Genomic DNA, 44,858 nt, shown 5'->3' with positions numbered 1-44,858 from the left:
AAGAACCTGCCGCTGTACGACGAGCCGGCGCAGCGCTACTGCCCGGCCGGGGTGTACGAGGTGGTCAGCCTGGAAAGCGGCGAGAAGAAGTTCCAGATCAACGCGCAGAACTGCGTGCACTGCAAGACCTGCGACATCAAGGACCCGGCGCAGAACATCACCTGGGTCACCCCGGAAGGCACCGGCGGGCCGAACTACCCCAACATGTGACCAGGCAGGAGAGCTGCCCCGAGAAGGGGCAGCTCTTTACTCCCTTCCTACAGGTCGCACCGCCGGCGACTCAGATGATCTCGCCGCAAAAAAGGTCGAGACGGCCATCGGCGGGACTGCTGCGCACGACAATGCTGTAGTTTCCGCCCCGCAATTGCTCGAGGGCGACCGGAACTCGCTTCGACAGGTGTCCGAAGCTTTCCACCCGCACGACATTGTTCATGTCGTAGGCAGGTTGCGCGCCGAGGGCCTTGCAACTGCCAGGATAGATGTAGGTGTAGTAATGCAGGGGCACTGTCACATGGGACGGTGCGCCACTGAGTGCGAAGACGATCGCCGTCCTGCCCCTCTCGGCCACCAAGGTCGCCCGGCCGATCTCGGCGGTATTCTGAGGGCTGGCCTCCAGCTCGATTGAAACCAGCCCTCGTTCTTCGCTCATTCCGTAGCTCTGGCTCGCTACTGCTGCAACCATCAACGCCAGCCAAGCTTTTCTGTTCATCGCTCGTGTCCTCCACGAAAACATCGCTGTGACCGACAAAGGACGAGCATCGACCGTACGGGACGGTTGAGCGCATCCCGGCGGCCCTTTCAGACTAGTTCTGGCGCGAGGGTTTCTGGACAGGATTGGCGTCTTTTTGAAACTCTTTCGCAACAACGCCCTGTGACGTTATTGCAAGACCTGCGCAAGCGCAGAAACCGGGGAGTTCCCCCGGTTTCTGCCTGTGCTCCTGCAGTGACCGGGACCCCGAGGGGCGGCCAGTCAGTCACCGGTTTTCATTCATGCACTGGATGCAGCCCCGGCCTGCTCGGTCTCGCGGATCAGCCTCTTGTTGATCTTGCCGACGCTGGTCTTGGGAATGTCGGCGACGAAGCGGATCTGCCGTGGGATCGCCCACTTGTTGATGCGCCCGCTGTCGACGAATTGCAGCAGGTGCGTCTCGATGGCCTGCTGGTCGAGGCTCTCGCCCGGTTTGCAGACCACCAGGGCCAGCGGGCGCTCGCCCCACTGCGCGTCGGGAATGCCCACCACCGCGACCGAGTTGACCGCCGCGTGCGAACTGATCAGGTTCTCCAGCTCCAGCGAGCTGATCCACTCGCCGCCGGTCTTGATCACGTCCTTGATGCGGTCCTTGATCTCCACCACGCCGCGCGCGTCGATCGAGGCCATATCGCCGGTGTGCAGCCAGCCACCCTCCCAGAGTTCGGCGCCCTTTTCCGCCTCCTTCAGGTAGCCCTGGGTCAGCCAGGGCGCACGCACGACGATCTCGCCCAGCGACTGGCCGTCGTGCGGCACCTCGTTGCCCGCGCCGTCGACGATGCGCAGGTCGACCAGCGGGATCGGCACGCCGGTCTTGATGCGCTGCGGCAGCTGCTCCTCCATCGGCAGCGCCAGATCTTCGCCGCGCAGGTGGGTCAGGCACAGCAGCGGACAGGTCTCGGACATCCCGTAGCCGGCATGGATGAGCATGCCCTTCAGGCTCGCCTGACTGGCCAGACCGAGGGTCAGCGCGCTGCCGCCGAGGAGCATCTTCCAGCCGGCGAAATCGGTGTGCCTGCCTTCGTCGCACTCGAGGAGCATCTGCAGGATGGTCGGCACGCAGTGGGAGAAGGTCACCCCCTCGTCGCGGTACAGCCTGACCAGGGTGTTCGGCTCGTAGCGCCCCGGGTAGACCTGCTTGACGCCCAGCGCGGTGGCCACGTAGGGCACGCCCCAGGCATGCACGTGGAACATCGGCGTGATCGGCATGTACACGTCGTTGGAGCGCAGCAGCGGCTGGCCCTCGTAGGCGGCGAAGGTGCCCAGCTCGTTGAGGGTGTGCAGCACCAGCTGGCGGTGGGTGAAGTACACGCCCTTCGGATTGCCGGTGGTGCCGGTGGTGTAGAACATGGTCGCCACCGAGTTCTCGTCGAAGTCGGGGAACTCGAAGTGGCTGGCGGCGCCGGCCAGCAGCGCCTCGTACTCGCCTACCACCGGGAGTTGCGTGGCCTTGGCATTGCTCTCGGTGAGCTGCACGTAGCCCTTCACCGTGGCCAGCTCGCCGTGGATCTGCTCCAGCAGCGGCAGGAAGTCGTCATGCACCAGGACGATATCGTCCTCGGCATGGTTCATGGTGTAGACGATCTGCTCCGGCGACAGGCGCACGTTCACCGTGTGCAGCACCGCACCGAGCATCGGCACGGCGAAGAAGCATTCCAGCGAGCGGTGGCTGTCCCAGTCCAGCAGGGCAACGGTGTCGCCGGCCTTGATGCCGGCCGCGCTCAGCGCGTTGGCCAGGCGCTGGATGCGCTCGTTGAGGGTGCGGTAGCTATAGCGCAGCTTGTCGGAGTAGACGATTTCCTGATCCGGCTGGTAGCGCACCCCGGACAGCAGCAGGCGCTTGATCAGCAGCGAGTAGTCGTAGGCACCCGGTGCTGGCGGAATTATTTTTGTCTTCGCCATGATCTTTACTCCCAACTCTATTCTTTGACTCTTGTTCTTGTGAAACGGAGAGGCCGTTGCCGACCTCCCGTGACTGTCGATCAGAACTGCTCGGCGTCCAGCAGGTACAGGCTGTCGCTGCCGGCCTTGACCGAGGCGCTCAGCGAGTGGATGCGCGGCAGGATGCGCGCGAAGTAGAAGCGCGCGGTGCCGAGTTTGCTGGCGTAGAACTCGTCCTCGCCCTGCCTGGCCAGCGCGACGGCGGCCATGCGCGCCCACAGCCAGGCGTACACGGTGTAGCCGAAGGCGTGCAGGTACTCGACCGAGGCGGCGCCGATCTCGTTGGGGTTGGTCTGCGCCTTGTCCAGCACCCAGGCGGTCAGCTCATCAAGGTTGTCCACGGCGGCCTTCAGCGGCGCGCTGAACTCGGCCAGCGCGGTTTCGGCGCCGGCGATGAACGCATTGATCTCCGCGGACAGGTGCTGGTAGTAGCTGCCGCCACTGGCGACCACCTTGCGGCCCATCAGGTCCAGCGACTGGATGCCGTTGGTGCCTTCGTAGATCTGGGTGATGCGGCAGTCGCGGATCAGCTGCTCCTGGCCCCACTCGCGGATGTAGCCGTGGCCGCCGAACACCTGCTGGCCGTGGATGGTGGTTTCCAGGCCCATGTCGGTGAGGAAGGCCTTGGCCACCGGGGTCAACAGGGCGACCAGTTCCGCGGCGCGCTTGCGCGTGGCGGCATCCTCGCTGTACTTGGCGAGGTCGAGCTGCAGCGCAACGAAGCTGGAGAAGGCGCGGCCGCCCTCGTTGAGCGCCTTCATGGTCAGCAGCATGCGGCGCACATCCGGATGCACGATGATCGGGTCGGCCGCCTTGTCCCTGGCCAGCGCGCCGCTCGGCGCGCGGCTCTGCAGGCGCTCGCGGGCGTACTCGACGGCGTTCTGGTAGGAACGCTCGCCGAGGGCCAGGCCCTGGATGCCGACGCCCAGGCGCTCGTAGTTCATCATGGTGAACATGGCGTTGAGGCCCTTGTTCAGCTCGCCGACCAGGTAGCCGGTGGCGCCGTCGAAGTTCATCACGCAGGTGGCCGAGGCCTTGATGCCCATCTTGTGCTCGATGGAGCCGCAACTGACCGCGTTGCGCTCGCCCAGCGTGCCGTCGGCCTCGACCAGCACCTTGGGCACCAGGAACAGCGAGATGCCTTTCGCACCGGCCGGGGCGTCCGGCAGCTTGGCCAGCACCAGGTGGATGATGTTCTCGGACAGATCCTGCTCGCCGCCGGTGATGAAGATCTTGGTGCCGCTGACCTTGTAGCTGCCGTCGGCCTGCGGCTCGGCCTTGGTGCGGATCATGCCCAGGTCGGTACCGGCGTGCGGCTCGGTCAGGCACATGGAGCCGGCCCAGCGGCCTTCGTACATGGCCGGCAGGTACTGGGCCTTGAGCTCGTCGCTGCCGTGGTTGAGCAGCGCCAGGCAGGCGCCGGCGGTCAGCATCGGGTACAGGGCGAAGGACAGGTTGGCCGAGTTGACCATCTCCTCGACCTGGGCGCTGATCACCTTGGGCATGCCCATGCCGCCGAACTCCGGCGAACCGCCGACGCCGACCCAGCCGCCTTCGGCGTAGGTCTGGTAGGCCGCGGGGAAGCCGGCGGGGGTCTTCACCGCGCCTTCGCTCCAGGTGCAGCCCTCTTCGTCGCCGCTGCGGTTCAGCGGTGCGATGATCCCTGCGGTGACCTTGCCGGCCTCCTCGAGGATAGCCTTGGCGGTGTCGGCGTCGACCACGTCGGCCAGTGCCGGCAGGTCGGCCCATTGTTTGGAAACTTCGAAGACCTCGTTGAGCACGAAATCCATGTCGCGAAGGGGCGCTTTGTAGTCAGACATTGGAAACTCTCACCCTGATTTATTTGTGTTTTTGTCGTAGCCGTTGCTTGCGCGCTGACGGAGTCACGAACCGGCCATTCACCGCTGGTTTTGTAGCAAGCCACCCTCGGCGCAGACTTCGACCTTGAGGTGGATTTGCGGGTGGACTTCGGTGGAGCTCGAGGTGGAAGCGCGCTCCACCGGCTTGGCGGCGACGGCGCCGGTGCGCTTGTCCGGCAGCAGGAAGTACGACAGCGCCGGGATCAGGATCAGCGCGCCGAGCATGTTCCACAGGAACATGAAGGTCAGCAGGATGCCCATGTCGGCCTGGAACTTGATCGGCGACCAGACCCAGCCCACCACGCCGGCGGCCAGGGTGATGCCGACCAGGCCGACCACCCGGCCGGTGAAGGCCACCGCGTTCTCGTAGGCGTCGGACAGCGACATGCCCTGGCGCTGGTAGTGCAACTGCACGCTGAGCAGGTACAGCGCGTAGTCGACGCCGATGCCCACGCCGAGGGCGATCACCGGCAGGGTCGCCACCTTGACGCCGATGCCCATCGCCACCATCAGCGCCTCGCACAGCACCGAGGTCAGCACCAACGGCAGCAGCGCCACCAGCGTCGCCCGCCAGCTGCGGAAGGTGAACAGGCAGAAGATGGTCACCGCCAGGTAGACGAACAGCAGCATGGTGCGGTTGGCCTCGCGCACCACGATGTTGGTCGCCGCCTCGATGCCGGCGCTGCCGGCTGCGAGCAGGAACTGGCGCTCCGGGGTGCTGTTGTCGCGGGCGAAGCGGTCGGCGATGGCCACCACTTCGTCGAGGGTCTCGGCCTTGTGGTCCTTGAGGTAGGCGATCACCGGCATCACCGAGCAGTCGGTGTTGAACAGTTCCGGGGCGTTGACCGAGGCCTGCTGGGCGGCGTAGTTCAGCATGTCCTGGTTGCGCTGGATGCTGTTCAGCTTCGGGTTGCCCTCGAAGGTACCGGCGGTGATCTGGCGCACCGCGTTGACCAGCGACACGGTGGTCTGCACCCCCGGATGCTGCTGCAGCTCCCAGGCCAGGCGGTCGGCGAGGACCAGGGTCTGGTAGTTCAGGCAGCCTTCCGGCGCGGTCTTGATCATCACCGCGAAGGTATCGCTGGACAGCGCGTAGTGGCTGGTGATGTAGGCGTTGTCGCGGTTGTAGCGTGAGTCCTCGCGCAGCTCCGGAGCGCCGCTGTCGAGATCGCCGATCTTCAGCTGCAGGCTGACCACGAAGCCGCCGATGCCCATCAGCGTCGCCACCAGCACGGCGCCGGTCGCCCACTTGCGCGTGGTGAACAGGTCGAGCAGGTCCCACAGCTTGCCGAAGCCGCGGTGCTCGGCGGCCCGCGAGTCGATGATCATGGCCCGCTCGGCGGCCTTGCGGCCGACGCCGATGTAGGACAGCGCCACCGGCATCAGCAGCAGGGAGGTGAAGATCAGCACGGCCACGCCGATGCTGGCGGTGATCGCCAGGTCCTGGATCACCGGGATGTCGATCAGCATCAGCACGGCGAAACCGACCGCGTCGGCCAGCAGCGCGGTGACCCCGGCGACGAACAGGCGGCGGAAGGTGTAGCGCGCGGCGATCTGCTTGTGGGTGCCGCGGCCGATGTCCTGCATGATGCCGTTCATCTTCTGCGCCGCATGCGACACGCCGATGGCGAAGATCAGGAACGGCACCAGGATCGAATAGGGATCGATGGCGTAGCCCAGCCAGGCGACGATGCCCAGCTGCCAGACCACCGCGGTCAGCGAGCAGAACACCACCAGCAGGGTGCTGCGCACGCAGCGGGTGTAGAGGTAGATGATGACCAGCGAGGTGACCACCGCCAGGGCGAAGAACATCATCACCTGGAGCAGGCCATCGATCAGGTCGCCCATCAGTTTGGCGAAGCCGATCACGCGGATCTTGTACTTGCCGCTGCCCTCCTCGCCGCTCGCCAGCGCCTCGGTGTCGCCAGCGAACTCGTACTTGGCGCGCAGCTTGTCCTCGAGCATCCGCGAGAACTTGTGGTAGTCGATGCCGTGGCCGGTGGCCGAGTCCTGGTCGAGCAGCGGCACGATCAGCATGCTCGACTTGAGGTCCTTGGCTACCAGGCTGCCGATGATGCCGGCGCGGTTGATGTTCTGCCGCAACTGCTCGATGTCAGCCGGCGAACCTGCATAGTTGTCGGGCATCACCGTGCCGCCCTGGAAGCCTTCCTCGGTGACCTCGGTCCAGCGCACCGCCGGGCTCCACAGCGACTTCATCCAGGCGCGGTCGACGCCCTCGGCGAGGAACAGCTCGTCGTTGATCTCCTTGAGCACGTTCAGGTACTCGGGATCGAAGATGTCGCCCTCGGTGTTCTCCACCACCACGCGCACCGAGTTGCCGAGGCCGCGCAGCGACTGGCGATTCTCCAGGAAGTTCTGGATGTACGGCTGACTCTGCGGAATCATCTTGTCGAAGCTGGGACGCAACTCCAGGCGGGTGAGCGCCATGTAGCCCAGCACCAGGGTGACCAGCACCATGAACACCACGAACATCGGGCGGTAATTGAAGACCAGCCGCTCCAGCAGGTTGCCGGACCGTTGATCGAACTCGCTGAGGTCGCGAATCACCGGCATGGTGTCTTGCTTGATGTTGGCCATCGCTAGGTACTCTTTTTGTAATTCTTATGGGTCTTATTGAAGGGCCAGCGTGCGCACGCCACGCTCACCCACCAGCACTAATTCACCGGCACGATCGACGGCCACGCCGGCGACCGGCGCCAGGCTGTCCTGCGCCACCGGCGCGAAGCTCGCGCCGCCGTCCTTGCTGAGCAGCGGGTGACCGGCCTGACTGAACAGCCAGAAGCGCCCGGCATCGTCCAGGGTGGCCGCGGTGATGCTGACCGGCAGCCCGGTGTCCACCTGGCTCCAGCTCTGCCCACCGTCGGTGCTGCGAAACACATGGCCGCGCAGGCCGTAGGCAAGCACCTTGCCCGGCTTGCCGACCACGCCGAACCAGGTGCCCTGGTAGGGCGTCGGCAGGGCCGCGAAGCGCTGCTGCCCGGCATCCCACTTGAGCAGCAGACCCTGTTCGCCGGCGAGGTACAGCTCGCCGTCGACCGCCGAGATGCTGTTCAGATGAAAGCCCTGCGAATTGTCGGTGCTGTCCTGCATCGGCACCCACGTCTGGCCGCCGTCGCGGGTAGCAAGGATCAGGTTGAACACGCCGACCGCGTAGCCGCGCTGCTCGTCGGCGAACCAGACATCGAGGAACGGCTTGTCGGCGCCCTCGTCGACCAGCCGCTGGCCTTCGGCGACGAACTGGGCCCACCGCTCGTTGGCCGGTTCCGCACTGGCCAGAGCGCGGTAGTGGGCGAGCACCCGCTCGCCGATCTGCCGGCCGTCCAGCTGCTTCACCCAACTGGCGCCACCGTCGGCGCTGTGCAGCACCACGCCATCGTTACCCACCGCCCAGCCCTGCTTGGCCGTGGGGAAATGCACCGCGTTGAGGTCGGCGCTCACCGGCACACGGGCCTGCTGCCAGTCCTTGCCGCCATTGTCCGAGTAGAGAATGTGGCCGCGCTGGCCGACCGCCACCAGGCGCTCGCCCGCTTGCGCCACATCGCGCAGCGGGCTGCGCACCGCCAGAGCACTCGGCTTGGCCGGCAGGTCGAGTACATCCACGTATCCAGCCGCCTGGACCACGCCCTGCAGGGAGGCCAGCGTGATGCCCAGCGCCAGCAGCGCGCACTTCTTGAAGGAACCCATACCGCGTCCTCTTGGGGAACCGCACCAGGCAGCACGGGGTGCCGCCCGGCGTCGAATCGGGAGCTGTCGCAACGGTCCCCTCCGACCCGCTGTGCGCCGACCGGAGGGGGACTTGCACGCTGCGCTTAGCGGATACCGGCGCCGGCCAGGGACTCCGGCGACCACTGGGTCTTGGACAGCGGCTCGATGTAGCGGATACCGCCGTAAGGGCCGACCACGCCGTTGATGTTGTAGGTGCCGCCGATCAGGTCGTAGATCATGAACGGGGTGGCATCCGGGGTCTGCTTGTCATAGCTCTGGGTCAGGAAGGCGAAGGAGCCGCGATACAGCTGGCCACGGGCGTCATACTGGTCGGAAGCCAGGGCGACCCAGCTGTCCTCGTCCAGGAAGAAGCGGCGCTTGTGGTAGATGTGCCGCGCACCGGACTTCAGCTTGCCCTCGACGACCCACACGCGATGCTTCTCCCAGCGCACGAAGTCGGGCGACAGATGATTCGGCGTGGTCAGCTGCTTGGGATCCTTGGCGTAGGTCAGCTGGTAGGTGTTGTACGGGACGTACATCTCCTTCTTGCCGACCAGGGTCCAGTCGTAGCGGTCCAGCGCACCGTTGAAGACGAACACGTCGTCGTAGGTGCCGGAGCCGGAGGTGCCCGGGTTCGGGGTGTCGTAGGCCAGGTTGGGCGCCAGCTTCACGCGGCGCTGGCCCGGCAGGTATTGCCAGGCGCTGCGCGGCTGCACCAGCGGGTTGGCGGCGTCACGCAGCATGATCGCCTCGCCGGCGCGGCGGGCCGGCGCGGTGTAGGCCAGCTTCATCTGGTAGTAGGTGTCCTTGGCGCCGATCGGCTTGGACAGGTCCTCGTAGATCGGGTAGCTGATGTGCGCCTGGCCGGTGGTGGACAGGGTCGGCTTGCCCGCGGCGTCGACGTTCCAGGAGTCGTACTTGGAGGAGATGCTCACGCCCTGGTAGCGCAGCAGGAAGTTCCACATCGCTTCGGCACCGGTCTTCGGGATCGGGAACGGAATGCCCGGCAGCACGTTGTCCACCGCGCTGCCACCTTCCTTGGACTGGGCGTTGACGGCGTTCTTCAGGGTGTTGTCGAGCACCGCCTGCGGCAGCGCCACCGAGCGGTGGGTCGGATAGACATCGACGCGGAAGGTCGGGAAGCGCTTGGCCAGCTCGATGGTGGTGGCGGTCAGCTGGTCCTTGTACTGGTCGACGTTCTTGCCGTCGATGCTCAGCAGCGGCTTCTCGCCGGCGAAGGGATCGGGGCGCACGCTATCGCCGTTCTTGAAGCCGGCCGGCGGGGTGGTCAAACCGCCCTTGTAGGCCGGAATGGCGCCATCGGCGCTGGCGGCCGCATCGGCGCCGACCTTGGTCAGGCTGGTGCCGAGCTTGGCGGCTTCGCCAGCGGATACGGCAGCGTGGGCCTGGCCGGCGATGGCCAGGGCAAGGGAAGCAGCGATCAGGGTATGCACGAATTTCATAATTATTGTTTTCCTGCTCAAAGGCTGAGAAACACGCGAATCAGAAGGTGGTCTTGAGGGTCAGGTAGACCGCGCCGCGGTCTTCCGTGGTCGAGCCACCACCGGAGAAGGACGAGTAGCCGCCGCCGTAGCAGGTGTAGTCCTGCTCGCCATCGAAGGCGTTCGGGGTGGCACCGTCGGTCTGGCCGTCATGGCAGGCCTCCGCTTCACCGAAGGCATCCACGTACTTCAGGTCGACGAAGTACTGGTTGTAGATCGCGGCGCTCAGGCCGATCGAGTAGTTGCCGGTGTCTTCGGCGCCGCCGCCCTGCACCGGGGAAATGCCGTCCAGGCCGAGGTTGACGGAAACCGGCATGCTCAGGTCCACGCCGGGGAAGACCTGGTACCAGGTCGGGGTGAAGTTGACGCCGATGCCCCAGTTGTCGCGGGTCGGCTTGTCGATGCCGCGGTAGCTGCTCTTGCCCTTGTAGAGCGCCTCGTTCTCGCTATCGAGCTCGAGCAGGTTGCTGTAGTACAGCTCGCCCAGCAGGGTGGCGGCATCGAACAGCGGGGTGTCGCCCATGGTCATCAGACCGTTGAGGGTCCAGTGCAGGGTGTCGCCGGTGGCGCTCATGCCGTTGCCGTCGCTCGGCGCGGTATAGATGATCCCGGTGGCCGGCGAGCGGTCCGGCAGCACGCCGAAGCCCGAGCCCAGCCCAGCAGGGCTGGTGGAGCTGAGAATCGCCGGAATGCTGGACAGCGGCATGTTGTGGCGGATGTTCAGGTCGCTGCCGACGCTGATGCCGGCGACGTCCTTGGACAGGCTCAGGCCGTAGATGTCGATGTCGTCGGCGTAGGCGAACTGGTAGGTGGCGCTCTGCAGCGAGTTGTACAGGTTGCCGATGGCGGCCGACTGGCTGCCGGGCGGGGTGCCGAAGGGCCCCGTGGCGACGGTCAGCCCGCGGGCATCGAGCCAGGCCTGCGGCAGGATCTCCGAACTGTTGCGGTAGTAGACACCCAGGGTGCCGTCCAGCCACTCCGGCGACCACTTGGCCATCACGCCCCAGTCGCCGCGCTTGTCGGGGCTCGCATCGTCGCCGCGACGGATGGTGGTCAGCGCGCCACGCACGGGAATCAGTCCTGGGGTGCCGGTATGGCCGAGAAGGAAGCTCTGTGCGCCCTCGCCGACCAGGTCGGAACCGCCGTAGTAGGTTCCGGCCTCCGGCAGGCGCGCCTCGTCCCAATCGAGGAAGTACTGGGCGCCCAGGGTCAGCTCGGGATTGACCTGGAAGGAGGCGGAAATCTGGTTGCGCGGAACGAACAGCTCCTTGGCTTCGGTACCCGGCGAGGCCGCCAGCTTGGCCAGGTCCAGGCCCGACTGGCCGTAGCTCAGCGAGTGCACCGGGTTGAGCAGGGTCTCGCCCCAGAACAGGTTGTGCTGGCCGATCTTGGTGCTGAACACCGACTGCTCGCCCACCTCGGTCTTGTAGAACACGAAGGCGTCGAGGATTTCGCCGGACGGGCCGCTGTAGTAGCGCTGCGCGTAGTTGCTCAGGTGCGGGCTGCCCAGCGGGATGCCGGTGCCCGGCAGGCCCATCAGGCTCGGGTTGATGCCCGACTGGGCGCCGTTGCCGTTGACGAACGGATTGGAATTGGAACCGGTGTTGTCATAGGCCTTGTCGTACCAAGCGGCACCGCTGACGCGAAAGCCCATCGACTCCTTGTAGATCACGTCCACCTCGGACAGCAGGTAGACGCGATTGGTGATGTTAGTCCCGGACTTGCGGAAGTTGTAGTCGCCGTCGTTGTTGTTCGGCGTGGCCAGCAGGCGCTTGTCGGCGCTCTCGGTGCGCACGCCGTAGTTGTACTTGACGGTGTTGTCGAAGCGAACGGCCCAGTCCTCGCTGCCGGTATCAACCTCGATGGCCTGGGCGGCGGGCACGGATGCCAGCATGATGGCCGAGGCCAGCAGACTGAGGCGCAGTGGACTTACGCCGTGATTCTGGTGGTGATGCATTGCGTTATCTCCGCTTATTTTTATTGTTGTTAACGTTGGTGTTGGCAATTCAGCGGCCGATTGCGGCGGAAAGGGTTGCCGGGCAACTCCCCTCCTGGCGATCCAGCACTTCGATGAATTCTTCTGCCTGCGGCCAGGGGCCGTAGCCGGCAGCCGGATTGAGGTGGCCGACCGCGCCGACATTGACCAGCTGGCTGCCCCAGCCGTCGGCCATGCGGGCGACCGCCTCGAGACTGGCCAGATGGTCGTTGCTGCTGGCCGCGACCAGGCTGGGGAACGGCAGCGGGCCGCTCGGCAGCGGGTCCCAGCCGTTGGCGCGCAGGGTGTCCGGTGTCGGGTAGCCTTCGGGCCAGGCGGCCTCGAGATCCGGCGGCGCGGCCAACAGGGCGCCCTTGATGTCGTGGCGATGGCGGGCGGCCCAGTGGGCTACCATCAACACGCCGGCGCTGTGCGCCACTAGGATCACCGGACCGTCGATCTGCGCCAGTTCGCGCTGGATCGCCTCGACCCGCGCGACGCAGCTGAGCTTGTCGGTCTGCAGCGGCGGCACCGAGCGGACCTTGGCCAGGCGGGCCTCCAGCAGCGTCTGCCAATGCTCGGCAACGTGGTCGCGCAGGCCGGGAACGATCAGGACGGTAGCGGCGGTTTGCAGTTTTTCCACTTCGGCACCCTTGCTCTGAATCTCGAGGTCGGCTGGATAGCCAGCCTTCGAGACCCACAGTAAAGAGCCCTCCCCCCGGTCGCTTTACATTGCGCGTCAGGCACTTTTCATTTGATGACAGCGCTGCCCCACTGGCGGGGGCCTGCCAGGGAGCTGGACAGCGGATGGCTTTTCATTTCGTGACGCCAAGGCTATAAGTGAGGCCCCGCCAGCGTAGCGGGACGCCATTTGACAAAGCATGGGAAACAACAAGATGACCGCCCTCGCCCGCGCCGCCGTGCTCACCAACTACCTGGAAGTCGCCCGCCACCTGGGCCTGAACGGCCAGAGTCTGCTCTCGCAGGCGGGTCTCAGCGTCTCGCAGCTGGACGATCCCAATAAGCGCATCCCGGTTGCCGCGGCGGTCAGCCTGCTCGAGGAGTCGGCGCGCGTCAGCGGCTGCGAAACCTTCGGCCTGCGCATGGCCGAACTGCGCCAGCTGTCGGACTTCGGCGAGATCAGCCTGCTGCTCAGCCACCAGCGCACCCTGCGCGACGCCCTGCAGGTGATCGTCCAGTACCGCCACCTGCTCAACGAGTCGCTGGCGATCCACATCGAGGAGGCCGGCAAGACGGTGATCATCCGCGAGGAAGTGGTCACCGACCGGCCGGCGCACAGCCGCCAGGCCATCGAGCTGGCGGTCGCCGTGATGCATCGCTTCTGCGCCGCCCTGCTTGGCGCGCACTGGCATCCGCTCAGCGTGAACTTCACCCACGAAGCGCCAGCCGACCTGACCGTGCACCGGCGCATCTTCGGCTGCAAACTGGAGTTCGGCAGCGAGTTCAACGGCATCGTCTGCCCTGCCGCCGATCTGGACACCGCCAACCCGCTGGCCAACGCCGCCATGGCGCGCCACGCGCAGCGCTACCTGGACTCGCTGCAGACCGCAGGCGAGCATTCGGTGGTGTTCGACGTGCGCAAGACCATCTACCTGCTGCTGCCGATGGGCCGCGCGACCATCGAGCAGATCGCCGAGAGCCTGGGGATGAACGTACGCACCCTGCAGCGCCGCCTGGAGGAAGGCGGCGCCACCTTCAGCGAGTTGATCAACGGCGTGCGCCGCGACCTGGTGATCCGCTATCTGGAGAACCCGGGCTACTCGCTGGGGCGCATCGCCGACATGCTCGGCTACTCGATGCCCAGCTCCTTCACCCGCTGGTTCATCTCCCAGTTCGGCATGCCGCCGGCGGCCTGGCGCGCCGAGCACAACATCGTGCCGCGCAAGGAACGCTGAGCGGCAAGGCCGGATGGTCCTCGCCGCGGCGAGGCTCCACGCGCCACAGGCCCACCAGCCGCGCTGGCTGGCGGGGAGTCGGCGGGATCAGCGGCTGTTCTGCACGACCGTCAGCGCCAGCTCGTCGAGATCGGTCACCGCGCGACTGAGGTAGAACTCGGCGCCACCGTGGCCACGCTTGCCGTCCTGCTGCAGCTGGCCGCGCACGAACTGGTAGTTGCCGTGGATCTTGCTCAGCGCAACCGCATGCTCGGCGTGCTGCGCCAGCAGCGCGGCGAAACGGGCCTCGATGGTCTGGTCGAGCGCCTGCAGGCGCGCTGACGTCATGACCAGCTGCTCCTTGCCCGGCAACGGGTAGTGGCGCAGCTGGTAATCCAGCAGGAAGCTGGCCAGGGCGCGGCTCTGCTCGCTGAGCAGCGGCGACGCCGCCTCGCCGGTCAGGTTGCGCTGCTCACCGGCGTAGGCTGCTGCGGCGGCCTGCTGCAGTTGCAACTGGTGGGCCAGCAACTGCTGGATCAGCGCCGGATAGCGCTGCTTGTCTGCCGGTGGCAGGCCGTCCAGCTCGGCGAACACCTTCTTCATCTCGCCCAGCGGTTGCGCCAGTACGGCCGGCTGGCCGAGCTGCTGGACGGCGGTCTCCAGCGTCTGCAGGTGATGGAATACCGAGGTCAGCAGGCGCGGGTCGGGCGTTCGCTCCTTGGGGTTGAAGTAGAGCATGGCGCTGGCACACAGCAGTTGGCTGCGGCTGTCCAGCTCGCTCAACTGCAGGGCGCTGCGCTCGTCGGCCCCGACCGGCGAACACAGTAGAAACAGTACACACAGCAATGATTTCGCTCGCATCGTCCCTACCCTCTGGTCTTGTTGTTATCTCAGGTCATGCGGCCGATCCGTTGATCGGCAGTGCCTGGCATTGCGCCAGGGCAGCCGCCCGCCGGCCACGCGGCGCGGCCGGGCGAGCGGTTGGTTTCCCGGCAGCGCCCGAGGCGGGCGCCACCGTGGAAAGCAGGTGAAACGGGACTGGTTGGCTGACTGATCAGCGCAGGATGGTGCAGCCGGTCGCGGCCTGCAGTTCGTCGAAGCTCACGCCCGGCGCCATCTCCACCAGCTTGAGGCCGGCCGCGGTGACATCCAGCACGGCCAGGTCGCTGATGATGCGGTCGACCACGCCGACGCCGGTCAGCGGCAGGTCGCAGCGCTCGAGGATCTTGTGCGCGCCGCCCTTGGCGGTGTGTTCCATCAGCACCACCACGCGCCTGACCCCGGCCACCAGGTCCATCGCCCCGCCCATGCCCTTGACCAGCTTGCCGGGGATCATCCAGTTGGCCAGGTCGCCCTGCTCCGACACCTGCATGGCGCCGAGCAGGGCCAGGTTGATGTGGCCGCCGCGGATCATCGCGAAACTTTCCGCGCTGTCGAAGAAGCTGCTGCCCGGAAGGGTGGTGACGGTCTGCTTGCCGGCGTTGATCAGGTCGGGATCGACCTCGGCCTCGGTCGGGAACGGGCCGATGCCGAGCAGACCGTTCTCGCTCTGCAGCCAGACGTCCATGCCCTCGGGGATGTAGTTGGCCACCAGGGTCGGCAGGCCGATGCCGAGGTTGACGTAGAAGCCGTCCTGCAGCTCCTGGGCGGCGCGCTGCGCCATTTCTTCGCGGGTCCAGGCCATGTTCAGTTCCCCTCTGCCGGTTTGGAAAGCGTGCGGACTTCGATGCGTTTTTCCGGGTTGGCATTGAGCACCAGGCGCTGCACGTAGATACCCGGCAGGTGGATCTGGTCCGGGTCCAGTTCGCCGATCTCGACGATCTCCTCCACCTCGGCGATGCACACCTGGCCGGCCTTGGCGCACAGCGGGTTGAAGTTGCGCGCGGTCTTGTCGAACACCAGGTTGCCGGCCTTGTCGGCCTTGGCGCCCTTGATCAGCGCCACATCGGCGGTCAGCGCGCGCTCCATGACGTACCACTCGCCGTCGAACTCGCGGGTTTCCTTGCCCTCGGCGACCAGGGTGCCGTAGCCGGTCTTGGTGAAGAACGCCGGGATGCCGGCGCCGCCGGCGCGCAGCTTCTCGGCCAGGGTGCCCTGCGGGGTGAATTCCAGCTCCAGCTCGCCGGCCAGGTACTGGCGCTCGAACTCCTTGTTGCCGCCCACGTAGGAGGAAATCATCTTGGCGATCTGCCGGCTGTACAGCAGCGGACCGAGGCCGAAGTCGTCCACCCCGCAGTTGTTGCTGATGACGGTGAAGCCGCGCTTGCCGGTCTCGCGCAGCGCCTCGATCAGCGCTTCGGGAATGCCGCACAGGCCGAAGCCGCCGACCGCCAGGGTGATGCCGTCCTCGACCAGCCCGTCGAGGGCGGCGTAGGAGTTGGGATAAAGCTTGTTCATCGCATCGTCTCTTTCTTGTTGATTACCCGCAGCCTGGGAACTCTCTGTAGGGGCGAATTCATTCGCCAACATGCCCCGTCAAGGCGAATGAATTCGCCTCTACGACGTCCCTGCGATCACAGGACCCAGTGCATCAGCGCCAATACCAGCGCGACCAGGAAGGCGGTCTCGCCGACCATCAGCAGGATCGGCTTGATGCCCACCGAGGCCAGCTCCTTGAGCTGGGTCTTCATGCCCAGCGCGCTGATCGAGACGACCAGGCACCAGCGCGACAGCTCGTTGACTCCGCCCTGCACCGCCGCCGGCACCCAGCCGGTGCTGTTGACGCAGGCGAGGATCAGGAAGCCGACGGCGAACCAGGGCAGCAGCGGCGGGCGCTTGCCGGTGGGGTCGGCGCCCTGCATGCGGGTGATCATCGCGGCGGTGACGATCACCGGCAGCAGCATGGCCACGCGCATCAGCTTGACCACGGTGGCGGTGTCGCCGGTCTCCGGGGACATGCTGTAACCGGCGCCGACCACCTGGGCGACGTCGTGGATGGTGGCGCCGAGGAACACCCCGGCGGCCTGCGGCGACAGGGCGAACCAGTTGGCGATCATCGGGTAGAGGATCATCGCCAGGGTGGACAGCGCCGACACGCCGATCACGGTGAACAGGGTGGCGCGCTCCTTCTGCGGGTGGTTGGGCAGCGCGGCGGCCAGCGCCAGCGCGGCCGACGCGCCGCAGATGGCGGTGGCGCCGCCGGTGAGCATGCCGAACAGGCGCTGGAAGCCGAGCGCCTTGGCCGCCAGCACCGACACGCTGATGGTCACCGCCACCAGGATCACCACCAACGCCACCGGCTTCCAGCCGAGACCGGCGATCTGCTCCAGGGTGATGCGCATGCCTAGCAGGGCCACGCCGATGCGCAGCACGGTGCGCGCGGTGAACTCGATGCCCGCCTTGCACTTGCCGTCCACGGAGAGGAAGTTCAGCGCCATGCCGAGCAGCAGGGCGAACAGCATCACCGGCGCGCCGTAGTGCTCGGAGAGGAAGCTCGCCGCGGCGGCGGCGATCAGGCTGACGATGAAGCCCGGCGCCAGTTCGCGCACGCGGCTGTTTACATGGACGAGAGCGATGGCGCTCATGGCGCGGACTCCTCGGAAGCGATGACGATGAACACCCGGTCGTCCTGCACCTCGACCGGATAGCTGGCGACCTTGAGCGCGGTCGAATTGAGTAGGTAGCCGCTGACCAGGTCGAAGCGCAGACCATGGGCGCAGCACTGGATCACCCGCCCATCCAGGCGGCCGCCACACAGCGAGGCGCCCTGGTGCGGGCAGCCGTCGTCGATGGCGTAGAGCTGGCCGGCGACGTTGAACAGCGCCAGGCTCTTGTCCGCGAATTCGACCAGCGCGCGCGCACCGGGGACCGGCACCTTGCCGGCGGGGACTTCGTAGCGAGCGGTCATGCCAGCTGTCCCTCGGCGTCGCGGCGCGCCAGGGCGGCGCGCATGGCGCCGAGCAGCACCTCGGCCGACTGCGAGCCGGATACCGCCAAGTGGCGGTCGAAGACGAAATAGGGCACGCCATTGCCGGCCATGCCGGCGGCGTCGCCGAAGAAGGGCCAGCCATCGCCGCGCAGGTTGTCGACCAGCTCAGCAGGCGCGAAGCCGCAGTCTTCGGCGATGAGCAACAGGGTGGCGGGATCGCCGAGATCCTCGCCGTTATGGAAATAGGCCGCGAACAACCGCTCCAGCAGGGCCTCGACCTGCGCCGGGCTACCGATGGCGGCGGCGCGCTCGAGCAGGCGATGGGCGTCTCCGGTGTTGGGCATCCGCTCGATGCGGGCGAAGTCGATGCTCAACCCGGCGGCGGCGGCGGCCGCCTCGCGCACCTGGGCCTGGCGCAGGCGCACGGCCTGCTCGCTGCCGAGGCGGCGCAGGTAGAACTCGGCGAACGGCACGCCCGCGGCCGGCAGGTCCGGCAGCAGCTGCACGCCGTGCCACTCCAGTTCGACCTCGACATCCGGCCGGGTGGCGCGCAGACGGGCCAGCGCGCGCTCCAGCTGGCGCTTGCCGATCAGGCACCAGGGGCAGATGAAGTCGAAGAACACCTCGATATGCAGCGGCTGGCTCACGACTGGGCCTCCAGTGCCGCTTCGGTGGCGGTTTCCTCGACGCCCTCGCCCTGCAGGCGGGCCATGTCGTTGTGGTAGTGGCGCTTGGCGTAGAAGAACACTGCCGCCGCCGCGATGCTGACCAGCGGCACCAGCTGGAAGGCGTTGTCCAGGCCGATCAGGTCGGACACCTTGCCGGTGATCAGCGGCCCGGTGGCCAGGCCCAGCAGGTTGTTGGCCAGGGTCAGGGTGGCGAACGCGGTGCCATGCACGGTGTAGTGGGTCAGGTTGGCGACCATGGCGCCGGCCGGGCCGGAGGTGCCGGCGGCGATCAGCATGCCCAGGCAGATCATCACCAGCTGGGCGGAGCCGACCGGCAGGGCGAAGGCCAGCGACAGCAGCAGGCAGCTGCCCAGGCAGTAGGCGATGGCCAGGGCGATCTTGCGGTCAGGACGGTTGCGGCACAGGCGGTCACTGAGCATGCCGCAGAGGACCATGCCAATACCGCTGCACAGCACGATGATCGCTGACACGGCGCCGGCCTTGTCGGTGCCCATCCCGTAGTAGCGGTTCAGGTAGCTGGGCATCCAGACGATCACGGTGCCGCCGACGAACAGCTGCAGGCCGCTGCCGATGTAGGCGGACAGCACCGAGCGGCTGGAGTACAGGGTGCGCAGCGGGCGCTGGGCCTTGAGGGCCGCCTGGCTGGCGGCGTCGGCCAACCGCCGGGGGGCGATCTTCGCCTCGCGCACGATGACCGGATAGAGCAGCGCCAGGGCCAGGCCGAACAGCGCCATGCCGGCGAACGCCCAGCGCCAGCCGAAGTGCTGGGCCATCACCCCGCCGAGGGCCATGCCCAGCACCGAGCCGAACATGCCGCCGGAGATGAACGCGCCGGACAGGGTGGCGCGCATCTCGCGGGGGAACACCGAGACCACCACGGCGATGCCGACGCTGCCGTAGGCGGCCTCGCCGACGCCGACCAGGAAGCGGGCGACGAACATCTGCTGGTAGTCCTGCGCCAGCGCGCAGCCGAGGGTCGCCAGGCTCCACAGCACCGCCATGAATGCCAGGCTCTTGACCCGGCCGAAGCGGTCGGCGAGCAGCGACAGCGGGAAGGTCAGCAGGCCGACCATCAGCGCGACTATGCCGCTGAGCAGGCCGAGCTGGCTGTCGGAGAGTGCCCACTCGCCCTTCAGCAGGGGGAACACGGCGTTGAGCACCTGCCGTGACATGTAGTCGGAGATCAGCAGGCCGAAGGTCAGGGCGAAGACGATCCAGGCATAGCGGCGCGGGATGCCGATCGAGGTGTCTTCGCCGTCATCGGCGGTCGGGTGGTAGGCGGCCATGCTGCCTCCTTTATCTGTCTGGCGAAGGTAATTATTGTTATGGGTCATGCCTGACCGGGTTCTGCAAAGGCTTCGCTGCAGGGTGAAGCCTTTGCGCAACCTCTATGGAGCGTAGAGGGGTCGGGAAGCCTCTGGCCCCCCGCCCCTCCCAGGATCAGCCGCGCTGCGGCACGCCCTTCTGCCCCGCCTTGCGGTTCGGCGCCATGCCGTTGGCCAGCAGGGTTTCCTCGATGCTGTCGTACTGCACGCCGATGCGGTAGATCTCGCGCGCTTGCTTGCCGTTGGCCACTTCGCGGCCCAGTTCGTGGGCGACGCGCACGCACTGCTGGATCTGCTCGACCGAGGTCATGCGCTGGCCGTGCTGGCCGACGATGGTGTCCTCGATGCCGCAACGCGGGTGCAGGCCCATGGCCATGGCCATCATGTTGAACGGCAGCACGTTCTTCAGCAGCGACTCGGCGGTCAGGGTGCAACCGTCCGGCGCGCGGTGGATGAAGTTGAAGAAGTTGAACGGGTTGGGGCCGTCGAAGCCGCCGCCGATGCCGATCCAGGTCAGGTTCAGCGGGCCCATGTAGACGCCCTTGCGCACCAGGCGCTCGAGGGTTTCCAGAGCGTGCATGCCGGTCAGCTGGAAGTGCGGCTGGATGCCGTTGGCACACAGGCGCTTGAGGTGCTCGGCGACCCAGGCCGGACCGGCCGGCACGGTCATCTCGCTGTAGGCGGCCTGGTAGGCCGGATTGGCCAGGGAGGTGCCTTCCAGGTATTCCGGATAGAGCAGCTCCATGATGTTCATCTGGGTGGTGTTGATCGCCACGGTGACCTGATCCGGCTTCGGGGTCAGCTCGGCCAGCATGTGGCGGGTGTCGTCGCTCAGCCACTTGGCGGCCTCGCCCTCGCCTTCCGGGGCGAAGGAAATCGAGCCGCCGACCTGGATGATCATGTCCGGCACGGCCTCACGCACGCCGGCGATCAGCTCGTTGAACTTGGACAGGCGCTTGGATCCGGTGCCGTCCAGCTCGCGCACGTGCAGGTGCAGCACTGTGGCGCCGGCCTCGTAGCAGTCGACGGCCTTCTGCACCTGCTCGTCCATGGTCAGCGGGATGTCCTCCGGGAAGTCCTCGGGCATCCACTCCGGGCCGTAAGGAGCGACGGTGATGACCACCTTCTCCATGTTTTCGGGGTGCAGGGAATCGTCGAAGAATTGCATGTTGTGGTCCTCGGTCTTTTTGTTGTTGCCACCCGCCGGGGCGAGCCGGCGGGCGCAAGGTGCGTGCACGTAGGGGGGGAATCAGAAAGTCTTGTCGCCGATGATCCCGGCGCGCTCCATCTTGCGATGGCAGGCCGGGTAGTCCATGACGGCGTAGTGCTGGGTGCTGCGGTTGTCCCAGATCGCCACGCTGTTCGGCTGCCAGCGCCAGCGCACCTGGTACTCGGGGATGTACGCCTGGCTGACTAGGTAGCGCAGCAGCTCGCTGGCGCCGGGGTTGGCGTCCTGGCCGAAGCGCACGCGCTCGGGGGTGTGGTAGTTGCTGAAGTGGGTGGTGAAGGCGTTGACGAACAGTACCTTCTCGCCGGTTTCCGGATGGGTGCGCACCACCGGGTGCTCGGCGTCCGGGTACTGGGCCTTGAGCGCCAGGCGCTTGTCGATCGGCATGGCCGCACCGAAGCTGGCCTCGATGCTGTGGCGGGCGCGCAGGCCCTCGATCTTCGCCTTCACGTCGGCCGGCAGCTTGTCGTAGGCCAGCACCATGTTGGCCCACATGGTGTCGCCGCCCACCGGCGGGCACTCCACGCAGCGCAGCACGCAGCCCAGCGGCGGCGCCTCGCGCCAGGTGGCGTCGGTGTGCCAGGCGTTCTCGTAGCGGTCCATCGGCTGGTCGGGACGCTTGTAGATCTGCACCAGGCCCGGATGCTCCGGGTCGCTGCCGGCCACCGGATGATCCTCCAGCTCGCCGAAGCGGCGGGCGAAGGCCACGTGCTCGGCGCGGCTGATGTCCTGGTCGCGCAGGAACAGCACGCGGTGCCTGAGCAGCTGGGCACGGATCTCGGCGAACAGGCCGTCGTCGTGGATGGCGTCGGCCAGCTTGACGCCGACCAGCTCGGCGCCGATGGCGCAGGTCAGTTGTTCGACTTGCATGGCATTGGCCTCCTCAGATGACGAAGATCGACGATCCGGTGGTCTTGCGCGACTCCAGGTCGCGGTGGGCCTGCACGGCGTCCTGCAGGGCGTAGTGCTGGTTGATCTCGATCTTGATGCGGCCGCTGCCGACGTGGTCGAACAGCTCGCCAGCCAGGTCGGCCTTCTCGGCCGGGTCGGCGATGTAGTCGGCCAGCGCCGGACGGGTCAGGTACAGCGAGCCCTTCATCGCCAGCAGCACCGGGTCGAAGGCCGGGATCGGGCCGGAGGCGGTGCCGACGCAGACCAGCAGGCCGCGGCGCTTGAGCGAGTCCAGCGAGGCCATGAAGGTGCTCTTGCCGACGCTGTCGAACACCACGTTGACGCCCACGCCATCAGTCAGCTCGCGCACGCGCTTGGCGACATCCTCGTGGCTGTAGTTGATGGTGTGGTCGCAGCCGTGGGCGCGGGCCACTTCGGCCTTGGCGTCGCTGGACACGGTGCCGATCACGTTGAGGCCGAGCAGCTTGGCCCACTGCGCGACGATCAGGCCGACGCCGCCGGCGGCGGCGTGCAGCAGGATGGTGTCGCCGGCCTTGAAGTCGTGGATGCGACGCATCAGGTAGGCCGAGGTCAGGCCGCGCATGGTCATCGCCGCGGCGGTCTCGAAGGCGATGGTTTCCGGCAGCTTGATCAGCGGCGCGGCCGGGATCAGGCGCTCGGTCGAGTAGGCGCCGAGGGTGTTGAGGAAGCCGGTGTAGGTGACGCGATCGCCCACCGCCACGTTGGTCACACCCTCGCCCACCGCCTGGACCACGCCGGACGCTTCCACGCCCATGCCGTTGGGCAGAGGGATCGGGTAGGTGCCGTTGCGAAAGTAGGTGTCGGCGTAGTTCAGGCCGACCGCCACATGGCGCAGGCGGACCTGACCGGGGCCGGGCTCGCCGACCTCGACCTCCTCGTAGCGCAGGACTTCGGGACCCCCGGTTTCATAGAAGCGTACGGCTTTGGCCATGTTTGTCTCCCCCAATGCATTCTTGTTGAGCAATACCGCTCGTGTTGTAGGGAATTTAGGGAGTTGCCCCGGCCTGCGCTTCTCATCAGGCGACAGTGACTTTTCATTTCATGACAGTCGCCGTCGATTCACCCGTTGCGCCGCGCCGGACGAAAAAAAGCCGGTGCCTGCGGCAGGTCCGGCGAGTCTCTCGCAGGTCCTGGCGCACGCACCGGCCAAGGTCCGGCCAGTCTCAGCGCTGGCCGTTCAGGGAATCAGCCGTGCTGGGTGAAGCCCACCTGCCCCGGCTTGCGGTTCGGCGCGAAGCCGTTCTTGGCCAGGGTCTCGTCAGCGTCCTTGTAGAAAGTGCCGATCCTGTAGATCTCGCGAGCCTCCTGGCCGTTGGCGATTTCGCGGCCGAACTCGCGGGAAATGCGCACCAGCTGCTCAATCTGCTCGACGGTGGTCATCTTGCGCTCGCGGCGCTGGGTCCAGATGTTGTCCTCGATGCCGCAACGCACGTGCAGGCCCAGGGCCATGGCCATCATGTTCAGCGGCAGGGTGTTGAGCATGGAGGTTTCCAGGGTCAGCACCGAGCCATCCGGGCAGGCACGCACGAAGTTGGCCAGGTTGTAGAGGTTCGGCGCCTCGAAGCCGCCGCCGATGGCCACCCAGGTGAGGATCAGCGGCACGTTGCACACGCCGCGGCGCATCATGCGCTCGACGGTTTCCAGCTGGGCGATGTTGGCCAGCTGGAAGTGGGTCTGGATCTTGTTGGCGGACAAACGCTTGATGTGCTCCTCGACCCACTCCGGACCGGCCGGGATGGTCATCTCGCGGTAGGCGGCGTAGCCGGCGGTACCGACATCCAGCGAGGTGCCCTTGACGTCCGCGGCGCACATCTGCTCGACCACGTTCATCTGGTTGGTGTTGATAGCGATGGTCACCTGGTCCGGGGTCGGCTTGATCTCGGCGAGCATGTGGCGGGTGTCGTCGGACAGCCACTTGGCGACGTCGCCGTCGTTTTCCGGGGCGAAGGAGATCGAGCCGCCGATCTGCAGGATCATGTCCGGGCAGGCTTCGCGGATACCGGCGACCAGTTGGTTGGTGAAGGACAGGCGCTTGGAGCCCTTGCCGTCGGCTTCGCGACCATGCACGTGGAGCACGGTGGCGCCGGCGTTGTAGCAGTCAACGGCCTTCTGGATCTGGGCGTCGAGCGATACCGGAATGTCTTCCGGGAAGTCGGACGGCTGCCATTCCGGGCCGTAGGGCGCGGCGGTGATGACCAGTTTCTGCATGTTTTCGACGAACAGGGACCCATCGAGGAAATTCATGGCGTGCTCCTAAAATTGGTGGGGTTGTGCGTGGTGTTCAGGATGATCAGAAGGGCTTGTCGCCGACGATGGCCGCGCGCTCCATCTTGCGATGGCAGGCCGGGTAGTCCATGACCGCATAGTGCTGGGTGCTGCGGTTGTCCCAGATGGCGATGCTGTTCGGCTTCCAGCGCCAGCGCACCTGGTACTCGGGGATGTACGCCTGGCTGATCAGGTAGCGCAGCAGGTCGCTGCCGCCCATGCTGTAGTCCTGGCCGAAGCGCACGCGCTCCCTGGTGTGGTAGTTGGTGAAGTGGGTGGTGAAGGCGTTGACGAAGAGGATCTTCTCGCCGGTTTCCGGGTGGGTGCGCACCACCGGGTGCTCGGCGTCCGGATACTGCGCCTTCATTGCCAGACGCTGCTCGAGCGGCATGGCGGCGGCGAAGGACGCCTCGAAGCTGTGGTTGGCACGCAGGCCCTCGATCTGCTCCTTGATCTCCACCGGCAGGCGCTCGTAGGCCAGCGCCATGTTCGCCCACATGGTGTCGCCACCGACCGGCGGGCACTCCACGCAACGCAGCACGCAGCCCAGCGCCGGGGTCTCGCGCCAGGTGCCATCGGTGTGCCAGGCGTTCTCGTAGCGGTCGATCGGCTGGTCGGGGCGCTTGTAGATCTGCACCAGGCCCGGCGCCTCCGGATGGGTCGGCGCCATCGGATGGTCCTCCAGCGCGCCGAAGCGGCGGGCGAAGGCCACATGGTCCGGGCGGGAAATGTCCTGATCGCGCAGGAACAGCACCTTGTTCTGCAGCAGCAGGCCCTTGATCTCGTTGAACAGGCCGTCATCGTGGACGGCATCGGCGAGGTTCACGCCGATCAGCTCGGCACCGATACTGCAGGTGAGTGGTTCTACGCGCATCTTGTTGTTCTCCTCAGGCGAAGGTCGTTCGGCCGGACGGGCCGTGAGGAAGAATTTATGAGCGCGCAACGCCGTCGACCTTTCATTCGGCGACAGCGTTTTTTCATTTCATGACTAATCCCCGAGATTTCCCGCGGGATTGCGGCGGGTGTTGACCCAAGTCAGTTTTTGCTCGGGTCATTCGCACGACAACCTGCTGCCTGCGAGGCCAGCCGCCCCCTCACAACGGCAGACTCACCTCGTCCTTCACCTCGCGGAGCACCACGCTGGTGTGCACGCTGGCCACCCCGGGCAGGCGGAAGATGCGCTGCTGCAGCACCTCGTCGTAGGCCTTGATGTCGCTGGTGACCACCTTGATCAGGTAGTCGGCCTTGCCGGTGGTGGCGTAGCAGGCAACGATCTCCGGGGTGGCGGCCACCGCCGCCTCGAACTCGGCGGTCACGTCGCCGGCGTGGCGGCTCAGCGCCACCTCGGCGAACACGCAGTTCTGCAGGCCGACCTTCTCGCGATCCACCAACACCGTGTAGCGGCGGATCACCCCCTCTTCTTCCAGCTCCTTGAGGCGCCGCCAGCAGGGCGTGGTCGACAGGCCGACCTTTTCTGCGAGCTGCTGCATGGTCTGCCGGGCGTCGCGCTGTAGTTCGCGGAGCAGCTGGCGGGCAAACTTATCGAGCATTTCATTCCCCTTAACGACTTATATCGAGTGTATTTTTCTCAAATCTACTGCCATGCAGGAGAAAAGAGAAACAAAAAACTGCGCCCGCTGCGGAACACTATTCCCCACAGAACAACACCGCGCAGGACAACAACAATGACCCATGCGACCGATCGCGCCAGCACCGTGCAGCTGCGCAGCGACTACCAGCTGAGTGACAACCTCAAGGCCACCCGCGGCCAGATCTTCCTCACTGGCACCCAGGCGCTGGTCCGCCTGCCGCTGATGCAGCGCGCCATCGACCGCGAGCGTGGCCTGAACAGCGCCGGCTTCATCAGCGGCTATCGCGGCTCGCCGCTGGGCATGGTCGACCAGGCGCTGTGGAAGGCCAAGCGCATGCTGGCCGACAACCAGATCGAATTCCTCCCCGCGATCAACGAAGAACTCGGCGGCACCGCGGTGCTCGGCACCCAGCAGGTCGAGTCCGACCCGCAGCGCACCGTCGACGGCGTGTTCGCCTACTGGTACGGCAAGGGCCCGGGCGTCGACCGCGCCGGCGATGCCCTGAAGCACGGCCACGCCTACGGCTCCTCGCCCAACGGCGGCGTGCTGATCGTCGCCGGCGACGACCACGGCTGCGTGTCCTCCTCCATGCCGCACCAGAGCGACCTGGCCTTCCAGGCCTGGAGCGTGCCAACCGTTTCCCCGGCGACCATCGCCGAGTACCTCGAGTTCGGCCTGTACGGCTGGGCGCTGTCGCGCTTCTCCGGCGCCTGGGTCGGCTTCACCGCGCTCTCCGAGGTGGTGGAAAGCGGCTCGACCGTCGACCTCGACCGCATCCAGACCCGCTTCGACGCCCCGGTGGACTACACCCCGCCGGCCGGCGGCTTGCACTACCGCTGGCCGGACCTGCCGTCGCTGCAGCTGGAAGCCCGCCAGGCCGACAAGCTCGACGCGGTGCGCGCCTTCGCCAAGAGCAACAGCATCGACAAGACCATCGTCGCCTGCGAGCAGGCGCGCTTCGGCATCGTCACCTGCGGCAAGGCGCACCTCGACTTCCTCGAGTGCCTGCGCCGCCTGGACATCAGCCTTGACGACCTGGCCCGCGCCGGCATCCGCGTCTACAAGATCGGCCTGTCCTTCCCCATCGAACCGAACCGCGCGCTGGACTTCGTGCGCGGCCTAGACGAGGTGCTGGTGATCGAGGAGAAGGCGCCGGTGATCGAGCGCCAGCTGCGCGAACTGCTCTACAACCAGCCGAGCGAGCTGCGCCCGCGCCTGCTCGGCAAGCAGGACGCCGACGGCAAGCCGCTGCTCTCCTCGCTTGGCGAGCTGCGCCCGTCGCGCATCATGCCGGTGCTGGCCGACTGGCTGGCCCGCCTGACCGGCGGCCTGGACCGCCGCCCGCTGGTCCGTGACTTCACTGCGCCGTCGCAGCTGAGCAACCTCGCCGACGCCGTGCGCCGCTCGCCCTACTTCTGCTCCGGCTGCCCGCACAACAGCTCGACCAAGGTGCCAGAAGGCTCGCGCGCCCTGGCCGGCATCGGCTGCCACTTCATGGCCAACTGGATGGACCGCGACACCAGCGGCCTGATCCAGATGGGCGGCGAAGGCGTCGACTGGGCCGCGCACTCGCGCTTCACCCAGGTGCCGCACGTGTTCCAGAACCTCGGCGACGGCACCTACTACCACTCCGGCTACCTGGCGATCCGCCAGTCGATCGCCGCCAAGGCCAACATCACCTACAAGATCCTGTTCAACGACGCGGTGGCGATGACCGGCGGCCAGCCGGTGGACGGCACCATCACCGTCGACGCCATCGCCCAGCAGGTCACCGCCGAGGGCGCGCGCAAGGTAGTGGTACTCAGCGACGACATCGCCAAGTACGACAGCCAACGCAGCCGCTTCCCGGCCAGCACCGCCTTCCACCCGCGCGAGGATCTGGACAAGGTGCAGCGCGAGCTGCGCGAAACCTCCGGCGTCACCGTGCTGATCTACGAACAGACCTGCGCGGCCGAGAAGCGTCGTCGCCGCAAGAAGGGCGAGTTCCCCGACCCGGATCGCCGCCTGTTCATCAACCAGGCGGTGTGCGAGGGCTGCGGCGACTGCGGCGTGGCCTCCAACTGCCTGTCCCTGGTGCCGCTGGAAACCGAACTGGGCCGCAAGCGCCAGCTCGACCAGTCCTCGTGCAACAAGGACTACTCCTGCGTCAACGGCTTCTGCCCGAGCTTCGTCTCGGTCAAGGGCGGCCGCGTGCGCAAGGGCGTCGGCGCCCTGCAGGGCGAGGCCGGCCAGCGCGCCCTCGCCGAGCTGCTGAACAACCTGCCGCGTCCGGCGGCCCACGTGTGGAACGCGCCCTACGACCTGCTGGTCACCGGCGTCGGCGGCACCGGCGTGGTCACCGTCGGCGCACTGATCAGCATGGCCGCCCACCTCGAATTCAAGTCGGCCAGCGTGCTCGACTTCATGGGCTTCGCCCAGAAAGGCGGCGCGGTGCTGTCCTTCGTGCGCCTGGCCGACGTGCCGGAGCGCCTCAACCAGGTGCGCATCGACACCCAGCAGGCCGACGCCCTGCTCGCCTGCGACCTGGTGGTGGCCGCCTCCGCCGACGCCCTGCAGAGCGTCAAGCACGGCCGCACCAGGGTGGTCGCCAACCGCCACGTGCTGCCGACCGCCGAGTTCGTGCAGAACCCGGACGCCAACCTGCAGACCGAAGGCCTGCTGGAGAAGATCCGCCACGCCGTCGGCGAAGCCGGCCTCGACCTGTGCGACGCCCAGAGCCTGGCCCAGCGCGCCCTCGGCGACAGCATCGGCGCCAACATCCTGCTGATGGGCTACGCCTGGCAGGCCGGGCTGATCCCGCTGAGCCTGGAGTCGCTTGAGCGCGCCATCGAGCTGAACGGCGTCGCCGTGCCGATGAACCTGGCCGCCTTCGGCCTCGGCCGCCTGGCCAGCGCCAACCCGCAGGGCCTGCGCCAGCTGCTCAGCCGCAGCGCCGAGGTGGAGGAATTCCGCCTGATCGAGGACTTCGACGAGCTGGTCGCCCACCGCGAGCTGCTGCTCACCGACTACCAGAACGCCGCCTACGCCCGCCGCTTCCGCGCGCTGGTCGACGAGGTGGCGAACGCCGAACGCGCCCTGCTCGGCAAGGACGCCAAGCTGCGCCTGAGCCCGGTGGTGGCACGCGGCTACGCCAAGCTGATGGCCTACAAGGACGAGTACGAGGTGGCGCGCCTGTACAGCGACCCGACTTTCCGCGCCCAGCTGGAAGCGCAGTTCGAAGGCGACTTCAGCCTCGAATTCCACATGGCCCCGCCGCTGCTGTCGCGCCCGGGTCCGGACGGCCGCGCCCGCAAGATCACTCTCGGCCCGTGGCTGCAGAAGGTCTTCCCGCTGCTGGCCAAGGCCAAGGCGCTGCGCGGCAGCGCGCTGGACCTGTTCGGCAAGACCGAGGAGCGCCGCATGGAGCGCCGGCTGATCGAGGAGTACGCCGCACGCATCCGCGAACTGCTGCCGCAGCTGAGCAAAGACAACCTCGACGGCGCCGTGCGCATCGCCGCGCTGGCCGAGGAGATCCGCGGCTACGGCCACGTCAAGCTGGCCAGCGTCGAGCGCGTCAAGGCCCGCGAGGCGCGCCTGCTGCACGACTTCGCCCCGCAGCGCTATGCCAAGCCGCAGAGCCACGTGGAGGCGGTGCCGGTGCAGGTGGTACATATCCAGCCGGCGAAAGCAGAAAAGACCGCCGCCTGAAGCAACGAGCATGTGGACCGGACACTTGATGGCGTGTGTCCGTTTGCCGCCCGCACCGAGAGGTGCGGGCGGTTTTTTTTGTGCTTCGCGAAAGCCCGGGGCCATCGCCAATCAGCGAAAAAGGCGCCAGCCCGGGTGACGAACGCAAGTTGCGGCGGTCCAACCGCTGATTCGACAATGGGCGCGGCGATGCGCCCGTAGCGCCTGCCGATCGTCCTCACCTCGCGGAGCCCTCCTTGCCAACTGTTTTCCTGCGCCATCTTTTCCGCTCAGCGCTGCTGCTGTTCGTCGTCGACAGCGCTGCCGTCGCGTCCGCCTGCCCGGCCGGGCAGCACGAGGTGTGCATGCTCACCTGCTTCTGCGCCCCCGGCACCCGGGAGGAGATGGGCGAGCTCTACGACAGCGTTGGTCAGATGGCCGCCTCCGGGCTGGAGAGCTGGCTGGTGCAGTCGCGCAACACCGCGGCCGCCGGCGATGTGCGGCCGATTCCGCTGAACATCCGCGTCCAGCTCGAAGCCTACTTCGACCTGCAGGTGCTGGAGACCGCCCGCTACAAGGTCGGCGACGCCACGGAGTTCAACGCCGCCAACACCATGCTGCAGAACCCCGACGTGCAGGCCGTCACCCTGGTGGACATCATCGTGTTCCGCAGCGAGGAGGCCGCCCTCAACGACGTCGCGCTCTGGGCCCATGAACTGGTGCACGTGCAGCAGTACCAGCAATGGGGCGTAGCCGAGTTCGCCCGACGCTATACCCGCGACTACGACAGCGTCGAAGCGCCCGGCTACGCGATGCAGAGACGGGTGACTGCCGCGCTGAAGGCCGGCGCGGCGTCTGCCACGCCGGTCGGCAAACCTTGAGAACCCAGGGGCAGCCTGGCCGCTAGACCAGCACCTGGCGGGTGCTGGCAATCAGCTCATGCACCTGCTGCTCCACATTGGCCTCGGTCGGCACCTCGGGGCCGCGCCCGCGGGGGCATGGCAGGCTCGGCGTGGTGCCGAACAGGCGGCAGATCAGCGGGCGCTGTTCGTACACTTCGCAGCCCTGCGGGCCGAGATGCACGCAGTTCCACTCGGCCAGCGCCGCGTCATGCTCGGCGTCGCTTTTCACCGGCAACCGCGACATCTCCTCGGAGGACGCGGTGACCGGCCCGCAGCAATCGTGGCAACCGGGCTCGCAGGCGAACCCCGGGATCTGCCGGCGCAGGTGGTCGATCTTGCGGCTGGTGCAACTCATCGGGCGGTCTCTGCTGAAGTCGCCGCCAGTTTACCTGCCTTACCTGCCCGTGCGGTCAATCGCGCTGGGTGCCGGATCGAAGGGTACTAACCAGCGCTGCCGTAAGGCCGGGTGATGACCTCGAGAAAATGGCCGTCGGGGTCCTCGAAATACACCCCGCGCCCTCCATCGTTGTGGTTGATCTCGCCAGGACGGTGCCTGCCGGGGTCGGCCCAGTACGGCAGGCCCAGGCCACGGATGCGGGCGAAGACCTGGTCGAAGTCGTCTTCGCCGATCAGGAAGGCATAGTGCTGGGAGGAAATCTCGCCGGCGTGCTCGTAGAAATCGAGCGAGACACCGTTGGCGAGCTGGACGACCAGCATCGGCCCGAAGCGGCTGGGGCTGGGCAGGCCGAGGAGTTCCGTGAGGAAGGTCGCCGACCGCTGCTTGTCGCGGCACCAGACGATGGTGTGGTTCAGCTGCACGCTCATGTTGGGCACCTCCCCGTCGCGTCACCGGTGCCTTCGATTCTGGTGCAGTCGGCCCTGCCTGTGAAGGTGCGGCCCTGCCTCGGCAGCCCCGGCGATACGCCGCCGCGTTCTTCACCCGGCAGTTCGGCCGCCTGGCGCGATGCCAGGCGCGGATCGGCGCCGGCCGTCATCACCTTCGCGGCGGCCCGCCCAGCTATCCTTCTCACTCCAGCGTGCAGGAGTTCCGCACATGCTGATCGTCGAGAATGTGCGCAAGTCGTTCGCCACCGCCCAGGGCAGCCTGCCGGTGTTGCGCGGGGTCGATCTGCAACTGCCGACCGGCACCAGCCTGGCGCTGATGGGCGAGTCCGGCAGCGGCAAGAGCACCCTGCTGCACCTGATCGCCGGGCTGGAGCGCGTCGACAGCGGGCGCATCCTGGTCGACGGCGTGCCCCTGCAGGGGCGCCGCGAAGCGGAGCTGGCGCGCTGGCGGCGCGAAGGCATCGGCCTGGTGTTCCAGCAGTACAACCTGATCGGCAGCCTCGACGTGGCGGCCAACCTGGCCTTCCAGGCGCGCCTGGCCGGGCGCCACGACCCGGCCTGGGTCGCCTATCTGGCCGAGCGTCTGGGGCTGGCGGCCTTGCTGGCGCGCTATCCCGAGCAGCTCTCCGGCGGCCAGCAGCAGCGCGTGGCCATCGGCCGGGCGCTGGCGACGCGGCCGCCGCTGCTGCTCGCCGACGAGCCGACCGGCAACCTGGATGAAGCCAGCAGCGAAGCGGTGCTCGAGCTGCTGCTGGCGCTGGTCGGCGAGGCGGGCAGCAGCCTGCTGATGGTCACCCACAGCGCGCGCCTGGCCGCGCGTCTGGGTCGCACCCTGTACCTGCGCCAGGGCCGCGTCCAGCCCTTGGGGGCATGATGGCCATGCTGCGCATCAGCCTGCTGGCACTGCTCAGTCACTGGCGACGGCATCCGTTGCAGTTCTTCAGCATCCTCACCGGCCTGTGGCTGGCCACCGCCTTGTGGACCGGCGTGCAGGCGCTCAACAGCCAGGCCCGCGCCGATTACGCGCGCGCCAGTGCGCTGCTGGCCGGGCCGGCGCAGGCCCAGCTGGTGGCGCGCCGGGGCGAGCGCTTCGACCAGGCGGCGTACGTGCAGCTGCGCCGCAGCGGCTGGCCGGTTTCGCCGGTGCTGGAAGGACGCCTGCGTTTTGCCGGTGCGGAGCCGCTCAGCGTCAGACTGCTCGGTATCGAGCCACTGAGCCTGCCGCCGGGCACCCAGCTGGCCGGACAGCCCGCTCGCATGCCGGATCTGCGCGCGTTCATCGGCACGCCGGGCCAGGCCTGGATCGCCGCGGACACCCTGCAGCGCCTCGGCCTGCAGCCCGGCGAGCGGGCAGTCAGCGGCGACGGCCAACGCCTGCCGCCCTTGCAGGTGCACGAGCAACTGGCGCCCGGAGTGATCGTCGTCGACATCGGCCATGCGCAGACGCTGCTGCAGGCACCGGGACAGCTCTCGCGCCTGCTGCTGCCGGCGGATTTCGCGGCGCGGCCGCCAGCGCTGCCGGCCGAGCTGGCCGCGCTGCTGCAGCTGCAACCGGCGAGCGCCGGCGACGACCTGCAGCGCCTGACCGACAGCTTCCACCTCAACCTCAGCGCCCTCGGCCTGCTGGCCTTTCTCGTCGGCCTGTTCATCGTGCATGCCGCCATCGGCCTGGCCCTGGAGCAGCGCCGCGGCCTGCTGCGCACCCTGCGCGCCTGCGGGGTGAGCCTGCGCGGGCTGATCGGCGCGCTGGCCGTGGAGCTGGGCCTGTTCGCCCTGCTCGGCGGCCTGGCCGGGGTGGCCTGCGGCTACCTGCTGGCCAGCCTGCTGCTCGACGATGTCGCGGCCAGCCTGCGCGGCCTGTATGGCGCGGAAGTCGCCGGGCAATTGAGCCTGGCGCCGCAGTGGTGGCTGGCCGGGATCGCCATGAGCCTGCTCGGCGCGCTGCTGGCCGGGGCCAACAGCCTGTTGCGCGCCGCCCGCTTGCCGCTTCTCGCGCTGGCGCAGCCGCAGGCCTGGCGCGCGGCACAGAGTCGCTGGCTGCGCCGCCAGGCGCTGCTGGCCGGCGTGCTCGGGCTGCTGGCGGCCGCCAGCTGGCGGTTCGGCGACAGCCTGCTCGGCGCCTTCGCACTGCTCGCCGCCCTGCTGCTGGCGGCGGCCTTGTTGCTGCCGGCCCTGCTCGACGCCGCGCTGGCCCTGCTGGCCCGGCATTGCCGCGGACCGCTGGCCGAGTGGTTCGTGGCCGACAGCCGCCAGCAACTGCCGGCGCTGGCGCTGGCGTTGATGGCCCTGCTGCTGGCGCTGGCCGCCAGCGTCGGGGTCGGTAGCATGACCGAGGGCTTTCGCCAGACCTTCGTCGGCTGGCTCGACCAGCGCCTGTCCGCCGACCTGTACCTGACCCCGCGCGATACCGCGCAGGCGCTGGACATCGGTACCTGGCTCGCCGACCGGCCGGGCGTCGACGCGGTCCTGCCGAGCTGGCGAGTCGACCTGCGCCTGCAGGGCTGGCCGGTGCAGCTGCAGGGCATCGTCGACCACCCCAGCTACCGCCAGCACTGGCCACTGCTCGAGCAACGCGCCGACGCCTGGACGCAACTGGCCGCCGGCCAGGGCGTCATGCTCAGCGAGCAACTGGCGCGGCGTCTCAAGCTGCGGCTGGGCGACCGCCTGGCGCTGCCGGGCGCCGAGGGCGAGCAACCGCTGAGCGTGGTGGGGCTGTACGCCGACTACGGCAATCCCAGGGGGCATCTGCTGGTGAACGCCGAGTGGCTGCGCCGCCACTGGCGCGAGGCGCGGCTGGTCAATCTCAGCCTGCGCCTGCAGCCGGGGCAGGTCGCAACGCTCAAGGAACAGCTCGAACAGCGCTATGGCCTGGACGCCACGCGGCTGAGCGAGCAGGCCACGCTGAAGCGCTGGTCGGCCGCGGTGTTCGAGCGCACCTTCGCCGCCACCGCCGCGCTCAACAGCCTGACCCTGCTGGTCGCCGGCGTGGCCCTGTTCATCAGCCTGCTGACCCTTGGCCACAGCCGCCTGAGCCAGCTGGCGCCCCTCTGGGCGCTGGGCGTCAGCCGCACGCGGCTGGCCTGGCTGAGCCTGGGACAGACGCTGCTGCTGGCCAGCCTGACCGTGCTGCTGGCGATGCCGCTGGGCGTGCTGCTGGCCTGGTGCCTGGTGGCGGTGGTCAACGTGCAGGCCTTCGGCTGGCGCCTGCCGCTGCATGTGTTTCCCGCTCAGCTGCTGCAGCTGGGCCTGCTCGGCCTGCTCACCAGCCTGCTCGCCGCCGCCGGGCCGCTCTGGCAACTGGCGCGGCGCCAGCCCGCCGAGCTGCTGAGGCAATTCGCCGATGAACGCTAGGCATGCCCTGCTCCTCGGCGCGCTCATGCTGGGAGCCTGCGACCAGGCGCCGGAGCCATCCGCCGGTTTCGCCGGCCTCGGCGCGGAGGCCGCCGCCTTCACCCAGGTCGAGCGGGGACGGCCGCTGCAGTTCCCGGCCGACCACGGCGCCCATCCCGGCTACCGCATCGAGTGGTGGTACGTCACCGCCAACCTCAGCGACGCGCAGGGCCGCGACTGGGGCGTGCAGTGGACGCTGTTCCGCTCGGCGCTGCGCCCGGGCCCCGACGAGCCCGGCTGGAACAGCCCCAACCTGTGGATGGGCCACGCTGGCCTGACCAGTCCGTTCGGCCATCAGTCCGGCGAAACCCTGGCTCGCGGCGGCATCGGCCAGGCCGGCGTCGAGGCGCAGCCCTTCCGCGCCTGGATCGACGACTGGTCGCTGCACAGCACCGCCGGCGAAGGTCTGCAGCATTTGCAGATGCAGGCCTCCGGCAGGGATTTCCGCTACCGCCTGCAGCTCGACAGCGACGGCCCGCTGGTGCTGCACGGCGAGCAGGGCTACAGCGTGAAATCCGGCCAGGGCCAGGCGTCCTGGTACTACAGCCAGCCGTTCTACCGGGTCAGCGGCGAGATCGAGCGCGCGGGTCAGCGCTACGCGGTCAGCGGCCAGGCCTGGCTGGATCGGGAGTGGAGCAGCCAGCCGCTGGCCGCCGATCAAAAGGGCTGGGACTGGTTTTCCCTGCACCTGGACGGTGGCAGCAAGCTGATGCTGTTCCGCGTGCGTCAGGCTGACGGCCAGCACTACCGCGCCGGCACATGGATCGCCGCCGACGGTCGCAGCCAGGCGCTGCGCGGTGAACAGATCCAGCTCGACGAACAGGCCTGGACGCGCCAGGCCAACGGCCGCAAGGTGCCGACCCGCTGGCGCGTGCAGGTTGCCGATCACGGCGTGGATGTGCAGGTCGAGGCCATCCAGCCGCGCGCCTGGATGGGAACCTCGTTTCCCTACTGGGAAGGACCGGTACGCCTCAAGGGCAGCCCCGGCGGGCGCGGCTACCTGGAAATGACCGGCTACTGAACAGCGGGTTGCCAATGGCACCGGCAACCGCTCAGTCGTATTCGGCTTCCTCGTGCTCGCCCAGCAGGCGCCGTTGCCGGGGCGTGGCGGCAGCCAGCACCGCGGGATTGAAGCGCCAGAGCAGGTAGGGCGAGAACTTCTGCGCCACCATGCGCCGACCGTAGTGCACCTGCAGCAGGTAGCGCGTGCGGTCGCGGGTCAGATTGTTGCTGCCGGCGTGCCACAGCTCGCTGCGAAACATCAGCACGTCGCCGGCCCGGCACAGCACCGGCTGCAGGGTACGGCCCTGCCAGTGGCTTTCGCCGGCTGTGGGCGGCCGCCCGGCGCGGTGGCTACCGGGGATCACCCGGGTGGGGCTGAGGTCGGCATCGATGTCGTCGAGGTAGAGATGCGCGGTGCAGATCTGCATCGGCAACTCGAAGGCAGGATCGGCCAGCAGGCTTGGCGGCAGCTCCATCACCAGGTAGTCCAGATGCAGTGCGGCGCCGACGAAGCCGGGATGGCTGCGCCAGGCGGTCTGGCCGATGATGTGACAATCGGCGCCGAGAGCGGCCTCGGCCAGCTCGATGATCCCGCCGAGATCGAGAAACGGCAGCCACAGCGGGTCGCGGTTGAATACGCACTTGTAGTGGTCGCACAGGCCGCTGTAGTCCCAGTGCTGGGGTTCGAGGTGGTCGATCGCCGTGCGCAGGGTGCTGATCTGGCCAGCATCCAGCACCCCCGGCAGCAGTACGAAACCGTCGCGGTGCAAGGCCTGCAGACGGCTGGCGGTCAGGGATGCCAAGAGTTCACTGCTGGCCATGCGCTGCCCCCGGATGATGCGGATAGCTTCAGGTCATGCTGGCACTGCAGCGGAGGTTTGGCCAGAGTCATTGGCCGGCCGGAAGGGGCGTGGATCACGCCCGCGATGCGGTGGCTGCCGCCTGAGCAAGGCGCCAGTTCAACCACCTCGGCCAGCGAAGCCGGAAAAATCTGCCTCGCCTGCGCACTTGCGACAGATTGTCCGTCAGTCTCGTCAGATTGACTTGTTGCGTCATCGAAACGCGGCTTTTTACGTCTTATCGACGAACAGACGCCCCACCTAGACTGGCTCCGTATTCAACCGAACCCGGAGACAACAACAATGAACGTACTCCTGCTTGGCGCTGGTCACATCGGCTACACCATCGCTCAACTGCTGAACAACACCGGTGACTACAAAGTGCTAGTAGCCGACCGCGACCGCAGCTCGCTGGGCGCCATTGCCGAACTGGGTATCGCCACCCTGGAGCTGGATTCGGCTGACGGCGCCGCCCTGGAAAAGGCCATGGCCGACCAGGACGCCGTGCTCAACGCCCTGCCGTACCACATGGCCATCGGCGTGGCCAAGGCGGCCAAGAACACCGGCACCCACTACTTCGACCTGACTGAAGACGTGCACGCCACCAAGACCATCATGGAGCTGGCCAAGGACGCCAAGACCGCGTTCATGCCGCAGTGCGGCCTGGCACCGGGCTTCATCGGCATCGCCGCCCACTCGCTGGCCGCCCGCTTCGACAGCGTGCGCGAAGTGAAGATGCGCGTCGGCGCCCTGCCCGAGTTCCCGACCAACTCGCTGAAGTACAACCTGACCTGGAGCGTCGACGGCCTGGTCAACGAGTACTGCCACCCGTGCGAGGCGATCCGCAATGGCCGCCTGCAGCTGGTGCAGCCGATGGAAGGCCTGGAGCACTTCTCCCTCGACGGCGTCGAGTACGAAGCCTTCAACACCTCCGGCGGCCTGGGCACCCTGTGCGACACCCTGAGCGGCAAGGTCGAGACTCTGGACTACAAGACCGTGCGCTACCCGGGCCACCGCGACCTGATGAAGTTCCTCCTCGAGGACCTGCGTCTGGCCGGTAACCAGGACAAGCTCAAGGACATCCTGCGCGGCGCCGTGCCGACCACCATGCAGGACGTGGTGCTGGTGTTCGTCACCGTCAACGGCCTGAAGGACGGCAAGCTGGTGCAGGAAGTGTTCAGCCGCAAGATCTTCGCCAACATGCAGGGCGGCCGCCTGACCAGCGCCATCCAGATCACCACCGCAGCCGGCATCTGCGCCGCCCTGGACCTGTTCCGCGCCAAGCGCCTGCCGCAGTCCGGCTTCATCAGCCAGGAGCAGGTGTCCCTGGACGACTTCCTCGCCAACCGCTTCGGCAAGGCCTACCAGGAACACGCCGACGAGGCCCGCGAGGCGGCCTGAGTCAGCCCCCTGCCCGCTTCGGCGGGCAGTTGTTCCGTTTGATTCCTTTGCAATACCCGCAGGGGGCGCCTGGCGCCCCGGGGGATGGGCTGCGCCCTGCGCACCCTGCGGGCTCACTGCCCCGGCCGGAAACCGGCCGGGGCAGTCTCATACCCGCTGGCTCCTACAAGAACAACGCCAAGGAGATTCAAGGATGTTCAAGCGCAGCACCCTCGCCGCCGCCATATCCCTCACCCTGCTCGCCGGTCATGCACTGGCTGCGCCCACCCTGATCAACGCCACCGGCGCCGCCGACGCCGCCAGTGCCACGGCGCAGTCCGCCAACGCCTGGATCGAGGTCGACAAGGTCGCCTTCGAAAGCAATATCGCTGCACTGAAGAAGCACGTCGGCGCCAAGACGCAGATCTGCGCGGTGATGAAGGCCGACGCCTACGGCCACGGCATCGACCTGCTGATGCCCTCGGTGATCGCCAGCGGCATCCCCTGCATCGGCGTGGCCAGCAACGAAGAAGCGCGCATCGCCCGTGAAAATGGCTTCAATGGCCGGCTGATGCGCGTGCGCACCGCCACCCTGGGCGAAGTCCAGGGCGCCCTGCAGTACGACATGGAAGAACTGGTCGGCGACCTCGAGTTCGCCGAGAAGGTCGCCGAAGCCGCCCGTGCCGAGGGCAAGACCCTGCGCATCCACCTGGGCCTGAACTCCGCCGGCATCAGCCGCAACGGCCTGGAAATGAGCACCACCGAAGGCAAGCTGGCCGCCGTGGACATCGTCAACATGCCGGGCCTGCAGGTAGCCGGGATCATGACCCACTTCCCGGTCGAGGATCGCGAGGAAGTGCTCAAGGGCCTGGCCAAATTCAAGGAAGAGTCCGCCTGGGTCATCGAGCACGGCAAGCTGGATCGCAGCCAGCTGGTGCTGCACTGCGCCAACTCCTTCGCCACCCTGTCGGTGCCGGAAGCCAATCTGGACCTGGTCCGCCCGGGCGGCGCGCTGTACGGCGACACCATCCCGTCCTTCACCGAATACCGCCGGGTGATGAACTTCAAGTCGCGCGTCGCCTCGGTCAACGAATACCCGGCCGGCAACAAGGTCGGCTACGACGGCACCTACACCCTGAGCCGCGACTCGCGCCTGGCCAACATCTCGGTGGGCTACTCCGACGGCTACCGCCGCCTGTTCACCAACAAGGCCGCGGTGCTGATCAACGGCCATCGCGCTCCGGTGGTGGGCAAGGTGTCGATGAACACCCTGATGGTCGACGTCACCAACATCCCCGACGTGGCTCCGGGCGCCGAGGTGGTGCTGTTCGGCAAGCAAGGCAGCGAGGAGATCACCCAGGGCGAGCTGGAAGAGTTCAACGACGCCCTGCTCGCCGACCTCTACACGGTGTGGGGCAACTCCAATCCGAAGTTCCTCAAACCGCAACAGGCGGCGCAGTAACGCGACCGACCTCAGCCATCTACGGGCGCCTCGCGGGCGCCCGTTTTGCATGCGAAGGAGTGACCCGTGAATTCCGTTATCAAACCCCGCAGCGGCGGCCAGATCCTGGTTGACGCCCTGCTGCTCAACGGTGTGCAGCGCGCCTTCTGCGTGCCCGGCGAAAGCTACCTGGCGGTGCTCGACGCCCTGCACGACGCGCGCGAACGCATCGACCTGGTGGTGTGCCGCCAGGAAGGCGGCGCCGCCTACATGGCCGAGGCCCATGGCAAGCTCACCGGCCAGCCGGGCATCTGCTTCGTCACCCGCGGCCCGGGCGCCACCAACGCCTCGGTGGGCGTGCACACCGCCTTCCAGGATTCGACGCCGATGCTGCTGTTCATCGGCCAGGTGGCCCGCGACCAGCTCGGCCGCGAGGCCTTCCAGGAAGTCGACTACCGGCAGATGTACGCCCCGCTGGCCAAGTGGGTGGTGCAGATCGACGACGCCCGGCGCCTGCCGGAGCAGCTGGCCCAGGCCTTCCAGCGCGCCATCAGCGGTCGCCCCGGCCCGGTGGTGGTGGTGCTGCCGGAAGACATGCTCACCGACGTGGTCGAGGTGGCCGACGCCCTGCCCAGCCGGCGCATCGACAGCCACCCGGCGCCCAACCAGCTGCGCGAGATGCAGGCCCTGCTGGACAAGGCCCAGCGCCCGCTGCTGGTGCTCGGCGGCGGTGGCTGGACTGCCGCCGCGGTCGCCGACATGCGCGCCTTCGCCGAACGCCAGCGCCTGCCGGTCGCGTTGTCGTTCCGCCGCCAGGACCTGTTCGACAACCGCCACCCGCACTACGCCGGCGACCTCGGCCTGGCTGCCAGCGCAGAACTGCGCGAGGCCGTACAACAGGCCGACCTGTTGCTGGTGGTCGGCAGTCGCCTCGGCGAGATCAGCAGCAGCGGCTACAGCCTGCTGGACATCCCCACCCCCAGGCAGACCCTGATCCACGTCCACGCCGGCTTGGAAGAACTGGGCCGCGTCTACCAGCCAGCGCTGGCCATCGTAAGCAGCCCGGCCGCCTTCGCCGCCCAGGCCGCCGCCCTGCCCGTCGTGAACGGCCGGCGCCACACCGCCTGGATCGAGGAACTCAACCAGAACTACCGCAGCAATCTCGACTGCCCGCCCTCGCCCGGCCCGGTGCAGATGGGCGAGATCATGGCCTGGCTGCGCGAACACCTGCCCGAGGACAGCATCCTCTGCAACGGCGCCGGCAACTACGCGGTGTGGCTGCATCGCTTCTACCAGTACCCGGGCTTCCGCACCCAGCTGGCGCCCACCAACGGCTCCATGGGCTACGGCGTGCCGGCGGCCATCGCCGCCGCACTGGCTGCGCCCGGGCGCACGGTGCTGAGCTTCGCCGGCGACGGATGCTTCCTGATGAACGGCCAGGAGCTGGCCACCGCCATCCAGCACGACGCGCGGGTGATCTTCATCGTGGTCAACAACGGCATGTACGGCACCATCCGCATGCACCAGGAGCGCCACTACCCCGGCCGGGTCAGCGGCACCGAACTGCACAACCCGGACTTCGCCGCCCTGGCCCAGGCCTACGGCCTGTACGCCGAGGTGGTCGAGCACACCGGCGACTTCCCCGGCGCCTTCACCCGCGCCCGTATGGCCGGCAAGGCGGCGCTGCTGGAGATCCGCGTCGATCCGCAGGCGCTGACTCCGCGGCAGAGTCTGGAGCAGATCCGCGAGCAGGCGTTGCGGGGGCGCTGAAATAGATCGGGCGGCCTGCGGGCTGCCCGTTTTTCACTGAGGAATCAACTTCTACGGGTGACTGGCAGCTTCACGGACGATAGAAATAACCTGCCCACATTTATTTGGAATGGCGGCGACATTCTCTGCCTTGTCAAACTGCCACTGCATCTGAAATGGCCTATAACGATCAAGCTAAAAGACTCGCAAAAGCAGCTTTTGCGAGTCCAGTGAGCGGAGCGAACGGCGTTGAATGCTGTTGCCAGGGGGCTAACCCCGAGCAGTTAAAGAAAAACGCTTGATAAAATCGCTAAAGGTAAACTTTGCCAGATCACGGAATTCTCCAGCATCAAAGAAGCTACCAAAACAGTTCGGGCAACGCTCGAACCATATGTGTGGCTGACCTGGATCAACCATGCGCGTCATCGGGCTGTTTGGGCACACCGGGCAGTTTACACGATCAATCTTGTTATGAGTCTCACCCACCTCCGGGCTGCCAATATCAAGAATATTGGCGTAAGACTTGAGGTCTTCATGCTCAAGCATGTCAAACCAAAGTCCTTTGCAAGAAACGCAGCGATCAATAACGCCGTCTTGAGTTGGGACCTTTTCCATATTCGATTTGCATTTTGGGCACTGCATATACTTTCCTTGTGTGTTGGTGTGTGGATGACTGGCTCTAGAGGCTAGCGTTTGGTTAAGGGGCGGGCTTTAGCCCGCCCCACTGAGCGATGCGAACGATTTTAACCATTTATTAGCAATTTTATTGGCTATTACTGCCACTTTGCGGTGATGAATCCCTCAAGGAAAATGGAATTTTAGCCAATAAGTACAACCCCAGATTACCCATCAGCAGAAGAAGAAAACTTACAGCACCAAGCCATAGTTCACTTTCTAAGCTGGCGCGATACAGCGCCCGAGCACCACGACCATACTGTATCTCAGGGAAAGTGGTTGACCATATATTTAATGCTAGCCAGTAAAAAAATACAAATAATGCGCCACCAAATATGAGGCACCCATACCATTCAAATACCTGAATTAGCGCAATGTCCTCTTTGTTCAGCAGGGAGTAAATAACTGTACTGATCAGACAGAATATCATTGAGAGGCTCAAGCCAGAGGCTGCTGCCGTGTTAATTCCTGAAGAAATTCCTTGGGAAGACGGCGTTAGATTGACAAAAAAATATAGCTCACTAATGACTGGGAGGTTTCCTATGGCATGTCCAAAAATTATTGCAATGATCGTTAATTTGACAATTTTACGGGCCAACATTTAACCACCCTATATATGCATCAGCCAGTGGCCGCCAACGCTTTGTTAAATGGCGGGATTTAGGCCGCCCCAGTGAGCGAAGCGAGCGATTTTAACTATTTTTCAGGATGCAACCTCACAAAACTTTGCCAAGTATAAAAGATGTGCTGTGGCGATTACTGGACCGGCGAACACGGCAAGAATAATATAATTACCCGTGCTAGTCAGAATTCCAACACCACAAGCAGAAAGCCCCATTAAAACACCAAGCCATTGTGTTGGCCGCCCAGGCCATTTCCCCTCTTTTTTATATGCATAGCGCGCTAAATTTGCTAGCGAAACTACGCCCCACGCCCCGCAGATTGTAATTAATGCGGCTGCCGGCCAATCACCACTATTGAATGGATGAAAAAACAAAGCAGTCAACGATGCTGGCAAGAACAGTATTCCCAGGGCAAGAAGAGTGATCGCTGGTCCACAAAGAATAACTAACTCTATGGATAATATGATGCGGCTCAACGTGTCATCCTAACGTAAAAGTGATGGGCAGCCGGAGCGCGAATCGCGGAGGGAGCCCGAAAGCGCAGCTTTTTGACTATCCCTCTCGACTGCCGGCCTATGCAGCTTAGCTTTGCCAGTGATAAACACTCGTAATTTTCTCACTGTTATCGAAGCAGACGCGCAAGTAGTCAGTATCGATTTTCAAGCCCGAACAGTAGCCAAGCTCGTAGTCAAGACAGTTGTTCTTTGCTGGCCGCGTAGGCTCACCGATTAGGCCTGTGACTTTTGTTTTGGACGTTTCCATTACCAAGTGATTTTTCTCCAAATCTCGGTACATCGGGCCGCGGAGACAAGCCATCTCTTTGTCTAAGCAGTCTTGATCGTTCTTGCAACTCAGCGCGGAAGACCAGACTGTACGGTCAAAGCTATTCCCCATGAATGGTAGGTCGTGAAAGACAAAACGGAGAATTGGCTTCCAAAACAGAACAAGCAGCACGAGCAACACCGCAGAGGAAATAGCGGACCACTTCATGATTCTGAGAAATCGCGACATCGGACCCTCAAAACGCATAACTATAATTATACATTTTCAACTGGTTCTATTTTGTGAATTTGTTGTGGGGCTATGAGCTTTCCGCCCGCATTGAAGCATGTGTTAGCAATTGATGCCGCATCGATAAATGTCTCGCCATTTTCAATCAGGTGGATATACCACAGCACACAAGGTAACTCGTATCCCGATGATTGCTCAACGAATGAAACTATGTATGGCTTGGTGATTTTTTTATAGCGCTCGACAAGTAGGTGGTAGTTTTCCCCCAATAGCGATCCTGCAATATCTTCCACCATTTCAGGAGCCTCTATGTAGCTATGATTGGCTCCTGGCGCATGAATAGCTACGTCTTTGAATAAAACTGCAAATGGCCCTTCATCTGCCTTAGTTTGCTTGCCTGCCAAGGATAGTGAGAATGGATTTCTTCCGGAGTGAGCAAGGCCATCGACCAAAGAAGCTAGAGTGGCTTTAAGCTTTGGTTTCATTACGCTTTTTGGAAGAATTCCGTCTAGGTGAAAAGAGGCGGGACTGTCCACTCTTGTGCCGTGAAACCAAATTGTTTTGAAATCATCAATTGGTGAGCCAATCTTGAGGAAAATCTGCTGGTAGATGTGTGTGCTTGGGCTTTGGCTAGTATCTTGATATGGGGGTAGGGTTTTCAATGCTCCTATAAGCGTTGTTTCATCCGTATTAAATATTCGGCTGACCGAGGCTTTTGCTGATTCATAGCTAGAGCAATCTAAGGTTATGTGCATTCTGCTGGCTCAAGTGGAAATTTATAACGTTTGGTTAAGGGGCGAGCTTTAGCCCGTCCCAGTGAGCGAAGCGATCGATTTGAACCAGTTGTTAGACATTGCTTGCTCGTTTGCCTCTAAGGGCTTCGAAGATACCCATAGAGAGTTTTGGTCTATAAGGTTTTTCTTGATATGACATGAGGCTTAGTTTTATTAAGCTTCCCAAAAAATATAGCCCAAAAACTATGGTGAGAGTGGTTGCTAACAATCCGCTTGAGATAAGTGGTATTGTGAATTCGCCGTCGCGAGCAACAATTAATAGTGAACCAATTATTGCTCCAGCGGCAAGACCTATAAGAACCAATGAAACAATCAGGTCAAATATGGCCAAGGAAGTATTTTTTGATAAATCAAGTGATAGTTTTCTGTAGATAAAGTATAGGGCCGGGGGCAGTAGCAGGAGTAACCAGGGCGCGAGCAAATATGATACGACCAGAACCATAAAGGGGGTTGCTGCTGCGACGGTACGATCCTTCGTTGAGGTGTTCACGTAATTTACCTGCAATGTCTAACGAAGCTGTAGAAAAACCCAGAAAACACCACTGCCACCTCCCCGCGCCGCGATTTTTTGCGTGCGGCCGGGGTGGGTGATCAACAGGGTGTTCGGGAGTCTCTGGATTGAAAGTCGGCCCGGTTGACGCCCATGCAGGGCTGGCAAGCCCTGGCGATGGGCGCGGTCGGCTCGGTTGCGGGGGACGGCATTCATCGCCAGGCCCCGTGGGTAGCCAGTTTCTCGATGTTGTGGGTCAGGCAATAGAGTTTCCATTGCCCGTCCACGCGCTCCCGGCCCCGCAGCGTGAAGCGGTCCAGGCGCTTGTTGTGGCGCAGGTTGCCGAACACCGGTTCCACCGTGGCGAAGCGCCGGGTGATCATCTCGCGCCCCTGCGGACTGTCGATGCGCTGGCGCATCTGCTCCAACGGGTCGTCCATCTGCCGGACTCTGGGCAGGAAAAACGCCACTTGGCGCGTGGCGGTTTTCAGTGGGGTACGCAAG

40 protein-coding genes are annotated in these 44,858 nt (G+C 65.8%); 10 read left to right on the top strand and 30 right to left on the bottom strand.

Features of this window, described 5'->3' with window-relative positions:
- Window positions 1–210 (top strand): 4Fe-4S dicluster domain-containing protein (locus tag BM297_RS19500; RefSeq protein WP_175526692.1); only part of this gene is annotated, 210 nt, incomplete at its 5' end.
- A gap of 70 nt (window positions 211–280) precedes the next feature.
- On the opposite strand, the gene BM297_RS19495 is transcribed toward BM297_RS19500, so the two are convergent.
- The 8 genes from BM297_RS19495 to BM297_RS19460 all read right to left on the bottom strand — a co-directional run bounded on the left by BM297_RS19495 (window position 281) and on the right by BM297_RS19460 (window position 12,394).
- A complete protein-coding gene (locus BM297_RS19495) occupies window positions 281–709 on the bottom strand; it encodes a hypothetical protein (protein ID WP_139231092.1) in 429 nt (142 codons plus the stop codon).
- Window positions 710–988: 279 nt separating this feature from the next.
- Window positions 989–2,650 carry a fatty acid--CoA ligase gene (locus BM297_RS19490; RefSeq protein ID WP_092434923.1) on the bottom strand — a complete coding sequence of 554 codons (1,662 nt, stop codon included), beginning with the start codon at window positions 2,648–2,650 and terminating at the stop codon, window positions 989–991.
- A gap of 80 nt (window positions 2,651–2,730) precedes the next feature.
- Window positions 2,731–4,509, bottom strand: coding sequence for an acyl-CoA dehydrogenase C-terminal domain-containing protein (locus BM297_RS19485; protein WP_092434921.1), 1,779 nt, complete (start codon window positions 4,507–4,509; stop codon window positions 2,731–2,733).
- Between the two features lie 78 nt (window positions 4,510–4,587).
- Window positions 4,588–7,146 (bottom strand): efflux RND transporter permease subunit, encoded by a 2,559-nt coding sequence (locus tag BM297_RS19480; RefSeq protein WP_092434919.1) that lies wholly within the window; start codon window positions 7,144–7,146, stop codon window positions 4,588–4,590.
- Between the two features lie 33 nt (window positions 7,147–7,179).
- Window positions 7,180–8,253: a WD40/YVTN/BNR-like repeat-containing protein gene (locus BM297_RS19475; RefSeq protein WP_092434917.1), complete on the bottom strand. Its 1,074-nt coding sequence runs from the start codon at window positions 8,251–8,253 to the stop codon at window positions 7,180–7,182.
- 125 nt (window positions 8,254–8,378) lie between these two features.
- A complete protein-coding gene (locus tag BM297_RS19470; protein ID WP_092434916.1) occupies window positions 8,379–9,737 on the bottom strand; it encodes a DUF1329 domain-containing protein in 1,359 nt (452 codons plus the stop codon).
- A 40-nt stretch (window positions 9,738–9,777) separates the two neighbouring features.
- A complete protein-coding gene (locus tag BM297_RS19465) occupies window positions 9,778–11,733 on the bottom strand; it encodes a DUF1302 domain-containing protein (protein WP_092434914.1) in 1,956 nt (651 codons plus the stop codon).
- A 49-nt stretch (window positions 11,734–11,782) separates the two neighbouring features.
- Window positions 11,783–12,394 carry an RBBP9/YdeN family alpha/beta hydrolase gene (locus tag BM297_RS19460; RefSeq protein ID WP_092434912.1) on the bottom strand — a complete coding sequence of 204 codons (612 nt, stop codon included), beginning with the start codon at window positions 12,392–12,394 and terminating at the stop codon, window positions 11,783–11,785.
- A 253-nt stretch (window positions 12,395–12,647) separates the two neighbouring features.
- Between BM297_RS19460 and BM297_RS19455 the strand changes: the two genes are divergently transcribed.
- Window positions 12,648–13,667 carry an AraC family transcriptional regulator gene (locus tag BM297_RS19455; protein WP_092434910.1) on the top strand — a complete coding sequence of 340 codons (1,020 nt, stop codon included), beginning with the start codon at window positions 12,648–12,650 and terminating at the stop codon, window positions 13,665–13,667.
- A gap of 87 nt (window positions 13,668–13,754) precedes the next feature.
- Here BM297_RS19455 and BM297_RS19450 read toward each other — a convergent pair whose 3' ends face one another.
- The 13 genes from BM297_RS19450 to BM297_RS19390 all read right to left on the bottom strand — a co-directional run bounded on the left by BM297_RS19450 (window position 13,755) and on the right by BM297_RS19390 (window position 25,504).
- Window positions 13,755–14,507: a hypothetical protein gene (locus tag BM297_RS19450; protein ID WP_139231091.1), complete on the bottom strand. Its 753-nt coding sequence runs from the start codon at window positions 14,505–14,507 to the stop codon at window positions 13,755–13,757.
- Window positions 14,508–14,700: 193 nt separating this feature from the next.
- Entirely contained in the window at window positions 14,701–15,330 is a 630-nt protein-coding gene (locus tag BM297_RS19445; RefSeq protein ID WP_092434906.1) for a CoA transferase subunit B, read from the bottom strand.
- Between the two features lie 2 nt (window positions 15,331–15,332).
- Complete coding sequence (locus BM297_RS19440; protein ID WP_092434904.1) at window positions 15,333–16,043, bottom strand: CoA transferase subunit A; 711 nt, start codon at window positions 16,041–16,043, stop codon at window positions 15,333–15,335.
- A 116-nt stretch (window positions 16,044–16,159) separates the two neighbouring features.
- The gene (locus BM297_RS19435; RefSeq protein WP_092434902.1) at window positions 16,160–17,170 is read right to left on the bottom strand and encodes a YeiH family protein; all 1,011 of its coding nucleotides are present in this window, start codon (window positions 17,168–17,170) and stop codon (window positions 16,160–16,162) included.
- Window positions 17,167–17,493 (bottom strand): Rieske (2Fe-2S) protein, encoded by a 327-nt coding sequence (locus BM297_RS19430; protein WP_092434900.1) that lies wholly within the window; start codon window positions 17,491–17,493, stop codon window positions 17,167–17,169. Before BM297_RS19430 ends, BM297_RS19435 begins: the two co-directional genes overlap by 4 nt.
- Window positions 17,490–18,161: a DsbA family oxidoreductase gene (locus BM297_RS19425; RefSeq protein WP_092434898.1), complete on the bottom strand. Its 672-nt coding sequence runs from the start codon at window positions 18,159–18,161 to the stop codon at window positions 17,490–17,492. Before BM297_RS19425 ends, BM297_RS19430 begins: the two co-directional genes overlap by 4 nt.
- Window positions 18,158–19,489, bottom strand: coding sequence for an MFS transporter (locus BM297_RS19420; protein WP_092434896.1), 1,332 nt, complete (start codon window positions 19,487–19,489; stop codon window positions 18,158–18,160). The genes BM297_RS19425 and BM297_RS19420 overlap by 4 nt, the downstream gene beginning before the upstream one ends.
- Before the next feature lie 154 nt (window positions 19,490–19,643).
- The gene (locus tag BM297_RS19415) at window positions 19,644–20,696 is read right to left on the bottom strand and encodes a beta-keto acid cleavage family enzyme (RefSeq protein WP_092434893.1); all 1,053 of its coding nucleotides are present in this window, start codon (window positions 20,694–20,696) and stop codon (window positions 19,644–19,646) included.
- Between the two features lie 81 nt (window positions 20,697–20,777).
- Window positions 20,778–21,626, bottom strand: a complete 849-nt coding sequence (locus BM297_RS19410; RefSeq protein WP_092434890.1) for a TauD/TfdA dioxygenase family protein — start codon at window positions 21,624–21,626, stop codon at window positions 20,778–20,780.
- A 13-nt stretch (window positions 21,627–21,639) separates the two neighbouring features.
- Window positions 21,640–22,620 carry a quinone oxidoreductase family protein gene (locus tag BM297_RS19405; RefSeq protein WP_092434888.1) on the bottom strand — a complete coding sequence of 327 codons (981 nt, stop codon included), beginning with the start codon at window positions 22,618–22,620 and terminating at the stop codon, window positions 21,640–21,642.
- 254 nt (window positions 22,621–22,874) lie between these two features.
- On the bottom strand, window positions 22,875–23,933 hold the full coding sequence (locus BM297_RS19400; RefSeq protein ID WP_092434886.1) for a beta-keto acid cleavage family enzyme: 1,059 nt from the start codon (window positions 23,931–23,933) through the stop codon (window positions 22,875–22,877).
- Between the two features lie 46 nt (window positions 23,934–23,979).
- The gene (locus BM297_RS19395; protein ID WP_092434883.1) at window positions 23,980–24,828 is read right to left on the bottom strand and encodes a TauD/TfdA dioxygenase family protein; all 849 of its coding nucleotides are present in this window, start codon (window positions 24,826–24,828) and stop codon (window positions 23,980–23,982) included.
- A 220-nt stretch (window positions 24,829–25,048) separates the two neighbouring features.
- Window positions 25,049–25,504, bottom strand: a complete 456-nt coding sequence (locus BM297_RS19390; protein ID WP_092434880.1) for an Lrp/AsnC family transcriptional regulator — start codon at window positions 25,502–25,504, stop codon at window positions 25,049–25,051.
- 135 nt (window positions 25,505–25,639) lie between these two features.
- Here BM297_RS19390 and BM297_RS19385 point away from each other — a divergent pair, with 135 nt between their 5' ends.
- Together BM297_RS19385 and BM297_RS19380 are read left to right on the top strand one after the other, a co-directional pair.
- The gene (locus tag BM297_RS19385; protein ID WP_092434877.1) at window positions 25,640–29,233 is read left to right on the top strand and encodes an indolepyruvate ferredoxin oxidoreductase family protein; all 3,594 of its coding nucleotides are present in this window, start codon (window positions 25,640–25,642) and stop codon (window positions 29,231–29,233) included.
- Window positions 29,234–29,469: 236 nt separating this feature from the next.
- The gene (locus BM297_RS19380) at window positions 29,470–30,093 is read left to right on the top strand and encodes an eCIS core domain-containing protein (protein WP_245768301.1); all 624 of its coding nucleotides are present in this window, start codon (window positions 29,470–29,472) and stop codon (window positions 30,091–30,093) included.
- Window positions 30,094–30,115: 22 nt separating this feature from the next.
- Here BM297_RS19380 and BM297_RS19375 read toward each other — a convergent pair whose 3' ends face one another.
- The gene (locus tag BM297_RS19375) at window positions 30,116–30,469 is read right to left on the bottom strand and encodes a YkgJ family cysteine cluster protein (protein ID WP_092434874.1); all 354 of its coding nucleotides are present in this window, start codon (window positions 30,467–30,469) and stop codon (window positions 30,116–30,118) included.
- 86 nt (window positions 30,470–30,555) lie between these two features.
- A complete protein-coding gene (locus BM297_RS19370) occupies window positions 30,556–30,939 on the bottom strand; it encodes a VOC family protein (RefSeq protein ID WP_092434871.1) in 384 nt (127 codons plus the stop codon).
- 229 nt (window positions 30,940–31,168) lie between these two features.
- Here BM297_RS19370 and BM297_RS19365 point away from each other — a divergent pair, with 229 nt between their 5' ends.
- Genes BM297_RS19365 through BM297_RS19355 form a run of 3 tightly spaced genes read left to right on the top strand, consistent with a single transcriptional unit; the run spans window position 31,169 to window position 35,371 of the window.
- Entirely contained in the window at window positions 31,169–31,834 is a 666-nt protein-coding gene (locus tag BM297_RS19365) for an ABC transporter ATP-binding protein (RefSeq protein ID WP_092434868.1), read from the top strand.
- Window positions 31,834–34,311: an ABC transporter permease gene (locus BM297_RS19360; protein WP_092434927.1), complete on the top strand. Its 2,478-nt coding sequence runs from the start codon at window positions 31,834–31,836 to the stop codon at window positions 34,309–34,311. Before BM297_RS19365 ends, BM297_RS19360 begins: the two co-directional genes overlap by 1 nt.
- Window positions 34,301–35,371 carry a lipocalin-like domain-containing protein gene (locus BM297_RS19355; protein ID WP_092434865.1) on the top strand — a complete coding sequence of 357 codons (1,071 nt, stop codon included), beginning with the start codon at window positions 34,301–34,303 and terminating at the stop codon, window positions 35,369–35,371. The genes BM297_RS19360 and BM297_RS19355 overlap by 11 nt, the downstream gene beginning before the upstream one ends.
- A gap of 31 nt (window positions 35,372–35,402) precedes the next feature.
- On the opposite strand, the gene BM297_RS19350 is transcribed toward BM297_RS19355, so the two are convergent.
- Window positions 35,403–36,173 (bottom strand): phytanoyl-CoA dioxygenase family protein, encoded by a 771-nt coding sequence (locus tag BM297_RS19350; protein ID WP_092434862.1) that lies wholly within the window; start codon window positions 36,171–36,173, stop codon window positions 35,403–35,405.
- Between the two features lie 321 nt (window positions 36,174–36,494).
- Here BM297_RS19350 and BM297_RS19345 point away from each other — a divergent pair, with 321 nt between their 5' ends.
- The 3 genes from BM297_RS19345 (at window position 36,495) to BM297_RS19335 (ending at window position 40,782) form a co-directional block, all read left to right on the top strand.
- On the top strand, window positions 36,495–37,592 hold the full coding sequence (locus tag BM297_RS19345) for a saccharopine dehydrogenase family protein (RefSeq protein ID WP_092434860.1): 1,098 nt from the start codon (window positions 36,495–36,497) through the stop codon (window positions 37,590–37,592).
- A 193-nt stretch (window positions 37,593–37,785) separates the two neighbouring features.
- Window positions 37,786–39,033, top strand: a complete 1,248-nt coding sequence (alr, locus tag BM297_RS19340) for an alanine racemase (protein WP_092434857.1) — start codon at window positions 37,786–37,788, stop codon at window positions 39,031–39,033.
- A gap of 66 nt (window positions 39,034–39,099) precedes the next feature.
- Window positions 39,100–40,782, top strand: a complete 1,683-nt coding sequence (locus tag BM297_RS19335) for a thiamine pyrophosphate-binding protein (RefSeq protein ID WP_092434854.1) — start codon at window positions 39,100–39,102, stop codon at window positions 40,780–40,782.
- Between the two features lie 249 nt (window positions 40,783–41,031).
- On the opposite strand, the gene BM297_RS19330 is transcribed toward BM297_RS19335, so the two are convergent.
- From BM297_RS19330 to BM297_RS19325, 6 genes are all read right to left on the bottom strand, one after another.
- On the bottom strand, window positions 41,032–41,403 hold the full coding sequence (locus tag BM297_RS19330) for a TFIIB-type zinc ribbon-containing protein (RefSeq protein WP_092434851.1): 372 nt from the start codon (window positions 41,401–41,403) through the stop codon (window positions 41,032–41,034).
- 121 nt (window positions 41,404–41,524) lie between these two features.
- The gene (locus BM297_RS21690; RefSeq protein WP_139231090.1) at window positions 41,525–42,037 is read right to left on the bottom strand and encodes a hypothetical protein; all 513 of its coding nucleotides are present in this window, start codon (window positions 42,035–42,037) and stop codon (window positions 41,525–41,527) included.
- A gap of 102 nt (window positions 42,038–42,139) precedes the next feature.
- The gene (locus BM297_RS21685) at window positions 42,140–42,535 is read right to left on the bottom strand and encodes a hypothetical protein (protein ID WP_139231089.1); all 396 of its coding nucleotides are present in this window, start codon (window positions 42,533–42,535) and stop codon (window positions 42,140–42,142) included.
- Between the two features lie 561 nt (window positions 42,536–43,096).
- Window positions 43,097–43,825, bottom strand: coding sequence for a hypothetical protein (locus BM297_RS21680; protein ID WP_139231088.1), 729 nt, complete (start codon window positions 43,823–43,825; stop codon window positions 43,097–43,099).
- A gap of 91 nt (window positions 43,826–43,916) precedes the next feature.
- Window positions 43,917–44,354: a hypothetical protein gene (locus BM297_RS21675; RefSeq protein WP_139231087.1), complete on the bottom strand. Its 438-nt coding sequence runs from the start codon at window positions 44,352–44,354 to the stop codon at window positions 43,917–43,919.
- 212 nt (window positions 44,355–44,566) lie between these two features.
- A partial coding sequence (locus BM297_RS19325; RefSeq protein WP_217648290.1) for a transposase occupies window positions 44,567–44,858 on the bottom strand: 292 nt, incomplete at its 5' end.

It is taken from the genome of Geopseudomonas sagittaria, assembly GCF_900115715.1.
GTDB classification, from domain to species: domain Bacteria; phylum Pseudomonadota; class Gammaproteobacteria; order Pseudomonadales; family Pseudomonadaceae; genus Geopseudomonas; species Geopseudomonas sagittaria.
This window is presented reverse-complemented; position numbering and strand designations above follow the sequence as displayed.

What these genes read in the sequence shown, in the direction of transcription:
- BM297_RS19445 (WP_092434906.1), bottom strand. Translation starts at nt 15,330, where the DNA reads ATGGCCTGGACCCGCGAAGAAATGGCGCAGCGCGCCGCCCAGGAGCTG.
- BM297_RS19480 (WP_092434919.1), bottom strand. Translation starts at nt 7,146, where the DNA reads ATGGCCAACATCAAGCAAGACACCATGCCGGTGATTCGCGACCTCAGC.
- BM297_RS19475 (WP_092434917.1), bottom strand. Translation starts at nt 8,253, where the DNA reads ATGGGTTCCTTCAAGAAGTGCGCGCTGCTGGCGCTGGGCATCACGCTG.
- BM297_RS21690 (WP_139231090.1), bottom strand. Translation starts at nt 42,037, where the DNA reads ATGTTGGCCCGTAAAATTGTCAAATTAACGATCATTGCAATAATTTTT.
- BM297_RS19365 (WP_092434868.1), top strand. Translation starts at nt 31,169, where the DNA reads ATGCTGATCGTCGAGAATGTGCGCAAGTCGTTCGCCACCGCCCAGGGC.
- BM297_RS21680 (WP_139231088.1), bottom strand. Translation starts at nt 43,825, where the DNA reads ATGCACATAACCTTAGATTGCTCTAGCTATGAATCAGCAAAAGCCTCG.
- BM297_RS19495 (WP_139231092.1), bottom strand. Translation starts at nt 709, where the DNA reads ATGAACAGAAAAGCTTGGCTGGCGTTGATGGTTGCAGCAGTAGCGAGC.
- BM297_RS19440 (WP_092434904.1), bottom strand. Translation starts at nt 16,043, where the DNA reads ATGAACAAGCTTTATCCCAACTCCTACGCCGCCCTCGACGGGCTGGTC.
- BM297_RS19485 (WP_092434921.1), bottom strand. Translation starts at nt 4,509, where the DNA reads ATGTCTGACTACAAAGCGCCCCTTCGCGACATGGATTTCGTGCTCAAC.
- BM297_RS19405 (WP_092434888.1), bottom strand. Translation starts at nt 22,620, where the DNA reads ATGGCCAAAGCCGTACGCTTCTATGAAACCGGGGGTCCCGAAGTCCTG.
- BM297_RS19360 (WP_092434927.1), top strand. Translation starts at nt 31,834, where the DNA reads ATGGCCATGCTGCGCATCAGCCTGCTGGCACTGCTCAGTCACTGGCGA.
- BM297_RS19345 (WP_092434860.1), top strand. Translation starts at nt 36,495, where the DNA reads ATGAACGTACTCCTGCTTGGCGCTGGTCACATCGGCTACACCATCGCT.
- BM297_RS19450 (WP_139231091.1), bottom strand. Translation starts at nt 14,507, where the DNA reads ATGCGAGCGAAATCATTGCTGTGTGTACTGTTTCTACTGTGTTCGCCG.
- BM297_RS19410 (WP_092434890.1), bottom strand. Translation starts at nt 21,626, where the DNA reads ATGCAAGTCGAACAACTGACCTGCGCCATCGGCGCCGAGCTGGTCGGC.
- BM297_RS19430 (WP_092434900.1), bottom strand. Translation starts at nt 17,493, where the DNA reads ATGACCGCTCGCTACGAAGTCCCCGCCGGCAAGGTGCCGGTCCCCGGT.
- BM297_RS19415 (WP_092434893.1), bottom strand. Translation starts at nt 20,696, where the DNA reads ATGCAATTCTTCGACGATTCCCTGCACCCCGAAAACATGGAGAAGGTG.
- BM297_RS19470 (WP_092434916.1), bottom strand. Translation starts at nt 9,737, where the DNA reads ATGAAATTCGTGCATACCCTGATCGCTGCTTCCCTTGCCCTGGCCATC.
- BM297_RS19455 (WP_092434910.1), top strand. Translation starts at nt 12,648, where the DNA reads ATGACCGCCCTCGCCCGCGCCGCCGTGCTCACCAACTACCTGGAAGTC.
- BM297_RS19355 (WP_092434865.1), top strand. Translation starts at nt 34,301, where the DNA reads ATGAACGCTAGGCATGCCCTGCTCCTCGGCGCGCTCATGCTGGGAGCC.
- BM297_RS19435 (WP_092434902.1), bottom strand. Translation starts at nt 17,170, where the DNA reads ATGAGCGCCATCGCTCTCGTCCATGTAAACAGCCGCGTGCGCGAACTG.
- BM297_RS19350 (WP_092434862.1), bottom strand. Translation starts at nt 36,173, where the DNA reads ATGGCCAGCAGTGAACTCTTGGCATCCCTGACCGCCAGCCGTCTGCAG.
- BM297_RS19490 (WP_092434923.1), bottom strand. Translation starts at nt 2,650, where the DNA reads ATGGCGAAGACAAAAATAATTCCGCCAGCACCGGGTGCCTACGACTAC.
- BM297_RS19375 (WP_092434874.1), bottom strand. Translation starts at nt 30,469, where the DNA reads ATGAGTTGCACCAGCCGCAAGATCGACCACCTGCGCCGGCAGATCCCG.
- BM297_RS19465 (WP_092434914.1), bottom strand. Translation starts at nt 11,733, where the DNA reads ATGCATCACCACCAGAATCACGGCGTAAGTCCACTGCGCCTCAGTCTG.
- BM297_RS19400 (WP_092434886.1), bottom strand. Translation starts at nt 23,933, where the DNA reads ATGAATTTCCTCGATGGGTCCCTGTTCGTCGAAAACATGCAGAAACTG.
- BM297_RS19330 (WP_092434851.1), bottom strand. Translation starts at nt 41,403, where the DNA reads ATGCAGTGCCCAAAATGCAAATCGAATATGGAAAAGGTCCCAACTCAA.
- BM297_RS19370 (WP_092434871.1), bottom strand. Translation starts at nt 30,939, where the DNA reads ATGAGCGTGCAGCTGAACCACACCATCGTCTGGTGCCGCGACAAGCAG.
- alr (WP_092434857.1), top strand. Translation starts at nt 37,786, where the DNA reads ATGTTCAAGCGCAGCACCCTCGCCGCCGCCATATCCCTCACCCTGCTC.
- BM297_RS19420 (WP_092434896.1), bottom strand. Translation starts at nt 19,489, where the DNA reads ATGGCCGCCTACCACCCGACCGCCGATGACGGCGAAGACACCTCGATC.
- BM297_RS19390 (WP_092434880.1), bottom strand. Translation starts at nt 25,504, where the DNA reads ATGCTCGATAAGTTTGCCCGCCAGCTGCTCCGCGAACTACAGCGCGAC.
- BM297_RS19395 (WP_092434883.1), bottom strand. Translation starts at nt 24,828, where the DNA reads ATGCGCGTAGAACCACTCACCTGCAGTATCGGTGCCGAGCTGATCGGC.
- BM297_RS19385 (WP_092434877.1), top strand. Translation starts at nt 25,640, where the DNA reads ATGACCCATGCGACCGATCGCGCCAGCACCGTGCAGCTGCGCAGCGAC.